Annotated in this window: 52 protein-coding genes and 1 pseudogene (2 of these 53 cut by a window edge); 23 read left to right on the top strand and 30 right to left on the bottom strand. The window is 69.5% G+C overall.

Annotated elements, in window-relative coordinates:
* On the bottom strand, window positions 1-212 hold the 5' end (the start) of the coding sequence (locus BM145_RS05240; protein ID WP_245739085.1) for a type III polyketide synthase. It extends 853 nt beyond the left edge of the window; 212 of the gene's 1065 nt are visible here — the first part of the coding sequence; its start codon is at window positions 210-212; its stop codon lies off the left edge, out of view.
* Window positions 213-493: 281 nt separating this feature from the next.
* On the opposite strand from BM145_RS05240, the gene BM145_RS05245 reads away from it, so the two are divergent.
* Window positions 494-952, top strand: coding sequence for a helix-turn-helix domain-containing protein (locus BM145_RS05245; protein WP_093332197.1), 459 nt, complete (start codon window positions 494-496; stop codon window positions 950-952).
* A gap of 6 nt (window positions 953-958) precedes the next feature.
* Here the strand turns inward: BM145_RS05245 and BM145_RS05250 are convergent, their stop codons facing one another.
* The 11 genes from BM145_RS05250 to BM145_RS05300 form a co-directional block, all read right to left on the bottom strand.
* Window positions 959-1450 carry an MmcB family DNA repair protein gene (locus BM145_RS05250; RefSeq protein ID WP_093332200.1) on the bottom strand — a complete coding sequence of 164 codons (492 nt, stop codon included), beginning with the start codon at window positions 1448-1450 and terminating at the stop codon, window positions 959-961.
* A gap of 48 nt (window positions 1451-1498) precedes the next feature.
* Window positions 1499-2080 (bottom strand): cell wall hydrolase, encoded by a 582-nt coding sequence (locus BM145_RS05255; protein ID WP_093332202.1) that lies wholly within the window; start codon window positions 2078-2080, stop codon window positions 1499-1501.
* A gap of 153 nt (window positions 2081-2233) precedes the next feature.
* A complete protein-coding gene (locus BM145_RS05260) occupies window positions 2234-2560 on the bottom strand; it encodes a DUF1491 family protein (RefSeq protein ID WP_093332205.1) in 327 nt (108 codons plus the stop codon).
* The gene (locus tag BM145_RS05265; protein ID WP_093332208.1) at window positions 2557-3021 is read right to left on the bottom strand and encodes a PaaI family thioesterase; all 465 of its coding nucleotides are present in this window, start codon (window positions 3019-3021) and stop codon (window positions 2557-2559) included. Before BM145_RS05265 ends, BM145_RS05260 begins: the two co-directional genes overlap by 4 nt.
* On the bottom strand, window positions 3011-3478 hold the full coding sequence (locus BM145_RS05270; RefSeq protein ID WP_093332211.1) for a PTS sugar transporter subunit IIA: 468 nt from the start codon (window positions 3476-3478) through the stop codon (window positions 3011-3013). Before BM145_RS05270 ends, BM145_RS05265 begins: the two co-directional genes overlap by 11 nt.
* A 61-nt stretch (window positions 3479-3539) precedes the next feature.
* A complete protein-coding gene (gene hpf / locus BM145_RS05275; RefSeq protein ID WP_093332419.1) occupies window positions 3540-4145 on the bottom strand; it encodes a ribosome hibernation-promoting factor, HPF/YfiA family in 606 nt (201 codons plus the stop codon).
* A 57-nt stretch (window positions 4146-4202) separates the two neighbouring features.
* Window positions 4203-4898 carry a DNA polymerase III subunit epsilon gene (dnaQ, locus tag BM145_RS05280; RefSeq protein ID WP_093332213.1) on the bottom strand — a complete coding sequence of 232 codons (696 nt, stop codon included), beginning with the start codon at window positions 4896-4898 and terminating at the stop codon, window positions 4203-4205.
* A 7-nt stretch (window positions 4899-4905) separates the two neighbouring features.
* The gene (gene coaE / locus BM145_RS05285; protein WP_093332215.1) at window positions 4906-5517 is read right to left on the bottom strand and encodes a dephospho-CoA kinase; all 612 of its coding nucleotides are present in this window, start codon (window positions 5515-5517) and stop codon (window positions 4906-4908) included.
* Between the two features lie 133 nt (window positions 5518-5650).
* A complete protein-coding gene (locus BM145_RS05290; RefSeq protein WP_093332218.1) occupies window positions 5651-6460 on the bottom strand; it encodes a shikimate dehydrogenase family protein in 810 nt (269 codons plus the stop codon).
* Between the two features lie 8 nt (window positions 6461-6468).
* Window positions 6469-7062, bottom strand: coding sequence for a Maf family protein (locus BM145_RS05295; protein WP_093332221.1), 594 nt, complete (start codon window positions 7060-7062; stop codon window positions 6469-6471).
* Window positions 7059-7868: a pyruvate, water dikinase regulatory protein gene (locus BM145_RS05300; protein WP_177200088.1), complete on the bottom strand. Its 810-nt coding sequence runs from the start codon at window positions 7866-7868 to the stop codon at window positions 7059-7061. The genes BM145_RS05295 and BM145_RS05300 overlap by 4 nt, the downstream gene beginning before the upstream one ends.
* A gap of 303 nt (window positions 7869-8171) precedes the next feature.
* Here BM145_RS05300 and hemE point away from each other — a divergent pair, with 303 nt between their 5' ends.
* The 4 genes from hemE to BM145_RS05320 all read left to right on the top strand — a co-directional run bounded on the left by hemE (window position 8172) and on the right by BM145_RS05320 (window position 12070).
* Window positions 8172-9212, top strand: coding sequence for a uroporphyrinogen decarboxylase (gene hemE / locus BM145_RS05305; protein WP_281244347.1), 1041 nt, complete (start codon window positions 8172-8174; stop codon window positions 9210-9212).
* A 115-nt stretch (window positions 9213-9327) separates the two neighbouring features.
* The gene (locus BM145_RS05310; RefSeq protein ID WP_093332229.1) at window positions 9328-9792 is read left to right on the top strand and encodes a CopD family protein; all 465 of its coding nucleotides are present in this window, start codon (window positions 9328-9330) and stop codon (window positions 9790-9792) included.
* Between the two features lie 133 nt (window positions 9793-9925).
* Window positions 9926-11182 carry a transcription termination factor Rho gene (rho, locus tag BM145_RS05315; RefSeq protein WP_093332232.1) on the top strand — a complete coding sequence of 419 codons (1257 nt, stop codon included), beginning with the start codon at window positions 9926-9928 and terminating at the stop codon, window positions 11180-11182.
* Window positions 11183-11371: 189 nt separating this feature from the next.
* Complete coding sequence (locus BM145_RS05320) at window positions 11372-12070, top strand: TerC family protein (protein WP_093332420.1); 699 nt, start codon at window positions 11372-11374, stop codon at window positions 12068-12070.
* Window positions 12071-12128: 58 nt separating this feature from the next.
* Here the strand turns inward: BM145_RS05320 and BM145_RS05325 are convergent, their stop codons facing one another.
* Entirely contained in the window at window positions 12129-12830 is a 702-nt protein-coding gene (locus BM145_RS05325; RefSeq protein WP_093332235.1) for a dienelactone hydrolase family protein, read from the bottom strand.
* 69 nt (window positions 12831-12899) lie between these two features.
* Here BM145_RS05325 and BM145_RS05330 point away from each other — a divergent pair, with 69 nt between their 5' ends.
* The 6 genes from BM145_RS05330 to BM145_RS05355 are packed head-to-tail and all read left to right on the top strand — an operon-like array spanning window position 12900 to window position 18581.
* Window positions 12900-13133, top strand: a complete 234-nt coding sequence (locus BM145_RS05330; protein WP_093332238.1) for a DUF6489 family protein — start codon at window positions 12900-12902, stop codon at window positions 13131-13133.
* Window positions 13130-14407: a tRNA uridine-5-carboxymethylaminomethyl(34) synthesis GTPase MnmE gene (gene mnmE, locus BM145_RS05335; protein ID WP_245739089.1), complete on the top strand. Its 1278-nt coding sequence runs from the start codon at window positions 13130-13132 to the stop codon at window positions 14405-14407. The genes BM145_RS05330 and mnmE overlap by 4 nt, the downstream gene beginning before the upstream one ends.
* 55 nt (window positions 14408-14462) lie before the next feature.
* Window positions 14463-16298 (top strand): tRNA uridine-5-carboxymethylaminomethyl(34) synthesis enzyme MnmG, encoded by a 1836-nt coding sequence (gene mnmG / locus BM145_RS05340; RefSeq protein WP_093332244.1) that lies wholly within the window; start codon window positions 14463-14465, stop codon window positions 16296-16298.
* Entirely contained in the window at window positions 16295-16894 is a 600-nt protein-coding gene (gene rsmG, locus BM145_RS05345; protein WP_093332245.1) for a 16S rRNA (guanine(527)-N(7))-methyltransferase RsmG, read from the top strand. The genes mnmG and rsmG overlap by 4 nt, the downstream gene beginning before the upstream one ends.
* A complete protein-coding gene (locus BM145_RS05350) occupies window positions 16891-17682 on the top strand; it encodes a ParA family protein (RefSeq protein ID WP_093332248.1) in 792 nt (263 codons plus the stop codon). The genes rsmG and BM145_RS05350 overlap by 4 nt, the downstream gene beginning before the upstream one ends.
* Window positions 17679-18581: a ParB/RepB/Spo0J family partition protein gene (locus BM145_RS05355; protein ID WP_093332251.1), complete on the top strand. Its 903-nt coding sequence runs from the start codon at window positions 17679-17681 to the stop codon at window positions 18579-18581. The genes BM145_RS05350 and BM145_RS05355 overlap by 4 nt, the downstream gene beginning before the upstream one ends.
* 1 nt (window position 18582) lies before the next feature.
* Here BM145_RS05355 and BM145_RS05360 read toward each other — a convergent pair whose 3' ends face one another.
* The gene (locus BM145_RS05360) at window positions 18583-21051 is read right to left on the bottom strand and encodes a TonB-dependent receptor plug domain-containing protein (RefSeq protein ID WP_093332253.1); all 2469 of its coding nucleotides are present in this window, start codon (window positions 21049-21051) and stop codon (window positions 18583-18585) included.
* 148 nt (window positions 21052-21199) lie between these two features.
* Between BM145_RS05360 and BM145_RS05365 the strand changes: the two genes are divergently transcribed.
* Window positions 21200-21775, top strand: coding sequence for a TetR family transcriptional regulator (locus tag BM145_RS05365; protein ID WP_177200089.1), 576 nt, complete (start codon window positions 21200-21202; stop codon window positions 21773-21775).
* 15 nt (window positions 21776-21790) lie between these two features.
* Here BM145_RS05365 and BM145_RS05370 read toward each other — a convergent pair whose 3' ends face one another.
* A complete protein-coding gene (locus tag BM145_RS05370) occupies window positions 21791-22591 on the bottom strand; it encodes a SirB1 family protein (protein WP_093332258.1) in 801 nt (266 codons plus the stop codon).
* 663 nt (window positions 22592-23254) lie between these two features.
* Between BM145_RS05370 and BM145_RS05375 the strand changes: the two genes are divergently transcribed.
* Window positions 23255-23593 (top strand): hypothetical protein, encoded by a 339-nt coding sequence (locus tag BM145_RS05375; RefSeq protein ID WP_093332261.1) that lies wholly within the window; start codon window positions 23255-23257, stop codon window positions 23591-23593.
* Window positions 23594-23656: 63 nt separating this feature from the next.
* Here BM145_RS05375 and BM145_RS05380 read toward each other — a convergent pair whose 3' ends face one another.
* Together BM145_RS05380 and BM145_RS05385 are read right to left on the bottom strand one after the other, a co-directional pair.
* Window positions 23657-26869 (bottom strand): glycoside hydrolase family 2 TIM barrel-domain containing protein, encoded by a 3213-nt coding sequence (locus BM145_RS05380; RefSeq protein ID WP_342741797.1) that lies wholly within the window; start codon window positions 26867-26869, stop codon window positions 23657-23659.
* Window positions 26870-26911: 42 nt separating this feature from the next.
* On the bottom strand, window positions 26912-29977 hold the full coding sequence (locus tag BM145_RS05385; protein WP_245739091.1) for a TonB-dependent receptor: 3066 nt from the start codon (window positions 29975-29977) through the stop codon (window positions 26912-26914).
* 373 nt (window positions 29978-30350) lie between these two features.
* Here BM145_RS05385 and BM145_RS05390 point away from each other — a divergent pair, with 373 nt between their 5' ends.
* Entirely contained in the window at window positions 30351-31358 is a 1008-nt protein-coding gene (locus tag BM145_RS05390; RefSeq protein ID WP_245739093.1) for a LacI family DNA-binding transcriptional regulator, read from the top strand.
* Between the two features lie 45 nt (window positions 31359-31403).
* Here the strand turns inward: BM145_RS05390 and BM145_RS05395 are convergent, their stop codons facing one another.
* From BM145_RS05395 to BM145_RS05405, 3 genes are read right to left on the bottom strand one after another with little or no spacing between them, the layout of a single operon-like run.
* Window positions 31404-32852 carry an efflux transporter outer membrane subunit gene (locus BM145_RS05395; RefSeq protein WP_093332268.1) on the bottom strand — a complete coding sequence of 483 codons (1449 nt, stop codon included), beginning with the start codon at window positions 32850-32852 and terminating at the stop codon, window positions 31404-31406.
* The gene (locus BM145_RS05400) at window positions 32852-34414 is read right to left on the bottom strand and encodes an MDR family MFS transporter (RefSeq protein ID WP_093332271.1); all 1563 of its coding nucleotides are present in this window, start codon (window positions 34412-34414) and stop codon (window positions 32852-32854) included. The genes BM145_RS05395 and BM145_RS05400 overlap by 1 nt, the downstream gene beginning before the upstream one ends.
* Before the next feature lies 1 nt (window position 34415).
* Window positions 34416-35558: an HlyD family secretion protein gene (locus BM145_RS05405; RefSeq protein WP_093332273.1), complete on the bottom strand. Its 1143-nt coding sequence runs from the start codon at window positions 35556-35558 to the stop codon at window positions 34416-34418.
* A gap of 152 nt (window positions 35559-35710) precedes the next feature.
* On the opposite strand from BM145_RS05405, the gene BM145_RS05410 reads away from it, so the two are divergent.
* A complete protein-coding gene (locus BM145_RS05410) occupies window positions 35711-37516 on the top strand; it encodes an autotransporter domain-containing protein (RefSeq protein ID WP_093332276.1) in 1806 nt (601 codons plus the stop codon).
* 203 nt (window positions 37517-37719) lie between these two features.
* Here BM145_RS05410 and BM145_RS15970 read toward each other — a convergent pair whose 3' ends face one another.
* The 3 genes from BM145_RS15970 to BM145_RS05420 all read right to left on the bottom strand — a co-directional run bounded on the left by BM145_RS15970 (window position 37720) and on the right by BM145_RS05420 (window position 38804).
* The gene (locus BM145_RS15970) at window positions 37720-37893 is read right to left on the bottom strand and encodes a hypothetical protein (protein WP_177200090.1); all 174 of its coding nucleotides are present in this window, start codon (window positions 37891-37893) and stop codon (window positions 37720-37722) included.
* Window positions 37894-38038: 145 nt separating this feature from the next.
* Entirely contained in the window at window positions 38039-38236 is a 198-nt protein-coding gene (locus BM145_RS05415) for a hypothetical protein (RefSeq protein WP_093332278.1), read from the bottom strand.
* 55 nt (window positions 38237-38291) lie between these two features.
* Window positions 38292-38804 (bottom strand): hypothetical protein, encoded by a 513-nt coding sequence (locus tag BM145_RS05420; protein ID WP_093332281.1) that lies wholly within the window; start codon window positions 38802-38804, stop codon window positions 38292-38294.
* Between the two features lie 82 nt (window positions 38805-38886).
* Between BM145_RS05420 and BM145_RS05425 the strand changes: the two genes are divergently transcribed.
* Window positions 38887-39867, top strand: a complete 981-nt coding sequence (locus tag BM145_RS05425) for a quinone oxidoreductase family protein (protein WP_093332425.1) — start codon at window positions 38887-38889, stop codon at window positions 39865-39867.
* Window positions 39868-39973: 106 nt separating this feature from the next.
* Here BM145_RS05425 and BM145_RS05430 read toward each other — a convergent pair whose 3' ends face one another.
* Genes BM145_RS05430 through BM145_RS05445 form a run of 5 tightly spaced genes read right to left on the bottom strand, consistent with a single transcriptional unit; the run spans window position 39974 to window position 44523 of the window.
* Entirely contained in the window at window positions 39974-40915 is a 942-nt protein-coding gene (locus BM145_RS05430; protein WP_093332284.1) for a Gfo/Idh/MocA family protein, read from the bottom strand.
* Window positions 40912-41907: an AraD1 family protein gene (gene araD1, locus BM145_RS05435; RefSeq protein WP_093332289.1), complete on the bottom strand. Its 996-nt coding sequence runs from the start codon at window positions 41905-41907 to the stop codon at window positions 40912-40914. The genes BM145_RS05430 and araD1 overlap by 4 nt, the downstream gene beginning before the upstream one ends.
* Window positions 41904-42053 carry a hypothetical protein gene (locus BM145_RS15975; RefSeq protein ID WP_177200091.1) on the bottom strand — a complete coding sequence of 50 codons (150 nt, stop codon included), beginning with the start codon at window positions 42051-42053 and terminating at the stop codon, window positions 41904-41906. Before BM145_RS15975 ends, araD1 begins: the two co-directional genes overlap by 4 nt.
* Window positions 42050-42937 (bottom strand): 2-dehydro-3-deoxygalactonokinase, encoded by an 888-nt coding sequence (locus BM145_RS05440; protein ID WP_093332290.1) that lies wholly within the window; start codon window positions 42935-42937, stop codon window positions 42050-42052. Before BM145_RS05440 ends, BM145_RS15975 begins: the two co-directional genes overlap by 4 nt.
* Before the next feature lie 53 nt (window positions 42938-42990).
* Entirely contained in the window at window positions 42991-44523 is a 1533-nt protein-coding gene (locus BM145_RS05445) for an aldehyde dehydrogenase (NADP(+)) (RefSeq protein ID WP_093332291.1), read from the bottom strand.
* Window positions 44524-44607: 84 nt separating this feature from the next.
* Between BM145_RS05445 and BM145_RS05450 the strand changes: the two genes are divergently transcribed.
* Window positions 44608-45480, top strand: a complete 873-nt coding sequence (locus BM145_RS05450) for an SMP-30/gluconolactonase/LRE family protein (protein ID WP_093332292.1) — start codon at window positions 44608-44610, stop codon at window positions 45478-45480.
* Window positions 45481-45671: 191 nt separating this feature from the next.
* Here the strand turns inward: BM145_RS05450 and BM145_RS05455 are convergent, their stop codons facing one another.
* On the bottom strand, window positions 45672-46982 hold the full coding sequence (locus tag BM145_RS05455; protein ID WP_093332293.1) for a sugar MFS transporter: 1311 nt from the start codon (window positions 46980-46982) through the stop codon (window positions 45672-45674).
* Window positions 46983-47109: 127 nt separating this feature from the next.
* On the opposite strand from BM145_RS05455, the gene BM145_RS05460 reads away from it, so the two are divergent.
* Both BM145_RS05460 and BM145_RS05465 read left to right on the top strand, forming a co-directional pair.
* Window positions 47110-48252: an aldose epimerase family protein gene (locus tag BM145_RS05460; protein WP_093332426.1), complete on the top strand. Its 1143-nt coding sequence runs from the start codon at window positions 47110-47112 to the stop codon at window positions 48250-48252.
* Between the two features lie 25 nt (window positions 48253-48277).
* On the top strand, window positions 48278-50071 hold the full coding sequence (locus BM145_RS05465; RefSeq protein ID WP_093332294.1) for an IlvD/Edd family dehydratase: 1794 nt from the start codon (window positions 48278-48280) through the stop codon (window positions 50069-50071).
* A gap of 858 nt (window positions 50072-50929) precedes the next feature.
* Here BM145_RS05465 and BM145_RS05470 read toward each other — a convergent pair.
* Window positions 50930-51658, bottom strand: coding sequence for a FadR/GntR family transcriptional regulator (locus tag BM145_RS05470; RefSeq protein ID WP_093332428.1), 729 nt, complete (start codon window positions 51656-51658; stop codon window positions 50930-50932).
* 287 nt (window positions 51659-51945) lie between these two features.
* Here BM145_RS05470 and BM145_RS05475 point away from each other — a divergent pair, with 287 nt between their 5' ends.
* From BM145_RS05475 to BM145_RS05490, 4 genes and pseudogenes are all read left to right on the top strand, one after another.
* Window positions 51946-53523, top strand: coding sequence for an alpha-N-arabinofuranosidase (locus BM145_RS05475; RefSeq protein ID WP_093332295.1), 1578 nt, complete (start codon window positions 51946-51948; stop codon window positions 53521-53523).
* A gap of 13 nt (window positions 53524-53536) precedes the next feature.
* Window positions 53537-54547 (top strand): arabinan endo-1,5-alpha-L-arabinosidase, encoded by a 1011-nt coding sequence (locus BM145_RS05480; RefSeq protein WP_093332296.1) that lies wholly within the window; start codon window positions 53537-53539, stop codon window positions 54545-54547.
* 16 nt (window positions 54548-54563) lie between these two features.
* Window positions 54564-55604, top strand: a pseudogene (locus BM145_RS05485) (glycoside hydrolase family 43 protein); the annotation flags it as partial.
* Window positions 55605-55609: 5 nt separating this feature from the next.
* Window positions 55610-56863 carry the 5' portion of a discoidin domain-containing protein gene (locus tag BM145_RS05490; RefSeq protein WP_093332299.1) on the top strand. 771 nt of this gene lie beyond the right edge of the window, so the window shows 1254 of its 2025 coding nt (coding positions 1-1254); the start codon lies at window positions 55610-55612; its stop codon lies off the right edge, out of view.

Raw genomic sequence — 56863 nt, forward strand, 5'->3', positions numbered from 1 at the left:
TCCGCGTAGAAGCCGCCGGGCGCGGTCGGACCGCCACCGTCGGGACCGGTCGGCAGTACCGACCAGCGATGCTCGATCCCCGCCCGCGCCGCCATGCGCGCGAACAGCGCCCGGCGATCGGCGCGGACACGATGCGTCGCCCAGTCGATAAAGGCCGCGTGCACGTCGTGCCCGGGCGTCGCCGAGCCGACGGCGAGAAGATGGGCTGCCACGTCGCTTTCCTTAATCCCCAGAGGGTTGCCGCTCAACCCGCGAGCGCGCCCAACGCTCCCCGTCGACCATGCAGGGACGATCGGTGGACGATACATCGCCGACGATCCGCACCGAAATGGTGAGGATCGATGCATACCGGTGCTAAATAACAGTACATCGTCAATTAATGATATCTTTTCTCTTGCTTTCGCGACGCAGGAACGCTTGTCGGGAAACCATTGGGATTCCGAGAGTTCGGTTATCACCGATGGTTCAAGGAAGTACCGGGGGACGCGTCGAGATGGCCGACGAGACGGTAGTTACGTTGATCAAGGACCTCACCGCCAAATTATCGGCGGTGGCGGAGGAGTTCACCACGCGCGCGGAGCAGATCGGTTATCCCGAAACGGCCGTTTCTTCCACACGCGACCAATCGGCTCGTCTCGCGATGGTCCGCACGCTGCTTGACCAGCGTCGGCAACGTCGGGATTTCCTGCCGGAAGAATTGTTTCACGAGCCGGCCTGGGACATGCTGTTGGCGCTGTACCTCGCCTGGCACGAAGGGCGAACGATGAACGTCAAGACGCTGGTGAGCAACTCGGAGGCCCCGGTCACCACGTCGCAGCGCTGGATCGACCATCTCGCCAAACTGGCCCTGGTGACGCGCGTCGTCGATCCGGCCGATCGGCGCCGGATCGAGGTGACGCTGAGCGAGTCCGGGTTGCAGGCGATCGACGCCTATCTGACCGCGCTCGACTGAGCCGGATCAGCAGGCCGCGGCATCGGGATCGATCGTCGTCGTCAGCCGCCGGGCGGCGCGACGGGCAAAGGCAAGGGTGCAGCGCCGGCGAACATGGGCGGCCAGCGGCACCGTCGCGGCCTCGCGCATGATCGCCGCATCGTAGCGGTCGGCGACGATCACGCCGGTCCGCTCGGGCAGGAAGGCGGGGCCGTCCAGCGGCGCCGGATCGAACCCGGCGGGCACCGCCCAGAAATACCGGTCGCAATGCGCCAGGTAATCGGGCCATTTGCCGTCGCCGAGCAGGTCGGTGCGCGACACCTTGATCTCGACCACGACGATCCGGCCCTTGGCGTCGAGCGCCATCAGGTCCGCCCGGCGACCGCCTTCCAGCGGCACCTCCGCCAGCGCGACAAGGTCGTGGCGCAGCAGCATGCGGGTGACGCCGCGTGCCACGTCGGCGGCGCACAGCGCGGGATCACCGCCGTCGCGGCAGGAAGGAGGAGCAGTGTCGAGCACCGCTTCTTCTAGAACAGTACAGGAACGGGGCCAAGCCCCGGCCGACGGTCAGCGATAGAAAACGTGGTGACCGATCATCGCCACGCGGCGCAGGCGCGGTGCGGGCGCCCGCTCGGGCGTGTTGAAATAGAGCGCCGTCTCGGCCGCGCCGTCCCACGCGTCGGCGAGCGCCACGCGGGCGACCGCCACCGCGGTACGATAGGCCGCGCGCTCCTCGTCGATCGACGGGATGCGACCGCCCCGGACGAAGCCGAACTGCCCGCGCTGGGTGACGACGCCGCACACGTCGGCGGGGAAACGGCCCGACTTGGCACGGTTGATGATGACCTGTGCCACGGCGAGCTGGCCGGGAAGCGGCTCGCCCTTCGATTCGAAATAGACGGCGCTCGCCAGGCAGCGGGTCGCCTCGTCGGCGACCTCTCGATCCTGCGCGGCGACGGCGGCGTCGAGGCTCGCGAACTCCACCGCCTCGTCCTGCGCGTCATCGATGGTAGCGGGAACCTTTGCCGGGCTCGTCGATTTGATCGTCGAGACGGCGGAAGCGGCGTCGGCCGCGTAAGCGGATGTATCGAGACTGGCCAGCGCGAGCGTGGCGACTGCGACCGACGTGATCCGCTTGAAAAAGAGCATTCATCCGACAACCGATGCGGTGAGATGACGGGTAGATCTCGCCGCGAAAGCCGATCGTCCGCCGGTCCCCCCGACTGCGTCGCCGCCCGGATCATGTCCGAAACGGCCCAACGCTACTGCGATGACGCCGCCTCTTCCAACCTCCTCGTCGCGTCAATCCGCCGCGATCGTTTCGGCGACGAGCCGTTCCGCGCCCGCGACCTGTAGCTCGATTACCCATAGATCGGGATCGCGCGCGCGCCGCCGCCGCCAGTAGCCGGAGAGGTCCTCGGCCGGAGTCGAGTCGATCAGCGCCACTCGCCCGGTCGCGCCCAGACCGCGCTCGACCAGCCGTTCGGCACCGCCGGGTTCGGCCACGATCGCCAGGATCGCCCCGCCCTGCTCGTCGCCGCGGGCCAGCACCACGCCGAAGCCGCCCGCATCGTTGGTCCGCCGCAGCATCGCCGAGACGAGCACGCCCGACGGCAACCGCCCGCTCACGCCGCTCGCCCGACATAGCCGGGCAGACCGGCGAGCGGGATGCGCGACCGCATGAAGGTGCCGGTGCCGCGCGCGACCTCCTCGCCCTCCACATCGATCAGCCGCGCCTCGCCGATCAGCACCCGGCGCCGACCGCTGATCCAGCGTCCCTCCGCCACCACCGGACCGGGGCCGAGCGGCTTGGTGAAGATCAGGTTGAACGCGGTCGTCAGCAGGAAACGATCGCTGACAAGGCTGTTGCACGCGTAAAAGGCGGCATCGTCGAGCATCTTGAAATAGCTGGTGCCGTGCGCCGCCCCTGCCGCGTGGAAGTGACGCTCGTCGAGGACGAAGCGGATGGTCGCGGCGCCCGGCGCGACGATGGTGAGCGATGATTCGAAGAAGCGATTGATCGGCGCCTCGGCGTAGAGCGCCTCCAGCGCACGGAAATGCGCGTGCTCGCCACGATCCTCAGGCGGCATCGCGCGTCTCGCTGGCGGTCAGCAGCGCGTAGAGCGCGTCGGGCGAGCCCGCGCCGCGCAGCTTGGTGAGGAACGGTCGGTCGCGCAGTCGCCGCGACACGCGGGCGAGCGCCTTCAGATGGTCGGCGCCGCCGGGGATGGGCGAGAAGAGCGCGAAGACCAGGTCGACCGGCACGCCGTCCACCGCGTCGAAGTCGATCGGATGGGCGAGGCGCACGAACAGCCCGACGGGCATCGTCAGCGTCGGCAGCCGCGCATGGGGTAGCGCGACACCGCCGCCGAATCCGGTCGAGCCCAGCCGCTCCCGTTCGGCCAGCGCGTCGGTGATCGCGCGCGCGTCGACCCCGATCAGCGGTGCGGCGAGAAGCCCCAGCTGCTGCAGCAATGCCTTGCGCGATACCGCCGCCACGCCCGTGGCCACCGCCTCCGGACGCAGCAGGTCGCTGAGATCGACCATGGTGAATACTCGAGAACTACCCGTGCGCCCCACTAACGGCGCGCACGGGGGTGGCAAGCGATCAGCTCGCGGCGGGCATCTGCTGGCCGCGCTGCGGCTCGACCCAGCCGATGGTGCCGTCGCCGCGGCGATAGACCATGTTGTAGGCGCCGGTGCCCGAGTTGCGGAACAGCAGCGCGGCGGTGTTGCGGAGGTCCAGCATCATCACCGCGTCGCCCACCGAGGCGTCCGGCACGTCGACGCGCGTCTCCGCGACGATCAGCGGCGCATCGGCCTCCTGCTCCTCGTCGTGCGTCGACTCGGCGAACAGCGTGTAGCCGGCATTGTCGTAGGCGCCCGCCTCCGCGATCTCGATCGTCTCGGCGGCGTGACGGTCCTTCAGGCGACGCATGTAGCGGCGCAGCTGCTTCTCGATCTTCTCGGCCGCGCCGTCGAAGGCGGGGTGCGCCTCCTGCGCCTGATGGCTGCCCTTCAGCACCAGACCCTTCATCACGTGCGCGACGATGTCGCAGCGGAATCCCACGTCGTGCGGGCCCTTGCCGAAGGTCACCTCGGCGGAGATCGCGCGGCTGAAATATTTGTCGGCGATACCCTGGAGCCGGTCCTGAACATGGGTCTTGAGCGCGTCGCCCACGTCGACCTGGTGACCTGAAATCCGGATATCCATCATGTTCTCCATCAAAGGGGCGGTCCTGTTGGCTCCGCCCGGCCGTCGTGCCGAGGCCTAGTGGCCGTCGGCGGAACCCCAGAGCGCGTCGGGGATCCCCTTCATGAACGCCGCGTGGGCGGCAAGTTCTCCCTCGGTCGCCGCGAAAACACGGGGGACGCGCGCTTTACGCGGCGCCGCGGCGACGACCGGCCCCGTATCCGCGACGATCGATCCGGACAGCAGCCCCAGCCCGATCTGCCGCCCGCCCATCAATTCCACATAGACCTGCGCCAGCAGCTGCGCGTCGAGCAGCGCGCCGTGCAGCACCCGGTGCGAGCGGTCGATGCCGTACCGGCTGCACAGCGCGTCCAGCGTATGCTTGGCGCCGGGATGCCGTCCGCGCGCCATCTGCAACGTGTCCACCATCCGCGTCTTGTGGCAGATCGGGGGAAAGCCGCAGGCGCCCAGCTCGCCGTTGAGGAAGCCGAAGTCGAACCCCGCATTGTGCGCGATCAGCGGCGCGTCGCCGAGAAAGTCGAGCAGCTCGGCGACGCCGCTGGCGAACAGCGGCTTGTCGGACAGGAAGGCGGTCGACAGGCCGTGCACCGCGAACGCCTCGGCCGGCATGTCGCGCTGCGGACAGTAATAGGCGTGAAAGGTGCGCCCGGTCTCGACCCGGTTGACCAGCTCGACGCAGCCGATCTCGACCAGCCGGTCGCCCTCGCTGAACTTGAAGCCGGTGGTCTCGGTATCGAACACGATCTCGCGCATCGCGCGATTATCGGCGCTCCGACGGGTCCGTGCAAGCGAGCCGGCGGGCATGGGCGATCACCTCGTCGACCGCGGCGCGCGTCTCGGCGAGGCTGCCGCCGGTCGGCACGACGCGGTCGGCGCGGGCGCGCTTCTCCGCGTCGGGGATCTGGCGCGCGAGGATCGCCGCGAACCTGGCCTCGCTCATCCCTGGTCGCGCCAGGACGCGGGCGCGCTGCACCTCGGCCGGTGCGGAGACGACGACGACCAGGTCGACGCGGCCCTCCCCGCCCGTCTCGAACAGCAAGGGGATGTCGAACAGGACGAGCGGCGCGGCGGCGTGTTCGGCGAGAAAGGCGGCGCGCTCCGCCGCCACTGCGGGGTGGACGATCGCCTCCAGCCGCTTCATCGCCGCATCGTCGCCGAGCACCGCCGCGCCGAGGCCCGCGCGATCGACGCCGCCGGGGCCGGTACTGCCGGGGAACGCCGCCTCGATCGCGGGAAGCAGGCGGCCCCCTGCCCCCTGCAACCGGTGGACGGCGGCATCGGCGTCGAACACCGGCACGCCGCGTTCGGCGAACATGGCGGCGACGGTCGACTTGCCCATCCCGATCGATCCGGTGAGCCCCACCGTCAGCATTTCCGAACCACCTCCCCGGCGAAGGCCGGGGCCCAGTCGGGAAACGATCGTGACCAGCCGCAGCACTCTTCAGGAGGAGCCTTCCCACCTGGGCCCCGGCCTTCGCCGGGGTGCTGACAGGTGACGGGCGGCATCACGCCGTCAACAGGTCACGCAGCTCGTCGTCCCGGTCGCGCGGCGGCTCCTGCCCGAACAGGATGGCGAAGGCGACCGCGGCCTGGCCGACGAGCATCTCCAGCCCGTCCACCGTATCCAGGCCGCGCGCGCGCGCGGCGGCGAGCACCGGCGTCTCCAGCGGCGCGTAGACGATGTCGTAGACCAGCGCCTCCGCCGGCAGCGGCGACAGGTCCAGGTCGAGCGGCGGCTGCCCCGTCATCCCCAGGCTGGTGGCGTTGACAAGCAGCGCGGCGGGCGGCGTGCCGGCGGCGAGCGGCAGCGCCTCCCCCTTCAGCCCGAACGAGGCGAGCAGCGCCGCCCCTTTCAGCGGGTTGCGGTTGAGCAGCGTCACCCGGCCGACGCCGACCCGCGCCAGCGCCCACAGGATCGCCCGCGCCGCCCCCCCTGCCCCGATCACCGTCACCGGCCGTCCGGCGAGATCGAGGTCGGCGATCGGCGCCCAGAAACCGGCCGCGTCGGTGTTGGTGCCCGCCAGGCTGCCGTCCTCGGCCCGGAACACCGTGTTGATCGCGCCGATCGACGCGCGCACCCCGCCCGGATCGGCGAGGTGGTCGAGGCAAGCGACCTTGTGCGGCACCGTGACGTTGCAGCCGCGCCACGCCGGATCGGCGGCCCGCTCGGCGAAGAACGCACCCAGCTCGTCCGGCGCGACACGGGTGGCGCGGTAATCACCGTCCAGGCCCAGCGCCTCCAGCCAGAAACGGTGGATCAGCGGCGATTTGCTATGGGCGATCGGATCGCCGATCACCTCGGCATAAGCGGTCATACCCCTCCTCAACTCGGCATCAGCCCACGCTCGCGCAGATAGCCGAGCACCGGCAGGAGCGGCATGCCGAGCACGGTGAAATGATCGCCATCAACCCGGCTGAACAGCTGCACCCCCGGTCCCTCGACGCGGAAACAGCCGACGCAGCCGGCGATCGCGGGCCATTCCGCGTCCAGATAGCGGTCGATAAAGGCGGGCGACAGCGGCCGGACGTGGAGCCTCGCGCGCTCGACATGGCGCCAGACGGCGTGGCCGTTCTCGGCGATCACCGCCGCGCTCCACAGCTCGTGCGTGCCGCCGCTCATCGCCCGCAGATGCGCCGCCGCCTCGTCGCGGCTCTCCGGCTTGTCGAGCCGGGTGCCGTCGGCGAGCGCGACCAGCGAGTCGGAGCCGAGCACCAGCGCCCCCGGCACCATGCGCGCGATCTTGAGCGCCTTCAGCTCGGCCAGCGCATCGGCCAGGTCGCGGGGGCCCAGATCGGCGAGCGACGCCTTGGCCGCGTCCTCGTCCACTTGGGCGGCGACCGCCTCGAACGGCACGCCCGCGTCGGTCAGCATCGCCCGGCGCGAGGCGCTCTGCGAGGCGAGGATCAGCTGGGTCATTCGGGTCTCCGCTCGCGCACCAGTGAGACGATCGCCGCCGCCGTCTCCTCGATCGATCGCCGCGTCACGTCGATCACCGGCCAGCCATGGTCGGCGAACATGCGGCGCGCAAAGGCGATCTCGCGCAGCACCGCCTCTTCCTGCACGTAATCGGTATCGGCGCGCTGGCCCATCGACAGCAGGCGGTTGCGGCGCACCTGGATCAGCCGATCGGCGCTGGTGGTCAGGCCGACGACCAGCGGCCGGCGCAGCGCGTACAGGATCGGCGGCGGCGGGCTCTCCACCACCACAGGGATATTGGCGGTCTTGTAGCCGCGATTGGCGAGGTAGATGCTGGTCGGCGTCTTGGACGACCGGCTCACCCCGGCCAGCACGATGTCCGCCTCCTCCCATTCCTCGTGCGCCAGGCCGTCGTCGTGCGCGATGGTCCACTGGATCGCGTCGACCCGCGCGAAATAGGCGGCGTCGAGCGCGTGCTGGCGGCCGGGCCGCGCCTTGGCGGGCTGCCCCAGCATCGCCGACAGCGCGTCGTTGACCGGGTCGAGCGGCGCCACCGCCGGCAGGCCGAGCGCGGCGCAGCGCGCCTCCAGGATGCGGCGAGTGGCGGGGTTGACCAGCGTGAACACGACCAGACCGGGGTTCTGCGCGATCTCCGCCAGAATGCGTTCCAGATGCGCCTCGGTCCGCACCATCGGCCAGAAATGCCGCACCGTCTCGACATCGTCATATTGGGCGAGCGCCGCCTTGGCGATGTTCTCCAGCGTCTCGCCGGTCGAATCCGACAGCAGGTGGAGGTGCAGCCGCATCAATCCGGCTTCCGGTACGAAACTGTGGACAACATGGGGGCAAGCGGTAGCGCAACCGGCCAAACCGGCCAAGCGGACGACCGCCGGTGGACAAGCGACCGTCGATCCACACCGCCATCCACAGGGAACAAGCTTATCCACAGCCTGTGGAAAGCGGGAACGGCACCGTCGAATCATTGGAAGACCGCGGGTCCGCGCCGGTCAAGCTGTTGGCATTTCGGGGACGGATCGGTAATCCCCGCGCTCCACGCGCCTACCCCTTCAACATCCATTCTTGAATCTTCTTTAATAGGAAGAAGGACGCTGACCCAGTCTTCCCCGCCGTCATCCAAGCCCCTGCTCGCCGCCCTGCGGGGCGAGCGGCAGGCGATCCCGCCGATGTGGCTGATGCGTCAGGCCGGGCGCTACCTGCCCGAATATCGCGCGCTCCGGGCGGAGAAGGGCGGCTTCCTCGCGCTCGCCACCGATCCGCCAGCCGCGGCGGAGGTGACGATGCAGCCGATCAGGCGCTTCGGCTTCGACGGTGCGATCCTCTTCTCCGACATCCTGATGGTGCCTTGGGCGCTGGGGCAGGACCTGTCGTTCGGCGCGGGCGAGGGGCCGCGGCTCCAGCCGCCGCTGGTGGATCACGCGCTGGGTGAGCTGGAGGCGGCTCATGAGCGGCTGGAGCCGGTCTACGCGACCGTTCGCACGGTCGCGGGGCAGTTGCCGTCAGCGACGACCTTTCTGGGTTTCGCGGGCTCTCCCTGGACGGTGGCGACCTATATGGTGGCCGGACAGGGGTCCAAGGATCATGCCGAGACCCGCGCCTTCGCTTATCGCGATCCGGCCGCGTTCGACCGGATCGTCGCGGCGATCGTCGACCTGACCGTCACCTACCTGTCGGGTCAGATCGACAGCGGCGTGGAGGCGGTACAGCTGTTCGACAGCTGGGCGGGCAGCCTGTCGCCCGCGCAGTTCGAACGATGGGTGATCGCGCCCAATGCGGAGATCGTCCGCCGCTTGCGGGTGCGGTATCCCTCCGTGCCGATCATCGGCTTTCCCAAGGGTGCTGGCGCCAAGCTGGTCGACTATGCCGCCGGGGTGAAGCCGGATGCGATCGGGCTGGACGAGACGCTCGACCCGGCCTGGGCCGACGCGGCGCTGCCGATCGGGATGCCGGTCCAGGGCAATCTCGATCCCCTGGCGCTCCTGACCGGCGGTGCGGCGCTCGACGCCGGCATCGACCGCGTCCTCGCCGCCTTTCGCGAACGCCCGCACGTCTTCAACCTCGGCCACGGCATCGGCCAGCATACGCCGATCGCCCATGTCGAGCAGCTGATCCGCCGGGTGAGGGGAGCGTGACCATCCACCACATCCGTCATGCCGGGCTCGTCCCGGCATCCAGGACCAAGCAGGACCAGCGCTCGTGGCTCTGGATGCTGCCGGAACGAGCCCGGCATGACGGAGGAGCGGGGCGATGATCGGCTGGCTCGGCGCTGCGTACGACTGGGTGAAGGCGGCGCACCTGATTTTCGTGATCTTCTGGATGGCGGGGCTGTTCATGCTGCCGCGTTACCTGGTCTATCATCAGGAGGCGCTCGCCGCGGGCAGCGACGCGGAGGCGCGCACCTGGATCGATCGCGAGGGTAAGCTGCGGCGCATCATCCTGACGCCGGCGATGATCGCGGTGTGGGCGCTGGGGCTGGCGCTGGCGGTCAATATCGGGCTGCTGGACGGGGCAGGGGGGCTCGGCTGGCTCCACCTCAAGCTGCTGATCGTGTTCCTGCTGTCGGGCTATCACGGCTGGATGGTCGGCTACGCCAGGAAGCTGGCCGCCGGGCGGCCGACGTTGTCGGGCAAGCGGCTGCGGCTGTTGAACGAGGTGCCCGCCTTCGCGACGATCGCGATCGTCATCCTCGTCATCGTCAAGCCCGGCGCTTGACGGCGCGTCGCGAGGCTCTTACGTCCTCGTAACGCGTAGAGCGGCGTCCTGCCGCATTTCCCTGCGTTCTCCCAGCTTCGTTCCCGCCGCGATCCCTTCGCCGACGAGCTTCCTGCACCCGGACCATCCCCGCATGCATCTCAAAGACCTGAAGAAGAAGACGCCGGCCGAGCTGGTGCAGCTGGCCGAGGAACTCGGCGTCGAGGGCGCCTCCACGCTCCGCAAGCAGGACCTGCTGTTCGCCATCCTCAAGGAGCAGGCGGAACAGGGCGACCAGATCATGGGCCTCGGCACGATCGAGGTGCTCGCCGACGGCTTCGGCTTCCTCCGCTCGCCGGAGGCCAACTACCTCGCCGGGCCGGACGACATCTACGTGTCGCCCAACCAGGTCCGCAAATGGGGCCTGCGCACCGGCGACACCGTCGAGGGCGAGATCCGCGGGCCCAAGGACGGCGAGCGCTATTTCGCCATCACCCGCCTGATCGCCGTCAACTTCGACGACCCCGACGCCGTCCGCCACCGCGTCAACTTCGACAATTTGACGCCGCTCTATCCCGAACAGAAACTGACGCTCGACACGCTCGATCCGACACAGAAGGACAAGTCGGCGCGGGTCATCGACATCGTCTCGCCCCAGGGCAAGGGCCAGCGCACGCTGATCGTCGCGCCGCCACGCGTCGGCAAGACGGTGATGCTCCAGAACATCGCCCGCGCGATCAGCGAGAACCACCCGGAGGTGTTCCTGATCGTGCTGCTGATCGACGAGCGGCCCGAGGAAGTCACCGACATGCAGCGCAGCGTGAAGGGCGAGGTCGTCTCCTCCACCTTCGACGAGCCCGCCACGCGCCACGTGCAGGTCGCCGAGATGGTGATCGAGAAGGCCAAGCGCCTCGTCGAGCACAAGAAGGACGTAGTGATCCTGCTCGACTCGATCACCCGCCTGGGCCGCGCCTACAACACCGTCGTGCCGTCGTCGGGCAAGGTGCTGACCGGCGGCGTCGACGCCAACGCGCTCCAGCGCCCCAAGCGCTTCTTCGGCGCGGCGCGCAACATCGAGGAGGGCGGTTCGCTGTCGATCATCGCCACCGCGCTGATCGACACCGGCAGCCGCATGGACGAGGTGATCTTCGAGGAGTTCAAGGGCACCGGCAATTCCGAGATCGTGCTCGACCGCAAGGTGGCCGACAAGCGCATCTTCCCGGCGCTCGACGTGGGCAAGAGCGGCACGCGCAAGGAGGAACTGCTGGTCGAGAAGGACAAGCTCAGCAAGATGTGGGTGCTGCGCCGCATCCTGATGCAGATGGGCACGATCGATTCGATGGAGTTCCTGCTCGACAAGATGAAGAACTCGAAGACCAACGCCGATTTCTTCGACAGCATGAATCAGTAGCCGAGTGCGGCCGGCGGCATCCTGCCGCCGGACTCGCACCGGCTCGGCCGGCGTGGCAACGCCACGACCGACGTCACGGCTCGGGCTTCGCCCGAGCCGCTTTCGTATGTACAGCCTCTCCGGGAAACATCCGCGCCGGCCCTTGGTTGACGCAGGAACAACCGGGAGCCTCACTTGACCATCCTCACCATGCTGGCGACCGCCGCGGCCACCGCCGGTCCGGGTTCGCTCGGCGACATCTGGCAGCACATCGTCGCCGATTTCTCCAACATCACCGAGCCCGCCGCGCTCGCCGCGTTCGGCTCGGTGCTGATGATCGACCTTGTCCTGGCGGGCGACAATGCGATCGTCGTCGGCGCGCTTGCGGCGGGGCTGCCCACCGACCAGCGGCGCAAGGTGATCCTGATCGGCATAGGCGCGGCGCTGGTGCTGCGCATCTTCTTCGCGCTGATCGTCACCTGGCTGATGGGGATCGTCGGACTGATCTTCGCCGGCGGCCTGCTGCTGCTGTGGGTCAGCTGGAAGTTCTGGCGCGAGATCCGCGAAGGCAACCAGCATTCCGTCGAGGGGGCGGAGCAGGGCATCAAGCCGGTCAAGAGCTTCGTTGGCGCCGCCTGGGCGGTCGCGGTGGCGGATGTGTCGATGAGCCTGGACAACGTGCTGGCGGTCGCGGGCGCCGCGCGCGAGCATCCCGGCATCCTCGTCGTCGGCCTGCTGCTCTCGGTGGCGCTGATGGGCCTGGCGGCCAACCTCATCGCACGGATCATCGAGCGTCATCGCTGGATCGCTTATATCGGCCTGGCGGTGATCGTGTTCGTGGCGTTCCGGATGATCTACGAGGGCTGGGTCGGCGGCGAGGGGACGCTGGGATTGGCGAGCCTGTTCTGATGTCCTGACGACGCTGAAAAGGCCCGTTGCTCGGACGCGAGCGGCGGGCCTCGTCGTGTCAGCCGAGGTGCTGGGCGAAGAAGGCGGCGGTGCGCTCGTCCGCGAGGCGCGCGGCCTCGTCCGAGCGGCGCTCGCCGAACTCGGTGGCGAAGCCGTGGTCCTCGTTCGGATAGTCGAACAGCGTCACCTTCGGATGATCGTCTAGCCCCGCGTGCATCCGCGCCTGCGCGTCCTTGTCGACGAAATGGTCCTCCTCGGGCACGTGGAGCAGGACCGGATGGGCGATCGCGTGCTTTTCGCCGAGCAGGCCATCGATGCCGACGCCGTAATAACCCACGCTGGCGTCGACGTCGGTGCGGGTGGCGGTCATGAAGGCGAGGCGACCGCCGAGGCAATAGCCGACGACGCCGACCTTCTGGTCGGCGTCGAGCAGGTCGCGGGCGGCGCGGATCGTGGCCTCCAGATCGGCCACGGCGGCATCCTGATCGAGCTCGCCCATCAGCGACAGGGCGCGCTGGAACTCCGGCTCGACATCCGGATCGAGCTCGACGCCGGGGGCGAAACGCCAGAACAGATCGGGGGCGAAGGCGAGATAGCCGGCCTCCGCCAGCGTGTCGCACTTGCGGCGGATGCCGGCATTGACGCCGAAAATCTCCTGAATGACGACGATCGCGGCGCGAGGTGTATCGGCGGGATCGGCGCGGTACGCGGCGAATGCGCCGCTGCCGTCCAGCGCGGCGACGGTGATCGTGGCGGTCATGACAGTACTCCCTCAGGGGTGATAGAGCACCGCTATGTCGGTCGACCGACCGTCGTTCAAGGATCACGCATGAAAGTCACGATCGAGATCGACTGCACCCCGCACGAGGCGCGCGCGATGTTGGGCCTGCCCGACCTGTCACCGCTCCACGACCGCTATCTGCAGGCGATGACCGAGGCAATGGACGGCACGATCCGACCGGAACTGGTCGAACAGATGATGCGCAGCTGGGCTCCGATGGGAGAGGCCGGGATGGCGATATGGCGACGGCTGCTGGAAGGCACGACGAAGCCCGCGGCGTGACCGACACGATCGTCGCCCTGTCGAGCGGGCGTCCGCCCGCCGCGATCGGCGTGATCCGGGTGAGCGGGCCCGCCGCCCTGGTCGCGGCCGCCACGCTGGCGGGCACGCTGCCGCCGCCGCGGATCGCCGGGTTGCGGGCCTTGCGCGACGCGAATGGGGCGATGCTCGACCGGGCCCTGGTGCTGGTCTTCCCCGGTTCGCGATCGGCGACGGGGGAGGATCTGGTCGAGTTCCACTGTCACGGTGGCCGCGCCGTGATCGCGGCGGTGGAGGCGGCGCTGGTCGCAGCAACAGGATGTCGGGCGGCGTTGCCGGGCGAGTTCACGCGCCGCGCGCTGACCAACGGCCGGATCGACCTGGCCGAGGCGGAAGGGCTGGCCGACCTGCTGGAGGCGGAGACGGAGGCGCAGCGCGTGGCGGCGCTGGCGGCGGCCGAAGGTCGGATCAGTCGCCAGGTCGCGACGTGGATGGCGAGCGCCGCCGCCATCTCGGCCCGGATCGAGGCGCTGATCGATCACGATGACGAGGGCGACGTGGAGACGGGCGAGGAGGTGCTCGCCGCGATCATGGCCGACGCGGCGGTACTCGGTACGGAGATCGCCTTCGCGGTCGAGGCTCCCCCGGTGGAGCGACTGCGCGACGGGGTGCGGGTGGTGATCGCCGGGCCACCGAATGCGGGCAAGTCAACGCTGCTCAACCTGCTGGGAGAACGGGAAGCGGCGATCGTGTCGCCGATCGCCGGAACGACGCGCGACATGGTCGAGGCGCCGGTGGTCCGTCGAGGGCGTGCCTTCGTGCTGACCGATACCGCGGGGCTGACACGCAGCGACGACGTGGTCGAGATGATCGGGGTGGACCGCGCGCGCTACGCCATCGAGGCGGCGGACATCCTGCTGTGGCTGGGCGACGAGCCGCCACCGCGCGACGATGCCATTCCCATTCATTCCCGCGCAGATGCGGCGGAACGCCGCGTGGTGCCTGCGGGCAGGTTGGCGATCAGTCGCGACGCGCCACGATCGATCGAGTCATTGTGGAATGTCATCGAAGAACGCGCGAGCGCGCTGCTGCCGCGGATCGATGGTCTGCCGTGGCGGCAGCGTCACCAGCAACTTTGCGGCGAAGCGGCGGCGGCGCTGCTACAGGGGAGTAACGACCCGGTGCTGCTGGCGGAGAATTGCCGCACGGCGCGGGTGCGGCTCGCGGCTATCGTCGGGATCGACGCCACCGAGGCGATGCTCGACGCGCTGTTCTCCCGTTTCTGCCTTGGTAAGTGATGTTCCACGTGGAACATGATTGCTTGCCGTTGTCGATCTGAGGCAAAGCGGACCCATGTTCGATGTGGTGGTAATCGGTGCAGGTCATGCCGGTGTAGAGGCGGCGGCAGCCGCGGCCCGGCGCGGAGCGGCTGTCGTGCTGGTGACGATGAAGCGCGACAATCTGGGTACGATGTCGTGCAATCCGTCGATCGGCGGCGTGGGGAAGGGGCACATCGTCCGCGAGGTCGACGCGTTCGATGGGCTGATGGCGCGGGCGGCGGATGCCTCAGCGATCCACTATCGGCTGCTCAACCGTAGCAAGGGCGCGGCTGTGCAGGGTCCGCGTGTCCAAGCCGACCGGCGGCGCTACGCCGCGGTGATCGCCACCATGGTGGCAGCGGAGCCGCGCCTATCGGTGGTCGAGGGAGAGGTGACGGGCCTCCGTCTGAGCGGCGGCCGCGTCGTCGGGATCGATCTGGCGGACGGCACCGCGTTGACGACGCGTGCGGTGGTGGTTGCAAGCGGCACCTTCCTGGGCGGGCGGCTGTTCCGCGGCCGATGGCGAGGGGAGGGGGGTCGGATCGAAGAGCGACCCTCCGGCAGCCTGGCAGCACAGTTCCGCAGCCTAGGCCTGCCGATAGAGCGATTGAAGACCGGGACGCCACCACGGCTCGACGGTCGGACGATCGACTGGGCGTTGTTGGCCGAGCAGCCGTCCGATGCCGAACCGTGGACCTTCTCCGCACTCACCCGCACGCGGCCATGCCCGCAGATCGCCTGTGCGGTGACCCGCACGACCGAGCGGACCCACGCCGTCATCCGTGCCGCCACGCCGGACTCGCCATTGTTTTCTGGCGCGATCGACGGGGCGGGGCCACGCTATTGCCCCTCGGTCGAGGACAAGGTCGCGCGGTTCGGCGATCGCGATGGCCATCAGGTGTTCCTGGAACCTGAAGGACTGGACGACGCTACCGTTTATCCGAACGGTCTCTCCACCTCGATCGACGCGGACGCGCAAGCAGCGATGATCGCGTCGATCCCCGGTCTCGAACGCGCCCGTATCACGGTGCCGGGCTATGCCGTCGAGTACGACCATCTCGATCCGCGCGTACTCGAGCCGACGCTGGAGGTGGCCGACATTCCCGGCCTGTTCATGGCGGGGCAGATTAACGGAACCACCGGCTATGAGGAAGCGGCGGGGCAGGGGCTGGTCGCGGGCATCAACGCCGCCGCGATCGCGCTCGATTGCGAGCCGCTCGTGCTCGATCGGGGCTCCAGCTATATCGGGGTGATGATCGACGATCTGGTGTTGCAGGGCGTGACCGAACCGTACCGGATGCTGACGGCGCGCGCCGAATATCGGCTAAGCCTGCGCGCCGACAATGCCGAAACGCGGCTGGGGGCGACCGCGCGAGCGCTGGGATGCCTGGGGCCGAAGCGGGCCGCGCACCAACTCCGCCGTGAGGAGGAGCGCGCGGCGCTGCGGACACGGCTCGATACGGTGCGCTCCGTGGGTGAGGTGGCCGATGCCGGAGCAGAGGTGGTGCGCGACGGGTCGCGTCGATCGGCGTGGGAGTGGTTGCGCTTCGATACGGTGAAGTTGGAGCAAGTGCTGCCCGGTATCGCCGCCGACACCGATCCGACGGTCGCGGCGGAGATGGAGCAGGATGCCCGCTACGCACCCTATATAGAGCGCCAGGCGGCCGAGATCGCGCGGCTGCGTGCCGAAGAGCGGATCGCCCTCCCGTCCGACCTCGACTATGCCGCCGTTCCCGGCCTGTCCAACGAGATGGTCGACCGTCTCGGCGCGGTGAGGCCGATCTCGCTCGGTGCGGCGGCACGCGTGCGGGGGATCACCCCGGCGGCGCTGTCGGCAGTGCTGCTCCATGTCCGCAAGCGCGCGGCATGACCGAGGAGGAAGCGCTCGCCTGGACGACGGAGCGGTTCGACGAAACGGTCGTCGAACGACTGCGCACCTTCGCGGCGATGGTGATCGCGGAGAACGAGCGTCAGAACCTGATCTCGCCGGCGTCCATCCCTGCTATCTGGTCGCGCCACATCGTCGACTCGTTGCAGCTGCTGCCTCTAGCTCCCGACAAGGGGACATGGATGGATATCGGGACGGGCGGAGGTTTTCCGGGAATGGTCGTGGCGATCGCGCGAGCGGCACCGATCATATTGGTCGAGCCACGACGCAAGCGCGCGACCTTCCTGGACGAGTGCGCGGCTGCCCTCGACCTCTCCCACGTGCGGGTGGAGACGTCCAAGGTCGAGCGGGTTGAGGCGTCGGCGGCGGTGATCTCCGCCCGTGCGGTTGCCAGCGTCGAAAATCTTTTGCGTGCGGCCATGCATTGCGCCACACCGGCAACGCGCTGGCTGCTGCCGCGCGGTTCGATCGATCGTGCAGAGCTGTCCGTTGCAGCGGCCGCTCAACGGATGGTGTTCCACGTGGAACAAAGTCTGACGCATGCCGGATCGTCGATCGTAGTCCTGGAGGCACGATGATTACGATTGCTATCGCCAATCAGAAGGGCGGGGTGGGCAAGACTACCAGCGCGATCAACATCGCCACCGCACTCGCCGCGACGGGCAAGCGCGTGCTGCTGATCGATCTCGATCCGCAGGGTAACGCGTCGACCGGGCTGGGCATCAGTCATGCGCAGCGTGACAAGTCGAGCTACGACGTGCTGATCGGCAACGCGACGCTGGCCGACGCGGTGGTGGCGACCGAGGTGCCGGGGCTCGACATCGTCCCCGCCACCGTCGACCTTTCCGGCGCCGAGGTGGAGCTGGTCGATTTCGACGCACGCACGCATCGCCTCGACACCGCGCTCAACAATGCGGCGATCACGTGGGACGTGACGCTGATCGATTGTCCGCCATCGCTGGGACTGCTGACGATCAACGCCATGATCGCGTCGGATGCGTTGTTCGTGCCGCTCCAATGCGAGTTCTTCGCGTTGGAGGGATTGTCGCAGCTGCTGACCACGGTGGAGCGCATTCGTGCACGCTTCAATCCGGGCTTGTCGATCCTGGGCGTGGCGCTGACCATGTACGATCGGCGCAACCGGCTGACCGATCAGGTGTCGGCCGATGTCCGCGCGGTGCTCGGCCGGGTGGTGTTCGACACGGTGATCCCGCGCAACGTGCGCCTGTCCGAAGCACCGAGCCACGGCATGCCGGCGTTGATCTACGATCATCGCTGCTCGGGATCGCAGGCCTATATCGCGCTCGCGCGGGAGATGATCGCGCGGCTCCCCGGCCTGGCGGGCGGCACGGCGGCGGCGGCATGACCGACGTCGGCAGACGGCCACGCGGCGGGCTGGGTCGCGGTCTCAACGCGCTGCTCGGCGAGATGGCGCGCGAGGCGCCGGTCGCGCCCGATGCCAATCGACCGGACGGGGTTCGCCTGCTGCCGGTCAGCGCCTTGGCGCCGCATCCCGACCAGCCGCGCCGACGTTTCGACGACGCGCTGCTCGACGAGCTCGCCGCCTCGATCGCAGCGCGCGGGCTGATCCAGCCGATCGTCGTCCGCCCCAACGGCCACCAGTTCCAGATCGTCGCCGGCGAGCGGCGCTGGCGGGCGGCGCAGCGCGCGCGGCTGCACGAGGTGCCCGTCGTCGTCCGCGAGCTGAGCGACGCGGAGACGCTGGAAATCGCGCTAGTCGAGAATATCCAGCGTCAGGACCTCAACGCGATCGAGGAGGCGCAGGCGTATCAGCGGTTGGCGGGCGAGTATGGCCACACGCAGGACGCGCTGGCCAAGATCGTCCACAAGTCACGCAGCCACGTCGCCAACCTGCTGCGCCTGCTGGAACTGCCGGAGGGCGTGCAGGCGAGCGTGGTCGACGGGTCGCTGTCGATGGGCCACGCCCGCGCGCTGCTCGGCGCGCCGGAGGTGGAGCGGCTCGCCGAGCAGGTCATCGCGCGCGGGCTGTCGGTGCGCGAGACAGAGCGGCTGACACGCGAGCGCAAGGCGCCGCGCCACGCCGCGACGACGCGCGGTAACGAGGATTCCGGCGGCGACGGGCGCGACGCGGATATCGCGGCGCTGGAGCGGCAGCTGGCCGACCTACTCGGCGTGGTGGTGACGATCACGCACGGTGAGAAGGGCGGCACGCTGTCGCTGGGCTATGCCACGCTCGACCAACTCGACATGGTGTGCCAGCGGCTGACCGGCGAGGCGATCTGACCTACCAGTTTAACCCGGCGCGCACGTAGAGGTAGCGGCCGTTGAAGCCGAATGGCGAGTAATAGGGAAAGCCGAGCACGCCGGTGGAGTTGTTGGCGGGGATGATCCGGTCTGGATAGATGTCGAACAGGTTGCTGACGCCCAGGCCGATCTGCGCTCCCTTCGCCTCGCCGTAGCGCAGTTCCAGGTCGGTGATCGCGTGACGGCCGGTGAACACATCGGCGGTCGCGACGGTGCCGGGCTGGTTGACGTTGCCGTAATAGGTGACGCGCGCGAGCGCGCCGAGCCGATCGAGCGACCAGTCGATCGTGCCGGTCAGTTTGGTCTGCGGCGTGCCGTCCTCCAGCGTCAGGATGCGGCTGCGCGCGAACAACGTTGGCGTCGGGTTGAGCGCGACTGCGGTGTTGGCCGGCACGCGCGTCACGTCCACGTCGTTGACGTTGCCCGCCAGGGTGAGGTCGAACGAGCCTGCCGCCGCGGTGCGCAGGCGATAGTGCACGACCGCGTCGATCCCCTTGGTGGTGGAGGCCAGCCCGTTGACGAAGAAGCGTGCCGCCGAGACGTTGAACGGCGCCAGCAGCGCGGCGACCTGCGGGCTGAAGCTCGCCTGGATGTTCTCCGACAGGCCGATCTGGTCGCGGATGCGGATGCGATAGGCATCGACGGTCAGGTCGAAGCCGCCCGCGCGGACGACGACGCCCGCCGACAGGTTGGTCGACTTCTCCGCGTCGAGTGCCAGCCCGCCGAGCGCGCGACCGACCGGGTTGGTCGAGGGGAAAGTACCCGTCTCGATCGGCACGCCGTTCTGCACCACTTGCGCGGTCTGGGTGAAGAACTGTTGCTGCAGCGACGGCGCGCGGAAACCGGTGGAGGCGGTGGCGCGCAGCGCGAGCCAGCGGGCGAGGTCGTAGCGCGCCGACAGCTTGCCGTTCACCGTGCTGCCGAAGTCGGAATAATCCTCGGCTCGTCCGGCCAGGCCGACGAGGAGCTTGTCGGTGACCTGTGCCTCCAGGTCGAGATAGATGCTGCCGTTGCGGCGGCTGCGCTCCACCTCGTTGCCGGGCGAGAAGCCGCCGAACCCCTGCGCGCCCGGCGAGACCAGCGACGCGGCGGTGCCCGCGGGGATGCCGGTTACGGTGCCCGCCGGCGGCGCGCCGTAGGAGGCGAGCTCGCCTGCCTCGATCTTGTAGCCCTCACGCCGTCCCTCGACGCCGAAGGCGACGTTCAACGACTGGAACACATCGAACTTTCGAGTCGCGTCCAGGCCGACGACATATTGGTCGTAGATCACCGCGCCGTCGTCGAAGTCGCGCGGGGTGGCGGTGCCGAAGGCGTAGTTGGCCGATCCGAGCGTGCGGAACCCGATCCGGTTGCGACCGTAGCTGCCCGACAGGTCGACGTCGAAGCCTGCCACCCGGCCGCGCAGGCCGACGGCCGAGTTGATGTCGCTGGTCTTGGCGTTGATAATCGGCAGGAAGCCGCCGGGCAGCCCCGCACGGTTCAGCGCCGGCTGCGCCGCGGCGGTGGGGATACGCGGGAAGGCGGCGCTTCTCGAATCGCGTTCCTGGTAACCGGCGAAGCCGTAGAGGCTCCAGACATCGGTCAGCGAGGTGCCCGCGTTGATGAAGCCGGTGCCCTGCTCGACCTCCGGATCGCCGTAGCGGCCGGTAACGCGGGTGGGGGTGACGCGCGGGTCGAAGTCGGCGCGATTGGTCGGCTGGCGCTTCAGATATTCGCCGGTGACGGTGACGTAGCCGTCGGTGCCGAAGCCGAAGCCCTGCCAGGCGGAGACGGTGACCGCGTTCTCGCCGGTGACGTGGCGGCGGCCGCGGGCGGTGTCGACCTGCGTGTCGTAGAAGCCGTAATTGACTTGCGCGCCGCCGCCCGACCGGGCCTCGCGCAGGCGCAGGTTGACGACGCCGGCGATCGCGTCCGACCCGTACTGGGCCGACGCGCCGTCGCGCAGCACCTCGATCCGGTCGAGTGCGGCCGTCGGGACCGTGTTGAGGTCGACCGCCGCCGATCCGCGCCCGACCACGCCGTTGGTGTTGAGATAGGCGGAGGTGTGGCCCCGGATGCCGTTGATGAGGACCAGCGTCTGATCGGGCGATAGGCCGCGCAGCGTCGCCGGACGGATCGAATCGGTGCCGTCGTTGGCCGACGGGCGCGGGAAGTTGATCGACGGCGCGACGCTGGACAGCGCCTGCGCCAGCTCCGTCGTGCCCTGGCGCTGGAGGCTGGCACCGCTCAGCACGTCGACGGGCGAGGCGCTGTCGAGGCGGGTACGGCCGGCGGCGCGGGTGCCGGTGACGATGATGTCGTCACCCTCGTCGGCGACGGTGGCGGCGTCGGCGGTGGGCGCCGCCTCGCTCTCCTGCACGGGACCGGGCGCCGTCTGGGCATGAGCGGAGGCGGAGAGGAGAGCGAGCGAAGAAGCGCCGATCAGCGCGGCGAAGCGGAGCGAATGCATGACGAACCCTTTTTCCGGCGACGATCGCCGATCCGGAAAAGGCAGATAGGGGCTGGCAACGCTGCACACGGACAAGAAAATCTTGGGGCTTCGATCGGCGCGAGCACGCCCGATGACGAGACGGGCGCGACGCTGTAGCAGGAGGGCGATGACCGATCCGGCGAAGCCTACCCGTGCCCCCCGGCGCGACGCGCAGGCGCGGCGCGAGGCGCTGATCGTCGCCGCGGCGGCGTCGTTCGCGTGCGACGGCTACGGCGTGGCGCTGGAGACGATCGCCGATCGGGCAGGGGTGGGGCGGGGGACGCTCTACCGCAATTTCCGTGATCGCGGCGCGCTGGCGCTCGCCATCTTCTCGCGCGAGATCGACCGGCTGGAGGCGGTGCTCGACCCCGCCGCGCCGATCGCCGAGACGATCGCGACCATGGTGCGCGACGGGGCCGCCGCGTCGGCGCTGTTCACCCGCATCGCGGTGGAACTGCACCTCGACGATCCCAATTTTTCCGCGTTCCAGTTGCTCGGCGAGCGGCTGGAACGGGTGGTGGCGCCGCTGGTCGCGGGGGCCAAGGCGCGCGGCGAACTCGACGCGGCGGTCACGCCCGATCAGCTGGTGCTGGCGATGCGCATGGCCGGCGGGCTGCTGCTGCCCTTCATGGACGAGGCGCAGGTCGCCGCGCGGGTAGAGGCGGCGCTGCGGATGTTGTTGGACGGATTGCGGCCGCGATAGCGAGCGCTGCCCCAGTCAAGCCTCCGGCAGCGCGCCTAGTGTCTCCGTTACGCGGCGACGCAGTGCCGGATCTCTCGTGATCTCCAGCATCGCGCCCAGACTGCCCCGCGCCGCAGCGATCGCATGGTCGACGAGTTCGAGCCGGGCACGCTCCCACCACGCCTGCGGGTAGGCGGGCGCCATCGTCGTCATGCGAGTGTAGAGTTCGAGCGCACGGCGTCCGCGCCCCGCCTGCTCGGCGCGCGACGCTTGGTTCCGGAGAAGGCGGACGAGCACGGCGCGGTTCGGCATCGCCGCGACGTGCGTCACCGCGCGCCCGGGAGCCGCGACCGCCTCGACCAACGCGGCCAGCCGCTCGGCGCCGACCCGTACGCCGCCCGCAAACGGGTCGACGATCACCGGCACGGCCTCTGCGCCGATCACGACGAGGACGTGACCGGGAACGTCGAGGACATCGGCGCTCCAGCCGAGCCGCCGCGCCATCGCCACCCAAAGGATGGACAGGCTCACCGGCAATCCGCGCCGACGATCGAGAACGCGAAGGAGATCGGCATTGGCAGGATCGTCGTAGGTCTCGGCATCGCCGGTGAAGCCGAACTCGCCGGCGAGCACCTCGGCCAGGGCGTTGGCACGCCCGGCCGGCGTCTCGGTGTCCCTACCGACCCTATCCAACCGCGTCTCGATGGCGTCGAGCAGGTCGCGATAGGCCGCGAGATCAGTGTCGGGATGGTCGAGCGACGCCAACGACAAGGCGGCCTCGTCCAGGGCGATATCTTCCTCGTCGATCAGGCCGAGGCGGTGAAGGTCTTCGTTCATGCCGACTCAGATGGGGAGAGGACGCGATCATGGAAACGGGTGGCGATCCGGAGCGTGTCGGTCGAGCTTACCCGACAAGTAGCACCGGCAAGGCTACGACGGCCTCCTACCTTTTCGCGCTCGCCATTGGATCTCGCCATTGGATGGAGTGCTTGCGGTGGCCTTGAGCGAATCTAACGAATGCGCCGAATGTCAGGCGAGCGGCCACTGTGCGGGAGAGTTGGCCGCTCGCCTCACCGCACTCGCCAGGGAGGTGGAACGAGCATCCGACGTAGCAGGTCGCCGGCGCGGTGTGGACGAGCCAGTGCCACGGCGTCGGACCGTCAGCCAACGATCATTGGACGATTCTGTGATCGCGTCGTGCGATCAAGAGCCGGAAAAAGAGGGACGTGCCGCGTGGCCGCGACACGCCCCGAAGGATAGCCAATCTCGTTCGAGGGAGATGGACGACCCATTTCATCAACCCATTTTGGGATGATTTCCTTGATCTGGATGACCCTTACGCTGAGATGCACCACAATGGAGACGGACCGACCGTTAATGGCGTATCGCCGAACTCGTCTCGTTCTGGAACGATCGCCCGGATACTGATCCAATTTAATCTGAGATCGCAAGACGATCCTGCGTCAAACTACGTCCGACATCGTGTCTACGGCGTGAAGAATGCAGGAGAGCGACTTGGCGCAGACACAGCGAACACCCGGTACGGCCATCGCCGACAATCCGATTGGGGGTGCGGCGACGTCGGTGTCCGCAGCCGGACTGCCGATGCTGACCGTCTCGAAGCGCGGATCATGGTTCCAATCGCCGCACGTCTGTATTCCTGCCAATTGGGAAAAGGGTTCGCTCGTCGTCCTGATCGAGATCGAGGCGTGGAGCCGATTACTCCGTTCAAGCGGCGGCGATGTCGCCGTTGCGAAGAAGGCCGCGCTCCGCCATGCGGAACATGGCGGCAGCTGGGTGCCGGACTTCGGAGAGCCGGCGGTCTTCATCAACCGATAGCCGCCTGGGGCGAGCGGCGTTGTCGCGACGCCATCGACCCCGCGCGGCGGCCGACCATCTCCTTCAGCCGTCGTCCTGTGTGAGCCGGATCGTGAAAGCAGCCGGTTCCAGCTTCAAACGATATTGCGGGAGCGGACGGCCCAGTTCGCTCCACTGGTTGTCGCCGCCGATCCCCCATTGCGCCACATCGACGAGCAGCCTGCCGCGTCGACTGGATTCGATATCCGTCCATTTCCACGTTCCCGGCGGGCGGCGGTACAGGTCGGTGTAATCGAACGGCAAGGCGTTCATCATCAGCGGCTGCGTGCCGGCGATCTTCAGCCCGCGCCCGCTGCCCAGCAGCCGCATCCAGCGCACGTCGACCTTGTTGCCGGTATCCTGCGGCCGGATATAATCGTGCGGCTGTTCGGCGAGGCTGCCGCGCCACAGGCCGATCGCGGCCGAGTGTTTGCGATCGACGTAGCTCTCGTGGGGGCCGCGGCCATACCATTCGACGGTGTCCAGCGCCTTGGGCAGTTCGAAGGCCAAGCCGACGCGGAACGGCGGCGGCAGGTCCTGGCGCAGTGGCGTGAATTGTGCGTCGATCGTGACCGAGCCGTCCCCCGCCATCCGGTAGGTCGATCGGAAGGTGGCTGCCCCGGGCACCGCCGCCGTGCCGAGCGTGAAGGTCGCCACCGCTTCCCGCGCGCCATCCGCCCCTTGCCGCAGCGTCAGGTCGGCCAGGGTGCGCGTGGCGCTCAGCTCCTTCCATATCGCGAGTTGCTTGGCCGTTCCCGTCCCGATGCTGTTGTCGGTCTCCGCGCGCCAGAAATTGGGCGCGCCCCCGGACAGCAGCGGCTTGCCGCCACGCGTGTACGATCGCACCAGCCCCGTCGCGCGGTCGATCGTCAGGGTCGCGTCACCGGCCGCGAAGCGTACGGCCCCCGCCGCCTCGTCGACCGACACCGTACCCCGCGGGCGCGGCGCCGGCGCGGCGACGCCCGGCCGCACGACGAACTGCTCCCACGCCATCACCGTCCCGGCAGCGACCGTCGGGATCAGGCCCTCGGTCGTTCGCGCGCGCACGGTGACGAGCATCTCGGCCGTCGGGCCATAGGTGCCGCCGGCGATCGGCAGGGTCAGTGATCCGATGCCGCGTGCCGGAACGTCGGGCGCGGCGAGCGCCCCTCGCGCCACCATGCGACCGTCCGCCGTCATCTCCCAGTCGAACGTGTATCGCCGGAGGTCGGAAAAATCCTGGCGGTTGTGGACCCGGACCGATCCCGTCGCCGCGTCGAAGTCGGTGAACTGGACCGGCTCCGACACCTTCTTCAATTCGTGCAGCACTGGATTGGGCGTCCGGTCCGATTGGATCAGGCCATCGCCGAACTCGATGTCGCCGGAGTAGTTCTTGCCGTAGGCGCCACCATCCGCCCAGTAACGGCGGCCGTCCTTGGTATAGCCGTACATGGACTGATCGACCCAGTCCCAGATGAAGCCGCCCTGCAACTTCTCGGGATGGGCGTAGATCGTGTCCCAATATTCCTTCAGGTTGCCGCCGGAATTGCCCATCATATGGGCGTACTCGCTCTGGATCATCGGCTGCCGGTACGTCCAGTTACGGGCGTAGTCGGCCATCTTGGCGGCCGGATCGTACATCGGCGCGTAGATGTCGGCGTACCAGTTCACGCGGTGGTCGTGGAGCGGCAGCGGCCCCCAGCCGAGATAGCTGACGAGGCGGCCTGGATCGCGCGCGCGGACGATCCGCGCCGCCTCCTCGAAGGTCGGGCCGATCCCGGCCTCGTTGCCGAGCGACCAGAAGATCACCGAAGGATGGTTCTTGTCCCGCTCGACCATGTTGACGATGCGGCTGACGTGCGCGTCCTTCCACGCGGGGTCGAAGCCGATCTGATACCGCGCCCGCTGGTCGGGCAGGCGGTTGCCGATCTCCATATAGCCGTGGCTCTCCACGTTTGCCTCATCCATGACGTAGAGGCCCCAGCGGTCGGCGAGTTCGTAGAGATAGGGATCGTTGGGATAATGGGCGGTGCGGATGGCGTTGACGTTGTTCGCCTTCATCAACCGCAGGTCCCGCTCCATCGAGGCGCGGCTGATGACGTGGAAGGTCTCCGGATCGTGCTCGTGCCGGTTGACGCCGCGGATGTTGATCGGCCGCCCGTTGACGGTGACCACGCCGTTCCTGATCGCCACGTCGCGGAAGCCGATCCGCCAGGGCGTCGACTGGATCAGGCGCCCCGCGGCGTCCTCCCACTCGACCAGCAGCGTGTAGAGATGGGGCGTCTCCGCACTCCAGGGGCGCACCGCCGGCACCTCGGCCCGCAGCGTCACGGCGCGCTCGGCCTGGCCGGTGGGCAGGGCCGCGTCGCGGGTCAGCACGGTGCGATCGCCATCCATCAGCACGATCCGCGCGCGGCCCGCCGCACCGGGCGTCACCGCCAGGTCGACCGCGAGCACGCCGTCGCGAAACGTCTCGTCCAGCCCGGCATGGATGAACGCGTCGCGCACGCGCGTCGGCGGTGCCGCGATCAGGAACACGTCGCGCTCGATTCCCGACACGCGCCAGAAATCCTGATCCTCCAGGTACGATCCGTCGGACCAGCGGAAGATCTGGATCGCCACCGTGTTGCGACCGGGGCGGAGATGATCGCCGACGTCGAACTCGGACGGCAGCTTGCTGTCCTCCGAATAGCCGACCTCCGCGCCGTTCACCCAAACGCGATAGGCCGATCCCGCCGCGCCGATGTGCAGCACCGTCCGCTCGCGTTGCCAGCCGCCGGGCAGGGTGAAGTCCCGGCGGTAGGAGCCGACCGGGTTGGTCGCGTGCGGGATCAGCGGCCGATTGGCCGGGAAGGGATAGCGCCAGTTGTTGTAGACCGGCTGATCGTACCCGTGCGCCTGCCACATCGCGGGCACTGGAATCGTTTTCCACCGCGACACGTCGAAGCCGGGCCGCTCGAACCCGGTCGGCAGCGCGTCGGCACTGGGCGAGAAGGCGAACTTCCAAGCCCCGTTAAGCGACAGGAACCGGGAGGATCGCGCGGGCACACCCGCCAGCGCGCGTTCCCGGCTCTCATAGGGGAAGCCGGTGGCACGCGCGGGCAGCTTGCCGCGCGCGAACACCGCCGGGTTCTCCCAGTCGGGACGGGCAGGATCGACCTGCACCGGCGCGACGCGCGGATCGTTCACCTGCGCCGCCGCGGTCCCCCCCACGCAGAGCAGGACCGCCGCCACCGTCATTCCCCGCAGGCTCGCCGTCATGTCGCCCCGATCTCCCATGGTGGCGCTGTGGCGGGCACGGCGTGCCCGCCCGTTTCCCGCTCAGAAGCGGAAGCGCGAGCCGATGCCGAAATACCGGCCCTCGTCGCGGACGTCGCGGGTGTACCGCCGCTCCGGCAGATAGTCGATGTAGCTGCGGAACGGCTTCGCCAGCAGGTTGGTCGCGTCGATCGTCAGCGTCAGCTGCTTGATCGGGTTGTAGCTGATCGAGAAATCGAGCCGCTCGATCGCGAGCACGCCCTCACCGGTGTAGATACCATTGGTGTAGAGGTTGCCGGTCACGAACGGACTGCGCCGATTGTACGACAATCGCGACGAGATGCCGTTGCGTTCGTAGAACAGGGCCGCGTTGTACGTCCATTTCGACACGAACGGGATCCGTACCAGCGGCGGCGTCGGCGGCACGCTGCCATCGGCGTTCGTCGCCAGCGGATAGGCGGTCTTGCCGTCGACATAGGTCACGTTCGCCTGGACGCCGATGCCCTTCAGCGCGCCGGGCAGGAAGTCGAAGAACGTCTGCCCGCCGAGTTCCCAGCCCTTGATCCGGCCGGCGCCCGCATTCTGCGGCGATGTCGTCTGGATTAGGCCGTAGACCGGATCGATGAAGCGCTGGAGGTAGTTCGAGATGAAGCCGTCCAGATCGCGGTAGAAGACCGCGCCCGTGATCGACGCCGTGCGCGAGAAATAATATTCGATCGTCGCGTCGTAGTTGTGCGCCACCAGGGGCCGCAAATTGGGGTTGCCGCCCGAGCCGGTGGCGTTGACCCGGCCGCACAGATTGACCGGGAAGCGCGGATCGCACGGCTCCTCGACGGGCACGCCCGGCGTCGGCGGCGGCGGCGGCGCAGCCTCCGTGATGGTGACCGCCGGATTGAGCTGACTGAAATCGGGCCGGGTGCGCGTCTTGGTCGCGGCTAGCCGTAGCTGGAGCTTGTCCGTCGGCCTGATCCGCATGCTGACGTTCGGCAGGATGTCGAGGTAGTTGGCGTCGGTCGACCGTTCCACCGCGGTCGTCACCCCGCCCGAGGTGACGCGCCCGACACCGCTGTACCGGCCGACGGTGTTGACGACGCGCACGCCGAACAGGCCGTCGATATCCAGGCCGAGCGACGACAGGTCGTAACGCCCCTGGCCATAGACCGCGTAGGTCGTCTCTTCTCCGCGGAAGCCCTGGGTGGGGTCGAGCTGGACGTTCTCGGTGGCGAGCAGCGGCAGGTTGGTCCGCCAGTCACGGATGGCGGCGTCGTTCGCGGCCGTCGCCGGCGTCGTCGCGATCAGCTGCTGCAACGCCGCGATCGAGCGTAGGCGCAACGCCTCCTGATTGGCGATGATCGCACCGCGCGCCGGCGCCAACCAGCTGCGCAAGCCCTGCACGTCGGTGCGGAACGCGTCCTGCGTGGTCACCAGGTCGCCCAGACCCAGGCCGGTGAGCGGGATGTTCAACCGTTCGGTGAACGCGTAGCGCGTGCCGTTGCGCAGCGACCCGTCCCGGTCCGACCAGCGGACGCCGAACTGCAGCTTGGGCAGGATCGATACGTCGGTCTCCAGCTCCAGGTCGGTGCGGCCCTGCCACCCCTTGCCGTTGGTACGGTTGGTCCGCTCGAAATAGCCGCGCCACTTGTAGTTGTTGGGGTCGAGCGCGTCGAAGCCCGGCAGGGCGAAGGCGTTGCCGCCGTCGGCGAAGAACTGCACGGTCGCCACCGGCACGACAGTGGTCGCGGTGTCGAAGCTCCACTCGTCGATGCCGTACTCGCTGCGCGTATAGGCCAGGTCGGCGCTGATCCGCGCACGTCCCGCCTGCCACTTGAAGCCGAGGGCGTTCTGGAACGTGTTTGTGTAGCTCTTGCTGGTGCTGCGGAACGTCTGCGCCCGGTCGCCACCGGTCTTGGTGAAGCTTTCCACCAGATTGTCGGTGCCCTCGACCAGCACCACGTCGCTCAGCGCCGGCGGCGGGCTGCCGCTGCGCAGGAACACGTCGAACTGATCGTTGTAGCCGTCCTGGCGGAAACCCTGGAACAGGAAGTCGTAATAGACCTCCAGGTTCGACGCCGGCTTCCACTGGACGCTCATGTTGCCCGACGGGCGCACGCGCTTGCCGCTGGGGTTGGCGACGGAGACGCGATCGGGATAGCGGAACGAGCGGCCGACCTCGACCGGCGTGGGCCTCTGATTGACGCTGAGCGTGGTGATCGTGCCGCTGCCGACGCGGATGGCGTTGCGGTAGCGCGACTGGTTGTACGATCCGTTGACCAGGATGCCGATCTCGCCGACTGGCGTGTCCTTGCGCACGGCCAGCAGCAGGTTGCCGTTAGGGTCGTACTTGTTGCTCTGGTCGTTGTAGGTGCCGCGGAACCCGCCGGCGATCGTGAACGGCTGGTTGAAGTCGAACGCCCGGCGCGAGCGCACGTTGATGAGGCCGGCGAGCCCCGGCTCCAGCAGGTCCGCGGTGCCCGACTTGTAGACCTCCAGCCCCGCCAGCGCGCCCGCCGGAAAGTCTTGAAGCTGCGAGCGGCGCAGCTCGCCGGTGAAGATATCGCGGCCGTTGAAGGTGGTGGCGAGGTCGGGCAGGCCGCGGACCAGCACCTGGCGTACCTCGTCGCCGAACCGGTCCACCTGGATGCCGGCGACGCGGGCGACCGATTCTGCGGCGGTGTTGTCGGGCAGCTTGCCGATGTCCTGCGCCACGACCACGTCGACGATGGCATCCGCGTCGCGCTTGATCTGCTGCGCGCTGCTCAGGCTGGCACGATAACCGGTGACCACCACGTCGGTCGGGTCGAGATCGCCCGGCCCCGGCACGGCCGTCACCGGCGATTTGGCGGGAACGGGCGTGCCGGCCGACGCCGAGATGCCGACTTGGTCCCCCTCGGAGGACACGCTGCCGGTCGTGCTGGCGTCCGTGTCGGACGGCCGAGCCGCGGACGCGGCATTGCGATCGCCGCTAGCCTCTTTCTGGGCCGGTCTAGCCTTCGAGGCCGGCACGGTGCTGTTCGGTGCTGGTACGCTGCCTGCATCCTGCGCCAGCGCAGGCGCGACGGCGTGCGGCAGCGCGAACGCCGTCGCGGCCACGGTGACCATCAGGTGCAACTTCGATCGATTCGCCTTCATGTTCCCCTCCGTTCGGCTCGGTGAACCCGTGGTTCTTCGCCCACTCGGTTCTCCCTGGTGCTTTGCCGTCGGCGCCGTCGGACGAGGTGCCCGCGCCGCTTGTCACGCACTTGTCCGATTAAAGACCGCCCCGTCAACGAATTTGTGCCACCGCTGGCACAATGTGCTTCAGTTCTACCGGCGAGGAGCCGGACAACTCTATCAAGGAGCGTTCGTACCGGGCACATAGACGGTCCGCGCACGGGCGTGCCCATGATCTGTCGATCCTCGGTCGAATTGGTCGATCGACATCGTGAATATATGGCCCCTAACTGCACTTGGGTTATAGCCTGCTGCGGTTTTGGGAGTGGGATATTTGGACGGCTACCGACCTGTGACGATCAGCGACGTGGCGTCGGCTGCCGGTGTGTCCATTCGAACCGTTTCACGCGTTCTCAATAAGTCGGACAAAGTAGCGGCTGATTCGCGCGAGCGGATCGAAGCCACGATCAGGGATCTCGGCTTCAGCCCCAGCAGTCGCGCGCGGGCCCTGGCGTCGGGGCGTTCGTCGCTGATCGGCGTGGTTCAGGACGACCCCAACGCGCAGGTGATCGGGGTCTTGCAGCGGGGCATCGTCGATATATGTGCCGCGTCGGGCTACGAACTGGTGGTCCACCCGGCCCGCTTCGCGGCGCCCGATCTCGTCGACAACATCCGCGACTTCGCGCTGCGTTCCCGTATCGACGGGCTGATCGTGCTGCCGCCGGTATCGGAGGTGGCGGCGCTGCCCAGGGCGCTGGCCAGGCTGAAGGTGCCGGCCATCGGCATCGCCGCGGTCGGCGTGCCGGGTTACAGCGGCGCCCTGATCAGCGAGGAACGGTCGGCGGCGGCGCTGCTCGGCGAACATCTGATCGCGCTGGGCCATCGCCGCGTCGCCATCATCACGGGACCACGCTGCTTCCATTCCGCCACCGAGCGTGAACGGGGCTTTCGCAGCGCGCTCGATCGGCACGGCGTGACGCTGCCGGACCATTACGTCATGGAGGGCGACTACGGCTTCGCCACCGGCCACGCGCACGCCTCGCACCTGCTCGGGCTGGAGGTGCCGCCGACCGCGATCTTCGGCTGCAACGACATCACCGCGGCCGCGGTCATCAAGGCGGCGCATGACCGGGGATTGCGCGTGCCCGACGATCTCTCCGTCGTCGGCTTCGACGACAGCGAGCTGGCGTCGATGATCTCCCCCGCCTTGACGACGATCCGCCGGCCCTTGCTGGACATGGCGCACGAAGCGACCCGGCGCCTCATCGCGATGATCGACGATCGCGAACGTCCGGATTTTTCGCCCCATCACGTGCCGCTGGGGCTGGTGGAGCGATCCTCCACCGCCCGCTGCCGCTAAGAGTCCGCCCCGCGATGGACCGCCGAGCGGGGCCGTCGCGCGGGATCAGCGATCGCGCCAGCCGAGCCCCAGGGCCTTGTTGACGGCAATGAAGCGCTGGCTGAGCTGCGACCGGGCCTGGACCACCGCCGTCCGCGCCTGAAGCTGCTGCCGCTCGACGTCGAGCTGGTCGATCAGCGTCGCGGTGCCCGCGGCGACGCGCTGGCGGTTGAGGGTGGTGGCGCGGGTGGCGGTCGCCTCGGCTCGGGCGAGTTGGCCGAGCTGCGCGCGCGTGCGGGCGAAGCGCGACAGCGCGGTCTCCGCGTCGGCCAGCGCCTCCAGCACGGTGCGGCGATAGGTCGCCTCCGCCCCGTCGCGCCGCGCTTCCGACACGCGGGTCGCCGCGCGGTTGCGGCCGAAATCGAGGAACGACCAGCTGAGCGACGGCGCCGCCAGCGTCGTCAGCTGGCCCAGGTCGAACACGTCGCCGGGCGCGGTGCCGCCCAGCCCGAGCAATCCGAGGAAGCGGATGCCGGGCAATTCCCTCGCCTTGCTGACACCGATGCCGGCGGTGGCGGCGGCGAGTTCGCGCTCGGCCGCGCGGATGTCGGGCCGGTGGGCGATCAGCGCGGCGGGATCGCCGATCGCGACGCGCGCGGGCGGCAGCGGGATGGCGGCGGCGGGCGCCAGCGTCGCGTCGAGCGCGCCGGGGGTGCGGCCGGTGAGGATGGCGAGCTGGTTCAGATACTCGTCGCTCTGCGCGGCAAGCGGGATGGCGTCCGCCCGCGTATTCTCCAGCTGCACCCGCAGCCGTTCGAGGTCGAGGCGCGAGGCGGTACCGCGCGCCTCGCGCTGGCGCGACAGGTCGAGCTGCCGCTGCTGGAGTGCGGTGGCCTCGGCGTTGAGGCGGATGCGCTGCTGCACCTCGCGCAGGCCGACATAGGATTGGGCGACCTGCGCCGACAGCGACACCTGCGCGTCGGCCAGGTCGGCGACGCGCGCGCCGGCGGTGGCGGTCGCCTGCTCGTTGCCGCGGCGACCGCCGCCGAACAGGTCGACCTCCCACGACGCGTTGAGGCCGAGATTGTAGAAGTCGAGCCCGGTGCCGCCGCTCCCCGCCTCCGCCTGTTCGCCGCCTCCGCTCCCTATCCCGCCGCCGCCGCCGATCCCCGTGCCGGGCAGCTGCGCGTGGATGTAGGTGCCGTTGGCGCTGACGCTGGGCAGCCGGCCGCGCTGCTGCTGGCGCAGCTGCGCCTCCGCCTCGCGGACGCGGGCGGCGGCCTGGTCGATCGTCGGGCTGTGGGCGAGCGCGTCGTCGACCAGCCGGGTGAGCAGCGGGTCGCCCAGCCCCTCCCACCAGCGCGCGAGCGCGGGGGCGGGCGTCGTCGTCCCGGGCTCGGCGCGCACGAAGCGGGCGGCGTCGGACGGCGCGGCGGGTGGACCGGCATAGTCCGGCCCGACGGTGCAGGCGCCGAGCAGCAGCACGGCGGAAAGGGTGGGGAAAGATCGCGTCATCAGTGCACCATCGCCGGCTCGGCGTGTTTCGGCAGGGGCTTCAGGAACAGGATCAGCGGCAGTACCGCGAGCGTGCCGACGCCCATGATCCAGAAGATGTCGTTGAACGTCATGGTCAGTGCCTGGGCCGAGATCTGCTGCGACAGCAGGCGCAGGCCCGCCGTGTCGTTTCCGGTCGCGCGGGCGAGGCCGCCGACATAGTCCTGCACCGCCGGGCTGTTGGCGTTGAGCGACTCCTCGATGCGGCGCGCGTGGAACCAGCTGCGCTGATCCTGGAGGACGGAGATGCCGGCCAGCGCGAAGCTGCCGCCCAGGTTGCGCATCGCGTTGAACAGGCCCGACGCGTCGCCCGCATCCTCCGGCGGGACGGAGCGGACCACCGCCTGGCTGAGGAACAGCATGCCCAGGATCTGGCCGACGCCGCGCAGCAGCTGCGACACGGTGAAGTCCGCGCCGCCCGACGCCACCGTCAGGTTCGCGTCGAGCAGCGCGGAGCTGCCCATGATGACCAGCCCCGCCGCCACCGCGATGCGGATGTCGATCCTCTTCAGCAGGATCGGCACGATCGCCATCATGAACAGGCTGGGGATGCCCGACAGCAGCACCACCTTGCCCGATTGCAGCGCGTTGTAGCCGGCAAGCGCCGCCAGGAATTGCGGAATGGCGTAGCTGGTGCCGTACAGCACGACGCCGAGCACCACGCCCATCAGCGCCACCGCGCCGAACTGCCGGTCGAGCAGCAGCGACAGCTTGATGATCGGCCGCCGCGCGGTCGCCTGCCCGTAGAAGAGCAGGCCGAAGCCGGTGACGGAGACCAGCGCCATCCAGCGGATCAGCTCCGACGAGAACCATTGCTCGCGCTGGCCGTCCTCCAGGAAGACGGTGAGGCCGCCCAGGCCCAACGCCAGGCCGGCGATGCCGAACCAGTCGGCCTGCCAGAACAGGTGCGGCTTGGCCCGCTCGTGCGGCAGGCCGAGCAGCAGCAGGGTGATGAGCACCGCGCTGATCGGCACGTTGATGAAGAAGGCATAGTGCCAGCTGACGTTCTCGGTCAGCCAGCCGCCGACCAGCGGGCCGAGCACCGGTCCCAGGATGGCGGTGACGCCGAACGCGGCGATACCGATCGGCTGCTGCTCGCGCGGCAGGCGCTGGGCGATGATGGTCTGCGCCGTCGGGATCATCGCGCCGCCGGTGAAGCCCTGGCCGACGCGACCGACGATCATCATCGACAGGTTGGTGGACAGGCCGCACACCACCGAGAAGGCGGTGAACAGCCCGGCCGCGATCAGCAGGAAGGTGCGCAGGCCCAGCATCCGCTGCAACCAGGCGGACATGGGGATGATGACGATCTCGGCGACCAGGTACGCGGTGGCGATCCACGTCCCCTCGGTGCCGCTGGCGCCGATCTCGCCCTGGATGGTGGGCAGCGCCGAGTTGACGATGGAGATGTCGAGCGTCGCCATCAGCGCGCCCAGCGTCCCCGCCGCCACTGCCAGCCACGCGGCCGCGTCGGCGCGGGCGGGGCGTGCCGGGGGTGCGAGGGGCAGGGCGGCGCTCGCCATCTCAGCGGGCCCGCTGCTGCTCGTCGCGCAGGCGATCGATGGCCCCCTTGGCGCCGATCGTGTCCACGGTCACAGTGACCGACAGGCCGGGCACCAGCAGCCGGCGCGCGGCCGGGGTCGCCTCGATTGAGATACGCACGGGCACGCGCTGGGTGATCTTGGTGAAGTTGCCCGTCGCGTTCTGCGGCGGCAGCAGCGAGAATTGCGCGCCGGTGCCGGGCGCCAGGCTCTCCACCCGCCCCTTCAGCTCGACACCGTCCAGCGCATCGACGTGGATCGACGCGGGTTGGCCGGGCCGCATCAACGCCAGCTGCGTCTCCTTGAAGTTGGCGGTGATGTACAGCCTGTCGAGCGGCACGATCGACATCAACCGCGTGCCCGCCTGGACGTACTGGCCGACGGTCACCGTCTTGTCGCCGATCCGCCCCCCGATCGCCGCGCGCAGCACCGTCGCGCCGACGTCGACGTTCGCCGATTCGAGCTGCGCCTGCGCCGCCCGCCCCTGCGCGCGGCCCTGCGCCACCTGGCTCTCCAGCGAGCCGACGCGGCGCTGCTGCGCGTCGAGCGCGGCGGCCTGCGCGCGGACGTCGGCGGCGGATTGCCGCGCGGTCGCCTCCAGCTGGGCCAGCCGCTCGCGCGTTTCCGCGCCCGACGCGGCGAGCGGGCGGTAGCGCGCGACCTCGGCGGCGTCGAAAGCGGCCTTGGCGCGGGCGGCGGCCAGCTGCGCGCGCGCCTGCTCGATCGTGGCATATTGTTCGCGGATCTGGGCGCGGGCGGCGTCCGCCTGCGCGCCGGCGACCGCGATCTGCGCCTCCGCCTGTGCGGCCTGCGCGCGCGCGTCGCGCGGATCGATGCGGACCAGCGGCTGGCCCGCCGCGACGTCCTGGTTCTCCGTGACGAGCACCTGCGCGACGTAGCCGGCGACGCGCGGCGCGACGGTGACCATGTCGGCCTGCACCGTCGCGTCGTTGGTCTCCTCCAGATACCGGCCGCGCGTCTCGTACCGCAGGAACCACAACCCGCCCACGACCAGCACGGCGAGGCCGAGCACCAGCAGGATCAGCTTGGCGCGCTGGCTCAGCGCGCGTGCCGGTGGGGCATCGTCGCCGGGCGGCACGTCGCGCGGTGGCTGCTGGTCGCTCATCGAACGTCGAATCCCTCATGAAGACGGGCGCGCAGATAAGCGGACAACTCGTCCGCAACAAGCCGCGATAGCGGCTTGACCTGATCCGCCGGCGGATCGATCGTGCGGCACGGGCCGGAGACAGCGATCTCCTGCCGAAAGGGAGAGGGATCATGAGAACGCGTATCGCCGCCGCCCTGCTGCTGGGCAATGTCATGGTCCCGGCCGCGCAGGCACAGGCACAGGCACAGGCGCAGACCGGCGCCACGGCCGATGCCGGGGCCGATCCGGTCGGCCGCGTGGTCGTGTTCGGCGACAGCCTGTCCGACGGCGGCTATTACCTGACGCTCGACCTGCGGTTGCCGCGCGACGCAGGCAGCTTCACCACCAACCCCGATCCGGTCGCGCCTGAGGTGATGGCAGCACGGCTGGGGCTGCCGCTCGCGCCCGTCTACGGCCAGGGGGGCACCAACTACGCGGTGGGCGGCGCGCGGGTAACGGCGGCGAACGCGCTGTCGATCCCGATCGCGACGCAGATCAACAACTTCCTCGCCGCCGGCGGCAGCTTCGGGCCGCGCGACCTGGTCTACATCCAGGGTGGCGGCAACGACTTCTTCGCGTTCCAGGCGGGCGGCGGCACCAACAACGGTCTCCTGACGACCGCGGCGACGCAGCTCGCCGCGCAGGTGACGCGCCTGCAAACGGCGGGGGCGAGCCGCATCGTCACGCTGGCGGTGCAGTCGGGCGGGCAGGCCGGCCTCCAGCTGTTCAACCGCACCTATGCCGCCGCGCTCGCCTCGGCGAACGTCAACGCGCTGTATTTCGACACCGACCGGCTGTTCAACGAGCTGGTCGCGAGCCCCGCCACCTACGGCTACACCAACATCACCGGCGTCGCCTGCACGGTGCCCTCCTCGCTCGCCTGCACGCGCGCGACGCTGGTCTCGCCCAATGCCAACGAGACGTACATCCTGGCCGATTCCGTCCACCCCGCCGGCATCACCCAGCGCATCCAGGGGCAGGCGATCGCCAGCCTGGTGCAGGCGCCCGAGCAGATCGCGGGGCTCGGCTACGCCGCGCAGGCGACGTTCCGGGCGCACCGCGACCTGTTCGAGGCGGCCGAGCGCGGCGGATCGCAGCGGATCGGGCGCGGCCTGTCGGTGTTCGGCAGTGCCGCCTATCATTACTACGGCAATGACGGGTCGGCGCAGCGCGTCGGCATCAATCAGCGCGGCTTCACCGGGGCGGGGGGCGTCGACCTGGCGATCGGCGACGCGTCCGGCATCGGCGTGGCCGGCGGCTACTCGGACGGAACCGGCCGGTTCGACGCGGGCGCAGGCAGCTACAAGCCGCGCGCGTGGTCGGCCAGCGGCTATGCCCGCGGCGAGCTGGGGCCGGTACGGCTGCTGGCGGACGGGACCTACGGCGAGATCGACTATCGCCGGATCACGCGGCAGGTGCAGCTCGGCCCGGCGATCCGGCGTCATGACGGCAACACCGACGGCAACTACGTCGCCGGCCGGCTCACCGCCGCGGCCGACCTGCTGACCGCCGGCGGCGTCGCGCTCGGCCCCGACGTGGCGGTGCAGTATGATCGGGTGCGGCTGGCCGGCTATGCCGAGAGCGGCGGCTTCTCGACCGGGGCGGCCTTCGGCCGGCAGGAGGTGGAGAGCCTGACCGGCCGGTTCGGCGCGGTGGTGCGGTCGCTGCCGGGGCAGCCGGTGCGGATGTTCGCGCGCGCTGGGTACGAGCGCGAGTTCGACGACGATCCGCGCGCCATCACGATCACGCCGACGGGGGCGCCGATCAGCTTCACCGGCGACGTCGAGCGGGCGAAGCGCGATTACATGAGCTACGCTTTCGGCGTCGACGGCCGGGTCGCCGGCCCCTTGTCGGTGCGTGCCGGCGTGTCCGGCTATGCGCTGCGCGACGATCGCGACAGCGTCACGGCATTCGCGGGACTATCGGCGGCGTTCTGAGTTCGGGCCTCTGCAAAAATCCTCCGTCATGCCGGACCCGTTCCGGCATCCACCGTGCCGCAAATCAGCAAGCTGTTGATTTCGCGGCATCGTGGACCCCGGAACAAGTCCGGGGTGACGGGAAGAACTGCTCTCGGAAGAGCTTCGCAGAAGCATCCCCTTTGCCGGAGCACGCCCGGCGCTTCGACGTGACCTGTCGAACGCTACCGCGCGGCCGCGGCGGCGATCCGGGCGAGAAGCTGTTTCTTCAGCGCGCCGCTGGCGAGGTGCGCGTCGACCTGGTCGTGGCGCTCCTTGGTCAGCTGGCGGCGGATGTCGCTCACCGTGCGGCAGCTGCCGGCGTCGGCCAGTTCGAACGCGCGCTCCAGCGTCGTCATGCGACCGATCCTCGTGTCACGGGGCCGGCATCGCCCGCCGCGCCGGAGGGCGAACGGCAGGGAAGTTGCCGGGCGAGGGAGGGGGGCCGCAGATCGCTCATGACGGCATCCTACTCCTGACGGGTCGAGACCGCCACCGCAACGATCAGCGGCGGCGCGGAACGGATGGATTGAGCAAGGGTGGCGCGATCGTCAGTCCGCTGGCCTTGGCCAGTTCGGCCTGATGCTCGGCCGCGCGGATGTGCATGGCGCGGACTTCCTCCATCGGCGACTCGACCGCCAGCGCGACATGATGAGTCAACAGGTCGCGGGGGTCTTGCAGGAACGGCGAACGGCGCATCATGGCTCCTCCCCCACGTCAACGCGTCATGACGCCACATAGGTCCGAATCGCGACGATCAGCCGCGCCACGCGTCCATCGCCGCACGATAACGGGCATCCGCCTCGTCCCGCGCGCGTTCGAGCGGGGCGACGACGCGGGCATGGGCGCGGTCGAGCGCACGCCGCTCGCGGGCCAGCGCGGCTTCCCGGTCGGCCAGTTCGCGCGAGGCCGCATCGTGGTCGCTCTCGGCCTTGTCGAGTGCCGCCTGCGCCGCGTCGAGATCGTCGCGGGTCGGGCGCGGCTTGGCCGACGGTTTCGTCTCGGCGGCCTTCGCACGCGGTCGGCGCGTCGATGGTGGCAGGGCGGCGAGGTGCTCGGCCATCGTGCCGCGCACCTTGCGGACGACCTCGCCCGGTGAGGCGAGCGGCTCGCGGGTCAGCGCCGGGTCGGTCACCTGCTCGGCGAGGCCGCGGGCGAACAGGTCGGCGTCGGCACCCCAGGCGGCGAGCGCGGCCTTGCGGCTGGGTGCGGCGACATAGGCGTCGTGAAAGCCGATGGGTGTACGGAACACCTTGAGCGCGCGGACCATGACGCCATGAACGCGCAAAGACCGTGCGGGGAGCCGAACGTCGCACCGGGACGTTGCCGCCGACAGCATGGAGCAGACCAGCATGACCGATTTCCGCGTGACGATCGACCGGACGGGCGGCCCCGACGTGATGCGGAACGAGCCGGTCGACGCCGCCGCCCTGATCCCGGGTCCGGGCGAGGTGCGGGTGCGCCAGACGGCCGTCGGCCTCAACTTCATCGATACCTATCAGCGATCCGGCCTCTACCCCGTCGCGCTGCCGAGCGGCTTGGGGGCGGAAGCCGCGGGCGTGGTGGAAGCGGTCGGCGACGGCGTCACCGACCTGGCGGTGGGACGTCGCGTCGCGTACGGCACCGGGCCGCTCGGCGCCTATGCCACGGTGCGGCTGATCCCCGCGGAGCATCTGGTGCCACTGCCCGACGACGTCGGCAACGAGGCGGCCGCGGCGGCGATGCTGAAGGGGATGACCGCCTGCTACCTGATCGAGCAGTGCGCGGAGGTGCGACCCGGCCAAACGGTGCTGGTCCACGCGGCGGCGGGTGGCATGGGGTCAATCCTGGTGCCGTGGCTCGCGCATCGCGGCGCGGTGGTGATCGCTCATGCCGGAACGGCGGAGAAGGCGGAACGGGCGCGGGAGGCGGGGGCGGCGCACGTGCTGTCCTGCCCGATGGCGACGCTCGCGTCGGAGGTCCGGGCGCTGACCGGCGGGGCGGGGGTGGAGGTGGTGCTGGACGGCGTCGGGGCGGCGAGTTGGGACGCATCGCTCGCGAGTCTCGCGCCGACGGGGCTGTTGGTCAGCTACGGCAATGCGAGCGGCGCGGTCCCGCCCTTCACCGCGCTCGACCTGATGAAGGCGGGATCGGTATTCGTGACGCGCCCGACGCTCGCCCATTACGGCGCCACGGCGGCGCAGCGCCGCCATCTGGCGGAGCGGGTGTTCGCGATGATGGCCGCGGGGCTGCCCTTCCCCATCGGCCAACGTTTCTCCCTGCACGACGCCCCCGCCGCTCACCGCGCCATCGAGGGCCGGGGAACGCATGGCGCGACGGTCATGACGGTGTAGGGGCGCTCGACCGCTCGGCACCTGTCACGGGCGACCGCCCCCACGTCCGTCGCGCGTTCCGCTCTTCGTCGCCTCGGCCTCGTGCCCGGATCGGGCTCCGGTGACGCTACTCGTGGAACGGATCGACGACGTGGTGACGCGCGCGCAGGTAGATGTCGCCGACCAGGCGCAGCGGGCTGACGTCGACGTCGGAGACGCCGGCGCGCACGATCGCGGCGAAGCGGCGGTAGAGGCCGGGATATTCGCCGTGCAGATCGGTGTCCGCCGCGGGCGCCGTGCCGCCGTCGATCGACAGCACGCCGCCGCCCTGCGCCAGCGTCAGCGTGCCGGCGTCGGTCTCGACCACGATGTCCCAGCTCTGCGGGCCTTCCTGCCGGAAATCGAGGTCCATCGCGATCGGCGCGCCGGCGGTGTCGCGAAAGGCGACGCGCGCGGCGATCGGGGCGGCGCGGTTCTCCGGCACGTCCAGCTCGGCGGTCTCGACGAAGAAGGGGTGCGGCAGGATGCGCGTCGCGATCGACAGCGCGTTGATGCCGGGATCGAACACGCCGAAGCCGCCCGGCTCCCAGATCCAGTCCTGGCCCGGATGCCAGACGCGCACGTCCTCGCGCCAGGTGATCGTCGCGCGGTGGATCGTGCGGCCGGCCAGCCAGTCGCGCGCCGGCTCCACTCCATCGGCGTAGCGCGAGTGCCAGCTGGCGAACAGGCTGACGCCCGCCGCGGCGGCCGCGTCGCGCAGCGCGATCACCTCGGCGAGCGTCGCGCCGGGGGGCTTCTCCAGGAACACGTGCCACCCTTGCGCGATGGCGAACTGGGCGATGCTGCGGCGGACCTGCGGCGGCGTGCAAAGCGCCACGGCGTCGACGACGGTGCCGCTGGCGGCGAGCTGCTCGATGTCGCGGAAATGCGGCACGCCGTCGACGCCGTCGCCCTGACGGCTGACGGTCGCGACCAGGTCGAAGTTCGACGTGGCGGCGATGGCGGGCAGGTGCTGGTCGCGAGCGATCTTGCCCAGGCCGACGACTGCGATGCGGATCGGCGCCGTCACAGTGCGCGCACCGTGACGGTCTCGGCCGCGGCGATCGCCAGCGTGTTGCGCAAGGGGAGGGTGAAGGGGGCTGCGTCGATCTCGAACACGTCTCCCTCGCGCGTGGTCACGCCATCGGCGACCGACAGGGTGGCGGTGCCGAAGAAGTGGACGTGGATGTCGCCGGGTCGGCGGAAGCCGGCATATTTGAAATGGTGCGCCTCCAGATTGGCCAGGTGGTGCGACATGTTGTCCTCTCCGGTCAGGAACGGCTTCTCCCACAATGTCTCGCCGGCGCGGACGATGCGGCTGGTGCCGCGGATGTCCTTGGGCGGGTCGCCGAGCAGCAGTTCGGCGCCCAGCGCCGCCTGGCGCAGCTTGCTATGGGCGAGCCACAGGTAATTGTGCCGCTCGGTCACGTGGTCGCTGAACTCGTTGGCGAGCGCGACGCCAAGGCGCAGCGGCGTGCCGTCCTCGCCGATCAGGTAGATACCGGCGAGTTCCGGCTCCTCGCCCCCGTCCTGCGCGAAGGCGGGGGACAGCAGCGGCTGTTCCGGCCCGACCAGCGCCTGGCCGTCGCCCTTGTAGAACCATTCGGGTTGCTGCCCCGTCTCGCCCGCTACGGGCTTGCCGCCCTCGACGCCCTCCAGGAACATGCGCATCGAATCGGTCTGGTGCTCGGCATCCGCGGCGGCCTTGTGCATCGCGTCGCGTCCCGAGGCGGAGCCGAGATGGGTCAGGCCGGTGCCGGCCAGCATCAGCCGCGCCGTGTCGGGATGGTCGATCGCCGGCAGCAGGCGGCCGGCGGCGAGCTCGGCGGCGAGGTCGACGGTCTCGTCCCCGCGCCGTGCCCGAGCGGCGTCGGCGAGCGACATGCCGTCGGTGACCGCGGCCAGCGCGAGGTCGCGCGTGGTCGCGACCTCGCGCAGGGAGTGGGCGGCGTCGCCCTCCGCCAGGATCACGCGGCGGATGCCGTCGGGTGCGCGGTGCTGGATCAATCGGGTCGCGGTCATGCTGGGTCCTCGGAAACGGAGATGAAGCGGGCGGCGTCGCGCGCCACCGCGGATGCGGGCTTTCCCGCGCGCTGCGCGGCGAGAGAGGCGGGGGCGGCCCCCTCGGCAGGGAACAACGTCGGCGCGGCGTCGAAACGGCGGGTCATCGCGTCTTCTCCCACAAGAGGCGGAGCCCCGCCGCGAAGGCGTGGGTGCCGTCGAGTGGCACGACCTCCGCGCCGTTCTCGCCGATGGCGGCGGCGTAGAGATCGACGAGAGGACCGTTGCCGAGCAGGTGGACGCGGCCACCCGGCGCTCGCCCGGCGACGTCGGCGCCGATCAGCAGGCCGCTGGCGAACGACGCGGCGTCCGCCGGGGCGACCGTTCCGAGCAGCACGCCCGCGCGCACGCCGAACAAGGCGGTGGCGAGCCCCGCCTCGCTCCGCGCGCGCGCGAGCCCCTCGCGGAAGGCGGGGCCGTCGGTCACGGGCGCGTCGAGCATCCCCGCGAGCGTGCCGTGCCGGCGGAGCAGCGCGAACAGCTCCCCCGTCATCGTCGTGGCGAAGCCGGTGATGCGGTCGCCGGCCACGTCGATCCACTTGTTGTGCGTGCCCGGCTGGCAGAACAGCGCGGCGCCGTCTGCCTCGGCCCGCGCCACACCCACAGCAACCGCCCCCACCACCTGCACCTCCTCGCCGCGCATCACGTCGGCACGGGGGTGGCGCTGGGCCACGCCGGGCAGGATTGTGACCGCGTGCGCCTCGTCACGCCACGCGCCGCGGGCCAGTGTGTCGAGATCGGCGGGCACGTCGACATACGGCACGTCGCGCCAGCCCCGATTGGAGCCGATCATGCCGGCCGCGACGATCGGTCGGTTGCCCAACCGTCCGCGGATCGCGGCGAACTCGCCGGGATAGTCGTTTCGAGAGAGGGAGAGGACGCCGCGATCGTCGGAGAAGCCGTCCAGCACCACGCCGTCGTCGCCGATCAGCGCGGCGCGGCGGTTGGTGGTGCCCCAGTCGACGGCGATGTAGGTGGCCGCTGACGGCACCCGGCGTTCCTCTCTCTTTTATTTGTTGGACAATATCGCGGTGCTGGTCACCGTCAAGCCGGTTTGCCGTCGACCAGCCGCGGCCCCGCCGCACCGTCGCGCAGCTCGGGCGGGAGCAGCAGCTCGGGCAGGTCTTGGTAGCAGACCGGCCGCAGGAACCGATCGATCGCCAGCGTTCCGACCGAGGTGGAACGGCCGTCCGAGGTGGCGGGGAAGGGGCCGCCATGGACCATCGCGGGCGCGACCTCCACACCCGTCGGCCAACCGTTGGCGAGCACGCGACCGGCCTTGCGCTCCAGGATCGGCACCAGCCGGCGGGCGGGCTCGTGATCTGCCTCGTCGAGCAGGATGGTGGCGGTCAACTGTCCCTCCACCGTGTCCAGGATGGCGGCGAGTTCGTCCAGGTCGCGGCAGCGGACGATGAGGGACGAGGCGCCGAACACCTCCTCGGTCAAGGCCGGGTCGCTGCGGACGGCGGCGGCGTCGGTGACGAACAGGCGCGCCGTCTCGCTGGCGACACCGTCGCCGGCCTGGCCGCAGGCGAGTTCGCGCACCGCGGCGTTGCCGGCGAGCGCGGCGGTACCCTCGGCATAAGCGGCGCGGATGCCGCCGGTCAGCATCGGCTGCGGCGCGTGGCCGCCCAGCGCCTCGGCCGCCGCCGCCTCGAACGCGTCGATGCCGTCGCCCTCGACCGCGAGCACCAGCCCCGGATTGGTGCAGAACTGGCCCGCGCCCATCGTCAGCGAGCCGACGAACGCGGTGCCGAGCGCCGCGCCGCGCGCGGCGAGCGCCGCGGGCATGACGACGACCGGGTTTACGCTCGACATCTCCGCGTAGACGGGGATCGGCACGTCGCGCGCCTGCGCCAGCCGGACGAGCGCGAGGCCACCCGCGCGCGATCCGGTGAAGCCGACCGCGGCGATGCGCGGGTCCTGGACCAGCGCGGTGCCGAGCGCGTTGCCCGGCCCCGCGACATGGCCGAACACGCCGTCGGGCATCCCCGTGCGCTGTGCTGCGGCGCGGATCGCGCCCGCCACCATCGCGTCGGTGCCGGGATGCGCCGGATGGCCTTTGACGACCACCGGGCAGCCCGCCGCCAGCGCCGCGGCGGTGTCGCCGCCGGCGGTGGAGAAAGCGAGCGGGAAGTTCGAGGCGCCGAACACCGCCACCGGCCCCAGCGGCACCATGCGCATGCGCAGGTCGGCGCGGGGCAGCGGCTGGCGATCGGGCATGGCGGGGTCGATCCGCACCTGCCGCCACAATCCGTCGCGGACGACCTGGGCGAACAGCTTCAGCTGGCCGACGGTACGACCGCGCTCGCCGGTCAGTCGAGCGAGCGGCAGCCCGCTCTCGCGGGCCGCACGGTCGAGCAGCGCGTCGCCGAGTGCCATGATCTCCTCGCCGATCGCCTCCAGGAAGGCGGCACGGGCCTCGGCGTCCGTCTCGCGATAGGCGTCGAAGGCGGCGGTCGCGGCGGCGCAGGCGGCGTCCACGTCGGCGACGGTGCTGATCGGGTAATCCGGCTCGATCGGCTGCCCGGTGGCGGCCTCGATCCCGCGGAAACGCTGTGCGTCGGCCTCGGCCATGACTTGATCCTTTAATGTCTGACTTGAGGCGGGGTATAGGTGCCGCCTGTCGAACCGGCAACCGCCGGTCGCGAAGGAGAGGCGATGATGGGCGACGTACGCAATCTGTGGCGCGGCGAGATGCTGCTGGGCGAGGGGCCGGCCTGGGACGTGCGTGCCGGCTGCTTGTGGTTCGTCGACATCAAGGCGCCGCGCGTCCACCGCTACGATCCCGTGACGGGCGGGGTGGAGGCGTGGGAGGCACCGACGCAGGTCGGCTGGGTGCTGCCCGCCGCCGACGGCACGCTGATCGCGGGATTGCGGAGCGGGCCCGCCCGCTTCGATCCCGCGACCGGCCGTTTCCACCATCTCGCCGCGCCAGACCCGCATCCCGCGCATAACCGGCTGAACGACGCCACGGTCGCGCCCGACGGCACGATCTGGTTCGGCACCATGGACGACGAACAGCAGCGCGCCACCGGACGCGTGTTCCACTTCGATGGGAAGGCGGTGGCGGCGACTGGCATCGATCCGGTGACGATCACCAACGGCCCGGCGAGCAGCCCGGACGGGCGGCTGCTCTACCACGTCGATACGACGGGCGGGATGATCCACGCGGTGCCGATCGACGCAGAAGGGCGGACGGGCAGCCCGCGCCTCTTCGCGCGGATCGATGCCGCGGACGGCCATCCCGACGGCGTCACCGTCGATGCGGGCGGCAACGTCTGGGTGGGATTGTGGGGCGGCTGGCGCGCGCGGCTCTACTCGCCCGAGGGCGCGGTGCTGCGTGAGGTGCGGCTGCCGGCGGCGAACGTCACCAAGGTGGCGCTGGGCGGACCAGACCTGCGCACCGCCTTCGTCACCACCGCGCGGATCGGGCTGGACGACGCCGCGCTCGCCGATCAGCCGGACGCGGGCAGCCTGTTCTCGTTCGAGGTCGAGGTGCCCGGCCAGGCATTGCCGCCGGCGCGGGTGTGACAGGCGGCCGAGGCGGCGAGGTCATCGGATCAGCCGGGGCGAGTTCCGGTTGATCGCGCGACCCTCGCCTCGCGTCGGACCCATCCAGCGCAGAAGGATCTTTCGCCCTATAATCCACCCCGGCCTTCGCCGGGGCGGTCACGAAGTCGGAGGTCGATCCGTCCTGGCAGGACGGGAAGGATCGACCAAGCTCAGTGCGTGGTTTCGGCGACCGGGTCGGGCAGCGGCGCGGTGACCTTGGCGCCCCATACGGCGTAGAACAGGATGTAGAGTTCGCACGCCGCGGTCAGCAGGAACGAGGTCTGCAGGCCATAGGCGTCGGCGATCCAGCCCTGTACCACGACCAGCGCGCCGCCCGCGATCGCCATGATGAGCAGGCCCGACCCTTCCTCGGTCAGCGGCCCCAGGCCCTTGATCCCCAGCGTGAAGATCGTCGGAAACATGATCGAGTGGAACAGCCCGACCAGGATCAGCGACCACATGGCGATCGGCCCGGTGGTGAATACGGTGATCAGCATCACCACGAACGCGCCGATCGAGAAGACGGCCAGCACCGTCTCGGCGCGGATGCGCTGCATGATCGCGGAACCGGCGAAGCGGCCGATCATCATGCCGCCCCACAGCAGCGCCAGATAGCGGCCCGCCTGCTCGTTGGTCAGGTTGGCGATCTCCGGCTGGCTGACGAAATTGACGAACAGGTTGGCGACGCCGATCTCCGCGATCAGGTAGATGAAGATGGCGGGGACGCCGAACACCAGGTTGCGGTGCTTCCACAACGAATGGTTCTTGCGGTCGGCCTTGGCGACCCGGCTGGTGGCGCTGCCCATCGCGGGCAGCGGGAAGCGCGCGATCACCACCGCCAGCACGGCAAGCACCACCGCGACGATGACGTAGGGCAGGATCACCGACTGCGCGTCGGCCAGCCGCTCCGCCTCCGTCAGCACGGTGCCGGTGGCGGCGGTGCCGCCCTTTGACCGGCCGAGGATCAGATAGGCGCCGAACAGCGGCGCGAGCATGGTGCCGGCCGAGTTCATCGCCTGTACCAGGTTGAGCCGTGACGAGGCGGTCTCGCTCGGCCCGATCACCGCGACGTACGGGTTGGCCGCGACCTGGAGCAGCGTAATACCGCTGGCGATCACGAACAGCATGATCAGCGTCACGCCGTAGGAGGGGAGGCTGGCCGCCAGCACCATGCCGAGCGCGCCCGCCGCCATCGTCAGCAGGCCGATCACCAGCGATTTCTGATAGCCGACCCGCTCGATCAGCTTGGCCGCGGGGATGGAGGCGAAGAAATAGGCGATGAACCACACGCTCTCGATCAGCGTCGTCTGGGTATAGTTGAGGTCGAACACGCTGCGCAGGTGCGGCAGCAGCGTGTTGTTGATGACGGTGATGAACCCCCACATGAAGAACAGGCTGGCGAGCAGCCCTAGCGCCCGGCCGTAGGAGGCTCCCGGCGGCGCCGCGGTCGCCCGGCCCCCAGATGCGATCGGTCCCGCCATCGTGCTCTCCTCTTCGCAGCGTCCTCGCCGTCGGGGCGCTTGCATCGTTTCAATATGTCCGACTATATTCGTCGGCGGTGATCGGTCAATCCGCAACCCGCGACAAAGGCCGACCGGGAGGGGTATGATGGATAGGTTATGGACGCTGGCGACCGGCTTGGCGACGGCGATCTGCATGCCCGCGGCGGCAGAGGCGGCGACCGCGAAGCGCGCGCCCTTCGGTACGCTGTCCGACGGCACCGCGGTGGAGGCGGTGACGCTGACCGGCGCGAACGGCGTCAGCGCGCGGATCATGACGCTTGGCGCGACGCTCCAGACGTTCAACGTGCCCGGTCGTGACGGCAAGACGGTGGATATCACGCTCGGCTACGACAAGGCGTCCGATTACGTCACGCATCCCAATTATTGGGGGCAGACGATCGGCCGCTACGCCAATCGCATCGACGGCGGCAAGTTCACGCTCGACAACAAGGCGTATCAGCTAACGTTGAACGACAAGGCCAATTCGCTCCACGGCGGCACGGAGGGCTTCGACAAGCGGGTGTGGCGCATCGTGTCGGTGGGCGAGAAGAACGGCGTCGCCAGCGTGACCATGGCGCTGACCAGCCCGGCGGGCGACCAGGGTTATCCCGGCAAGCTCGACGTCACCGTCACCTACGCGCTCGACGATCGCGGCGCGCTGGTCATCGATTTCGGCGCGACCAGCGACGCGCCGACGATCGTCAACCTGACCAATCACGCATTGTTCAACCTGGCAGGCGAGGGGTCGCCGGGCGGCATCTACGCCCAGCGGCTGACCATCCCCGCGGCACGCTACACGCCCGTCACGCCCGCGCTGATCCCGACCGGCGAACTGCGGCCGGTCGCGGGCACGGTGTTCGACTTCACGCGCGGCCGGTCGCTCGGCGACGGCATCCGCGACGGGCGCGACCCGCAGATCGTGATCGGCCGCGGCTGGGACCATAATTTCGTGCTCGACAAGGGTGCCACCGCGGAACCCGGCCTCGCCGCGCGGATGGAGGACCCCGCCTCGGGCCGCGTGCTGGAGGTGCTGACGACCGAGCCGGGCGTTCAGTTCTACTCGGGCAATTTCCTGGACGGTACGCTGATCGGGAAGTCCGGCCACGTCTATCGCATGGGCGACGGGCTGGCGCTGGAGCCGCAGAAATTCCCCGACACGCCCAACCGGCCCGCCTTCGGATCGGCGCGGGTCGAGCCGGGCAAGCCCTATCGCCATCGCATGATCTACCGCGTCTCCGTCGCGCGCTGAACCGTTTACGCCGAGGAAAAAACTGGTGAGCACTTCTCCGACCAAGCTGCGCAGCCGGGCGTGGTTCGACAATCCCGACAATATCGACATGACCGCGCTCTACCTGGAGCGCTACCTGAACTTCGGCCTGAGCCTAGAGGAACTGCGCTCGGGCAAGCCGATCATCGGCATCGCCCAGACCGGCAGCGACCTGTCGCCCTGCAACCGCCACCATCTGGTGCTGGCCGAGCGGGTGCGCGAGGGCATCCGCGACATGGGCGGCATCGCGCTCGAATTCCCGGTTCATCCGATCCAGGAGACGGGCAAGCGGCCGACCGCGGGGCTCGACCGCAATCTCGCTTATCTGGGGCTGGTGGAGACGATCTACGGCTACCCGCTGGACGGCGTGGTGCTGACGATCGGCTGCGACAAGACGATGCCGGCGTGCGTGATGGCGGCGGCGACCGTCAACATCCCCGCGATCGCGCTGTCGGTCGGGCCGATGCTCAACGGCTGGCACAAGGGCGAGCGAACGGGATCGGGCACCATCGTGTGGAAGGCGCGCCAGCTGCTCGCCGCGGGTGAGATCGACGACGCGGAGTTCATCCGCCTGGTCGCCTCGTCGGCGCCGTCGACGGGTTACTGCAACACCATGGGCACGGCGACGACGATGAACTCGCTGTGCGAGGCGCTGGGCCTGTCGCTGCCCGGTTCGGCCGCGATCCCGGCGCCGTACCGCGACCGGCAAGAAGTGGCGTGGCGCACGGGCAAGCGCATCGTCGAGATGGTGGCGGAGGATCTGAAGCCCTCCGACATCCTGACCCGCGACGCGTTCCACAACGCGATCAAGGTCAATTCGGCGATCGGCGGGTCGACCAACGCACCGATCCACCTGGCGGCGATCGCGCGCCACGTCGGCGTCGACCTGCCGCTCAAGGACTGGGAGACGGAGGGGCACAAGGTGCCGCTGCTCGTCAACCTGCAGCCCGCGGGCGAGTATCTGGGCGAGGATTACTACCGCGCGGGCGGCGTGCCCGCGGTGGTCAACCAGCTGATGGAACAGGGATTGATCGCGGAAGACGCGATGACGGTCAACGGCCGCACCATCGGCGACAATTGCCGCGGCAAGCCGATCGAGGACGACAAGGTCATCTACCCATTCGAACGGCCGCTAAAGGAGGAGGCCGGGTTCCTCGTCCTGTCGGGCAACCTGTTCGACGCGGCGGTGATGAAGACCAGCGTGATCGGCCCCGAGTTCCGTGAGCGCTACCTGTGCAATCCCGACGATCCCGACGCGTTCGAGGGGCCGGCGGTGGTGTTCGACGGGCCGGAGGATTACCATCATCGCATCGACGATCCGTCGCTCGGCATCACGCCCGCGACGCTGCTGTTCATGCGCGGCGCCGGCCCGATCGGCTATCCGGGCGCGGCCGAGGTCGTCAACATGCGCCCGCCCGCCTATCTCATCACCGAGGGCATCCACGCGCTGCCGTGCATCGGCGACGGCCGCCAGTCGGGCACCAGCGGCAGCCCCTCGATCCTCAACGCCAGCCCGGAAGCCGCGGCGATGGGCGGCCTGGCGCTGCTCAAGACGGGCGACCGCGTCCGCGTCGACCTGGGCAAGGCGACCGTCGACGTGCTGATCCCGGAGGCGGAACTGGCCGAGCGGCGTGCCGCGCTGGCAGCGGCGGGCGGCTATCGCTTCCCCGCCTCGCAGACGCCGTGGCAGGAGATCCAGCGCGCCACGGTGGGCCAGATGAACACCGGCGCGATCCTGGAGGGCGCGGAGAAGTATCAGCGCATCGCCCAGACGATGGGCTTGCCGCGCGACAATCACTGAGGGCAGCGGGTCTGTAACTTGCACGCGCGCCCTCCGTCACCCCGGACTTGTTCCGGGGTCCTTTGCGCGGCGAGTTCGACGGCCTGTTGCTTCGCGGTGTGGTGGATGCCGGAACAAGTCCGACATGACGAAGAGCTTTCGCGACGATCCCCCCTGAGGGAAGGGGCTAGAGCATCGAGCCTTATACCTGCCCCCGTTCGTGCTGAGGAGGCATTGAGCTTGTCAAAATGCCGTCTCGAAGCACATGCCCTTCGAGACGAGGCTTCGACTTCGCTCAGCCTCTCCTCAGGGCGAACGGCAGTGGGTCGGATTTCACGCTTGATGCTCTAGATTCCTACGATCCTGATCGTGCCGGCCTTCCACGAAGGCTCGTCTCGAAGGGCATGTGCCCTTCGGCTGGCCGGCACGGCCGGCCGCTCAGGACAGGCTTCGAGACGGCATTTCGACAAGCTCAATGGCTCTCCTGAGCGCCTGCCTTGCAGGCAGTCGAAGGGCCTCCTCAGCACGAACGGATCAGGTATTCGGGCGGATCGACATTTACGTTTTTCTCACCCCGGCGGAGGCCGGGGCCCAGTTGGGAAAGGTGCATGAGAGTCGTGGCGCTGCTTCAACCGCCCCCTCCCAACTGGGCCCCGGCCTCCGCCGGGGTAAGAAACGCTGGGAAACAGCGGCATCTTCGCTGAATGTCGATCCGCCCTAGGCCCGATGCTCTAGGTTCCTACAATCCTGATCGTGCCGGCCTTCCACGAAGGCGGGGAGCGGGGAAAGCGCACGTCCGCCTACCAGCGGTATGACGTCGAGCCGGGGGCCTTGATCCAGGATCGGCGCTCGACGCACCCGACCAAGGGTGAGTCACCCTCACTCCTTGCTGCGGCGCTCGCCCAGCTTGATCGCGGCTTCGGTGTCGAGCTGCGCCTGGTGGACGAGCTTCAGCGTCGCGTCGCGGGCGCCGGGCGTGTCGGCGTTGGCGATCGCCTCGAACAGGGCGTGGTGTTCGGGCATCGGGTTGCGCGGCTGCTTCTCGTGGCGATATTTGAAGAACGTCGTCCAGCGCACCGCCGCGGCGATGCTGGCGGACAGGCTGACCAGCAGCTCGTTGTCGGTCGCCTCCAGGATCAGGGCGTGGAACTGATGGTCGGCGGCGCGGCCGATCTCGCTGGCAAGGCCGTGCTCGGCCATCGTCTCCAGCGCGTGGCCCATCGCCGACAATTGCCGGGCGCTGCGGCGCGCGGCAGCGATCTCGGCGGCGGCGGGTTCGACGATCAGTCGCAGCTGGAACAGGCTGCGCACGAAGGGCAGCGACGGCGCGCCCTCGAACATCCAGCCGAGCAGTTCGGGATCGAGCAGGTTCCAGTCGCGCCGATCGCGGACCCGCGTGCCCGTCTTGGGGCGGCTCTCCACCAATCCCTTGGCCGCCAGCGTGCGCAGCGCCTCGCGAATCACGCTGCGCGACACGCCGAAACTCTCGGCGAATTCGATCTCGCCCGGCAACAGTCCGCCGGGCGGGTGCCGGCCGGTGACGATCGCGACGCCGAGCCGTTGCGCCAGGGAGGAATGCGCCGGTCGGCTCCGTCTTGCAGCGACCATGGTGTCCTCGGCTCCCTCCCGTGCCGTCTTGTAGGCGCATGCGCGCACCGGGCGCAAGCATCGCGCGGCCAAGGTGCCGCTCAATCAATTATGTTGTCAGACTATTTGACCTGACCGCGCATCGTGCTAGCCATGGCGCAGCCGGAGGATATCGGCGGCGAAACGTGCGCCGATCGGCGCCGATGCGGGAGGAGAGTGCCAGTGTCGCAGCGATCACCTGCCACGACCCTCGATCACGTCGCCGTTCGCGCGCCCCGCGCCTCGATCTCGTCACAGAAGGATCCCAGATGATGCACCTGCTCCAGCGCGCGCTCGCGTCCGTGTCGATGATCGTCGGCATCGCAGCGGCCAACGCCCAGACGGCGCCCGCGCCTCTCGCCACCACGGCGGAGGCGGCGACCGCGACCGTGCGGGCGGACACGCCCGGTCCGACCTACGACCGGCGCATCTTCACCCAGTTCGCCGAGCATCTGGGCACCGGCATCTACGGCGGCCTGTGGGTCGGCAACGATCGCCGCATCCCCAACACGCGCGGCTTCCGCAACGACGTGGTCGGCGCGCTGAAGGAGCTGGGGGTGCCGGTGATCCGCTGGCCGGGCGGCTGCTTCGCCGACGAATATCACTGGCGCGAGGGCATCGGCCCGAAGAACAAGCGCCCGGTCAAGATCAACACCCACTGGGGCGGCGTGACCGAGCCCAACACCGTCGGCACGCACGAGTTCATGGACCTGGCCGAGCAGATCGGCGCGGAGGCGTACGTCGCGGGCAATGTCGGCAACGGCACGCCGCAGGAAATGGCGGAGTGGGTGGAGTACATGACCTCGCCCGCCGGCACGCTCGCCGAGGAGCGCGCCAGGAACGGCCACAAGGCGCCGTGGAAGGTGCCCTATTTCGGCGTCGGCAACGAGTTGTGGGGCTGCGGCGGCAACATGCGGCCCGAATATGCCGCCGACCTGACGCGCCGTTACGCCACCTTCATCAAGGCGCCCGAGGGCACCCGCATCTTGAAGATCGCGGCGGGTGCCAACGTCGACGATTACAAGTGGACGGAAACCATGATCCGCGAGGCGGCGGGCCAGATCGACGCCCTGTCGCTCCATTACTACACCATCCCGGGCAGTTGGCCGCCGCGCGGCTCGCCGACCGTGTTCGACGAGGCCGGCTGGGCCGAGACGCTGGCGGGCGCGTGGAAGATGGACGAGCTCATCACCAAGCACACCGCGATCATGGACAAATATGATCCGCAGAAGCGCATCTGGCTGGCGGTGGACGAGTGGGGCACCTGGTACGCGCAGGACCCCGGCACGCATCCGGGCTTCCTGCGCCAGCAGAACTCGCTTCGCGACGCGCTGGTCGCGGCGATCCACCTCAACGTCTTCGCCAAGCACGCCGATCGCGTGAAGATGACCGCGATCGCGCAGATGGTGAACGTGCTCCAGGCGATGATTCTGACCGATGGACCGCGCATGGTGAAGACGCCGACCTATCACGTGTTCAAGATGTACAAGCCGTACATGGACGCGGCGGTGCTGCCGATCGAGATCAAGTCGCCCTGGTACAACAAGGACCAGTGGACGATGCCCGCGATCAGCGCGAGCGCGGTGCGCGACAAGGCGGGGCAGGTCCATGTCGGCCTGGCCAATGCCGACCCGAACCGCAGCATCACCGTCACCGCGACGCTGACCGGCGTCACCGCGGGCACCGTGTCGGGACAGATCGTCACCGCACCGGCGATGAACGCGATCAACACCTTCGACGCGCCGAACACCGTCGTGCCCGCCGCCTTCACCGGCGCGCAGGTCGCGGGAAACACGCTGACCGTGACGCTGCCGGCCAAGTCGGTGGTCATGCTCGACCTGCGCTGAGGGAGGCGGAGAGATGACGGGACGGATGGTCACGATCGCCGCCGCGCTGGCGGTCGCCCTGGCGGGCGCCGCTCCGGCGGCGTCGCCCGACACGCCGCTGGAGGGAGCGATCTCTCCGGTCCACGATCCCGTCATCATCCGTGAGGGCGCGACCTTTCACGTGTTCAGCACCGGCCTGGGCGGGCGGATGCTCGACGCGCGGACGTCGCCCGACCTGGTCCGCTGGCAGGAGGAACGGTCGCCGTTCGCGCGCCTGCCCGACTGGGCGGCCAAGGCGATCCCGGGCGCCAAGAACATGTGGGCACCCGACATCTCGTTCGTGAACGGCCGGTACCGGCTCTATTACTCGGTCTCGACCTTCGGCTCGAACCGATCGGCGATCGGGCTCGCGACCAGCGCGACGCTCGATTCCGCGGCGCCGAACTACGGCTGGCGCGACGAGGGGCCGGTGGTGATGTCGACCACGCGGGACGACTTCAACGCGATCGATCCCAATTTCATCGCCGATCGCGATGGCCGCCACTGGCTGGCGCTGGGCAGTTTCTGGACGGGGCTGAAGCTGTTCGCGCTCGACCCGAAGACGGGCAAGCTGCTCCGTCCCGGCGAGGCGCCGGTGTCGATCGCCCGCCGCCCCGCCCCCGCGGGCGGGCCGGCGCCGGTGGAGGCGCCGTTCATCATCGATCACGGCGGCTGGTACTGGCTGCTCGCCAGCTACGATTACTGCTGCAAGGGGGTGAACAGCACCTACTACACCGTGGTCGGCCGCTCCAGGGCGGTGACCGGCCCCTATCGCGGCAAGGACGGCAGCGCGATGATGGAAGGGGGCGGCACGATCCTGCTGCGCGCCGACCTGCAGGAGAAGGAGCGGTTCCGCGGGCCCGGCCATGCCGGTGCGTTCCGCGACCGCGACGGTACCGACACTGTCGTCTACCACGCCTATGACCGCCAGAAGAACGGCGCGCCGACGCTCCGCATCGCCCCCATCGTCTGGGGTGCCGACGGCTGGCCGACGGTGAAGCAATAACCGCGAGGATCTTTCCATGGACACCCCCTCCCGCCGCCTCTTTCTCGCCGGTGCCGCCGCGGCCGTCGCCGTGCCTGCGCTGGCGCAGCGCCGCCGCCCGCGCGCGGCCGTGCCGACCATCGTCAACCCGCTGGTCCGTCAGCGCGCCGACGCGCAGGTGTTCCGCCATACCGACGGCTGGTACTACATGACGGGGTCGGTGCCGGAGTACGACCGGCTGGTGCTGCGCCGGTCGCGCACGATCGCGGGCCTTTCCACCGCCAAGGAGGCGGTGCTGTGGCGGCACCAGGCGAGCGGGCCGATGTCGGGCTTTCTATGGGCGCCCGAGATGCAGCTGATCGACGGCCGCTGGATCATGTACTTCGCTGCGGGCCCTAGCGGCGGCGGCGAGGACGTGTTCCGCATCCGCACCTACGCGATCACCTGCGACGGTTCCGATCCGATGACGGGCAAGTGGAGCGTGCTCGGCCAGTTGCAGACGCCGTGGGATAGCTTCAACCTCGATTCGACCAGCTTCGTCCATCGCGGCACGCGCTATCTCGCCTGGGCGCAGCGCGAGCCGGGGATCGAGACCAATTCCAACCTGTACATCGCCCCGCTCGCGACGCCGCTGACGCTGGCGGCCAAGCCCACCCGCCTGACGGTGCCGACGCTGCCGTGGGAGATCCGCGGCTTCAAGGTCGCCGAGGCGCCGGCGCTGCTCGTGCGCAACGGGCGGCTGTTCATGACCTACTCGGCGAGCGCTACCGACGCGCGCTACTGCCTGGGCATGCTGACCGCGCGCGACGATGCCGACGTGATGGACCCGGCCGCCTGGACCAAGTCGCCCGAGCCGGTGCTGAAGACGAACGTGAAGAACCGCATCTACGGACCCGGCCACAACAGCTTCACCGTCGACGAGCGCGGGCGCGACATGCTGGTGTTCCACGCCCGCGACTACGAGAAGATCGAGGGCGACCCGCTGTTCGATCCCAACCGTCACACGCGCGTTCAGCCGATCCGCTACCGTGCCGACGGCACGCCGGATTTCGAGCCGCCGCTGCCCAACGGCCCGCTCGCCTGATGCGCGCTTGGCGCGTCGTGGCGGCCGTGGCGGCGACGGTGCTGCTCGGCGTGGCGCCGGTGCCGCCGCCGGTGCTCGACGCGCACGCGATCGCGCTCGAACGGTTCGGCAACGACGCGCCCTGGTACGAAGGCCGCATTCCCTTCTTCGAGTCCGCCGACCCGGCGATCGACGCGGTCTATTATTATCGCTGGTCGCTGTTCCGCGCGCACCAGCGCGACCTGGGCGAGCGCGGCTACATCTCCACCGAGTTCCTCGACGACGTGTCGTGGCAGCTCGAACCCTGGGCCAGCCTCAACGACGCGACGGGCTTTCACCTGGGTGAGGGGCGCTGGCTGCGCGACCGGCGCTTTGCCGACGATTACATCGCGCACATGTACAATGGCGGCAACGACCGCCACTTCAGCGACTACATGGCCGACTCGGTATGGGGCCGCTACCTCGTCGACAGCGACCGGGCGGCGGCGACGCGGCACCTGGCGGCGATGCGCCGGCTGTACGCCGCGTGGGACGACCATCTCGATCGCGCGCGCGGCCTCTACTGGGTGGAACCGATCGCCGACGCGACCGAGTACACCATCTCCTCGATCGACGCGTCGGGGGGGCAGGACGGTTTCCTGGGCGGGCACGCGTTCCGCCCTTCGATCAACGCCTATATGTACGCCAACGCGCGGGCGATCGCGCGCATCGCGACGCTGAGCGGTGACCGTGCCGCCCAGCGCGACTTCGACGCGCGTGCCGCGGCGATCAAGGCGCGCGTCGACCGCGACCTGTGGAGCCCGGCGCTCGGCCACTTTATCGACCGGCACCAGAAGACCACGCCGTTCGTCCGCGCCTGGCAGCCGATCCGCGGGCGCGAGCTGGTCGGCTACCTGCCCTGGACCTTCGACATGGCGGACGACGACCGCCGCCATGCCGCCGCCTGGTCGCACCTGCTGTCACCCGCCGAACTGGGCGGCGCGGCGGGGATGCGCACCGTGGAGCCGAGCTACCAGCATTATATGCGCCAGTACCGGTACGAGGGCGGCGGCCATACCGGGGGCTCCCGCGAGTGCCAGTGGAACGGCCCCGTCTGGCCGTTCCAGACGACACAGGTCCTGCTCGGCATGGCCAACCTGCTCGACCATTACGATCAGTCGGTGGTGACGCGGGGCGATTACCTGCGGCTGCTGCGCCAATATACCCGCCTCCACTATCAGGGTGCGCTGCTCGACCTGGAGGAGGACTACCATCCCGATACCGGCCGGCCGATC

This window comes from Sphingomonas rubra, from assembly GCF_900115745.1.
Classification (GTDB): Bacteria; Pseudomonadota; Alphaproteobacteria; order Sphingomonadales; family Sphingomonadaceae; genus Sphingomonas; species Sphingomonas rubra.

Bases quoted from the DNA above. Each gene is read 5' to 3' on its own strand.
- araD1 (WP_093332289.1), bottom strand. From the start codon at position 41,907: ATGACCGCGACCCGATTGATCCAGCACCGCGCACCCGACGGCATCCGC.
- BM145_RS05445 (WP_093332291.1), bottom strand. From the start codon at position 44,523: ATGGCCGAGGCCGACGCACAGCGTTTCCGCGGGATCGAGGCCGCCACC.
- BM145_RS05270 (WP_093332211.1), bottom strand. From the start codon at position 3,478: ATGGTCGATCTCAGCGACCTGCTGCGTCCGGAGGCGGTGGCCACGGGC.
- BM145_RS05245 (WP_093332197.1), top strand. From the start codon at position 494: ATGGCCGACGAGACGGTAGTTACGTTGATCAAGGACCTCACCGCCAAA.
- BM145_RS05405 (WP_093332273.1), bottom strand. From the start codon at position 35,558: ATGAGCGACCAGCAGCCACCGCGCGACGTGCCGCCCGGCGACGATGCC.
- BM145_RS05410 (WP_093332276.1), top strand. From the start codon at position 35,711: ATGAGAACGCGTATCGCCGCCGCCCTGCTGCTGGGCAATGTCATGGTC.
- BM145_RS05425 (WP_093332425.1), top strand. From the start codon at position 38,887: ATGACCGATTTCCGCGTGACGATCGACCGGACGGGCGGCCCCGACGTG.
- dnaQ (WP_093332213.1), bottom strand. From the start codon at position 4,898: ATGCGCGAGATCGTGTTCGATACCGAGACCACCGGCTTCAAGTTCAGC.
- BM145_RS05375 (WP_093332261.1), top strand. From the start codon at position 23,255: ATGCAGGAGAGCGACTTGGCGCAGACACAGCGAACACCCGGTACGGCC.
- BM145_RS05295 (WP_093332221.1), bottom strand. From the start codon at position 7,062: ATGACCCAGCTGATCCTCGCCTCGCAGAGCGCCTCGCGCCGGGCGATG.
- BM145_RS05455 (WP_093332293.1), bottom strand. From the start codon at position 46,982: ATGGCGGGACCGATCGCATCTGGGGGCCGGGCGACCGCGGCGCCGCCG.
- BM145_RS05450 (WP_093332292.1), top strand. From the start codon at position 44,608: ATGATGGGCGACGTACGCAATCTGTGGCGCGGCGAGATGCTGCTGGGC.
- BM145_RS05385 (WP_245739091.1), bottom strand. From the start codon at position 29,977: ATGAAGGCGAATCGATCGAAGTTGCACCTGATGGTCACCGTGGCCGCG.
- mnmG (WP_093332244.1), top strand. From the start codon at position 14,463: ATGTTCGATGTGGTGGTAATCGGTGCAGGTCATGCCGGTGTAGAGGCG.
- hpf (WP_093332419.1), bottom strand. From the start codon at position 4,145: ATGGATATCCGGATTTCAGGTCACCAGGTCGACGTGGGCGACGCGCTC.
- BM145_RS05300 (WP_177200088.1), bottom strand. From the start codon at position 7,868: ATGCGGCTGCACCTCCACCTGCTGTCGGATTCGACCGGCGAGACGCTG.
- rho (WP_093332232.1), top strand. From the start codon at position 9,926: ATGCATCTCAAAGACCTGAAGAAGAAGACGCCGGCCGAGCTGGTGCAG.
- BM145_RS05320 (WP_093332420.1), top strand. From the start codon at position 11,372: ATGCTGGCGACCGCCGCGGCCACCGCCGGTCCGGGTTCGCTCGGCGAC.
- BM145_RS05480 (WP_093332296.1), top strand. From the start codon at position 53,537: ATGACGGGACGGATGGTCACGATCGCCGCCGCGCTGGCGGTCGCCCTG.
- BM145_RS15970 (WP_177200090.1), bottom strand. From the start codon at position 37,893: ATGACGACGCTGGAGCGCGCGTTCGAACTGGCCGACGCCGGCAGCTGC.
- BM145_RS05350 (WP_093332248.1), top strand. From the start codon at position 16,891: ATGATTACGATTGCTATCGCCAATCAGAAGGGCGGGGTGGGCAAGACT.
- rsmG (WP_093332245.1), top strand. From the start codon at position 16,295: ATGACCGAGGAGGAAGCGCTCGCCTGGACGACGGAGCGGTTCGACGAA.
- coaE (WP_093332215.1), bottom strand. From the start codon at position 5,517: ATGCTGACGGTGGGGCTCACCGGATCGATCGGGATGGGCAAGTCGACC.
- BM145_RS05395 (WP_093332268.1), bottom strand. From the start codon at position 32,852: ATGACGCGATCTTTCCCCACCCTTTCCGCCGTGCTGCTGCTCGGCGCC.
- BM145_RS05400 (WP_093332271.1), bottom strand. From the start codon at position 34,414: ATGGCGAGCGCCGCCCTGCCCCTCGCACCCCCGGCACGCCCCGCCCGC.
- BM145_RS05365 (WP_177200089.1), top strand. From the start codon at position 21,200: ATGACCGATCCGGCGAAGCCTACCCGTGCCCCCCGGCGCGACGCGCAG.
- BM145_RS05265 (WP_093332208.1), bottom strand. From the start codon at position 3,021: ATGCCGCCTGAGGATCGTGGCGAGCACGCGCATTTCCGTGCGCTGGAG.
- BM145_RS05380 (WP_342741797.1), bottom strand. From the start codon at position 26,869: ATGGGAGATCGGGGCGACATGACGGCGAGCCTGCGGGGAATGACGGTG.
- BM145_RS05460 (WP_093332426.1), top strand. From the start codon at position 47,110: ATGGATAGGTTATGGACGCTGGCGACCGGCTTGGCGACGGCGATCTGC.
- BM145_RS05360 (WP_093332253.1), bottom strand. From the start codon at position 21,051: ATGCATTCGCTCCGCTTCGCCGCGCTGATCGGCGCTTCTTCGCTCGCT.
- BM145_RS05475 (WP_093332295.1), top strand. From the start codon at position 51,946: ATGATGCACCTGCTCCAGCGCGCGCTCGCGTCCGTGTCGATGATCGTC.
- BM145_RS05370 (WP_093332258.1), bottom strand. From the start codon at position 22,591: ATGAACGAAGACCTTCACCGCCTCGGCCTGATCGACGAGGAAGATATC.
- BM145_RS05470 (WP_093332428.1), bottom strand. From the start codon at position 51,658: ATGGTCGCTGCAAGACGGAGCCGACCGGCGCATTCCTCCCTGGCGCAA.
- BM145_RS05310 (WP_093332229.1), top strand. From the start codon at position 9,328: ATGATCGGCTGGCTCGGCGCTGCGTACGACTGGGTGAAGGCGGCGCAC.
- BM145_RS05415 (WP_093332278.1), bottom strand. From the start codon at position 38,236: ATGATGCGCCGTTCGCCGTTCCTGCAAGACCCCCGCGACCTGTTGACT.
- BM145_RS05325 (WP_093332235.1), bottom strand. From the start codon at position 12,830: ATGACCGCCACGATCACCGTCGCCGCGCTGGACGGCAGCGGCGCATTC.
- BM145_RS05255 (WP_093332202.1), bottom strand. From the start codon at position 2,080: ATGCTCTTTTTCAAGCGGATCACGTCGGTCGCAGTCGCCACGCTCGCG.
- BM145_RS05330 (WP_093332238.1), top strand. From the start codon at position 12,900: ATGAAAGTCACGATCGAGATCGACTGCACCCCGCACGAGGCGCGCGCG.
- BM145_RS05420 (WP_093332281.1), bottom strand. From the start codon at position 38,804: ATGGTCCGCGCGCTCAAGGTGTTCCGTACACCCATCGGCTTTCACGAC.
- BM145_RS05290 (WP_093332218.1), bottom strand. From the start codon at position 6,460: ATGACCGCTTATGCCGAGGTGATCGGCGATCCGATCGCCCATAGCAAA.
- BM145_RS15975 (WP_177200091.1), bottom strand. From the start codon at position 42,053: ATGACCCGCCGTTTCGACGCCGCGCCGACGTTGTTCCCTGCCGAGGGG.
- BM145_RS05355 (WP_093332251.1), top strand. From the start codon at position 17,679: ATGACCGACGTCGGCAGACGGCCACGCGGCGGGCTGGGTCGCGGTCTC.